Raw genomic sequence first — 57,023 nt, forward strand, 5'->3', positions numbered from 1 at the left:
GTGCTGGAAGACCAGTACCGTGTACGACGAAAAGGTTTATTTACAGGCCTTGCTCCGGCACGGCTCACCGTTGACCAGCGAGCTGGACACAGCAAAACCGCGTTGACGGAAAGGCTCAGGGCGTGATGGCGTCGGCCCAGTCAGCGCAAAGCTAACAGTCCTTTTACTAACGGTTCCAACTCCAACGAGTTAACCGCTTTAATCCGGTCGATCATCGCCACCGGCCAACTCCCAAGCCCCAGACAGGCCCCCAGCATCGCGCCGAGTATCGCCGCGATGGTGTCGGTGTCGCCGCCCAGACTCGCGGCCATGCACACCGCTTCGAAGGCATTCATTTCACCGACGGCGACTTGTTGCGCTAGGGCAAACGAGACCACCACCGATTCCTGTGATGCCACTGACGTGCCGATCACGTCGTACAGCAAATCCGCCAGCAACGCCTTGTCACTGTCGACGCTGATGGTCCGCGCCCAGCTGATGCGCGAGGCAATCCGTCCGCCCGCCACCCAGTGGCCATGGCTTTCAGCTCGCTGGGCGATTTGCTGGCCGAGGTTCAACGCCTCGCCCATGTCCATGCCGTTGATGCCGGCCGAGACCACCGCCGCCACCGCCGCCGCGCTGGAAATCCCCAGCGTGGTGTTGTGGGTAACCTGGCAGGCTTGCACCACGGCGCTGATGAACCGTTCAGGGTTGGCGACATCCGCCGCGATCCCCACCGGCGTGATGCGCATCGCCGCGCCATTGGTGGAGCCGTAGCGCCCCGCTTCTTCCGGCGAATGGCCGGCGAGGATCATCTCGATCGCGCGTTTGGTCGAAGGCCCGAGCAAGTCTTGCGAGCCCTTGGCCTGCATTTCGGCTTCCCATTCGATCAGCCGTTGAGCGAGCACGGCCGGTTCGATCCGGCCCTCACCGTCCACCAACAACTGACCGACCAGAATTGCCTGTTCGGTGTCGTCGGTGATCGAGCCCTTGGGCATGTTGGCGGCAATCGGTTGATCGGGGCCGGCGTCCTGCAGATCGGTGATCGCCCCGAAGCGCGTCTTGATGTCGGCGCGGCTCAGGGATTGAGTCGGCATGCCCAGCGCATCGCCCAGGGCCAGTCCGTAGAACGCGCCGAGCGCACGGTCGAGCGCGGTCATTTTGATTCTCCAAATTGCAGGTGCAGGCGAAAATGCACCGGGTCGAGCAAGCTTTCGACCTGCTCCATGAAGCGGTTCTGGCGGTCGTACGTGGTGCGCAAGGCTTTGAGGAAGACTGTGCCGACCGGGCGCCCGAGCAACTCGGCGTCCTCGGCGCTCAAGGGTTCTGCGCCGATCCATTGATCGCCGCGTTCGCCGATGTAGCCGTAGGCGGCCAGGGTGATGGTCAGGGAATTGTCGATCAGACCGACACGCGGCAGGCTTTCCAGGCCCCCGGTGGCGGGCATCAATGAGCGTTCGAGGGAAACCAGCTTGCCGTCGGTGGAACGGCGGCGCCGGTCGAGGGTGATGAACTGGTCGGTGCCGAAGCGCGGCAGCAGGTCAGGACGCGTCACCGCTTCGAGTCGCAGCACTTCGGTATTGATCAGCGCCCCGCTGTCGGCCAGCGCCTGCGCCCAGCCGCTGCGTTGATCGAGCACCACACCGTCGAAAGTAACGATGGAGCCCACGCCGCTTTGGGTCGCGATGTAGTTGCGTCGTTTCAACTCGGCCAAGGCCTCACGCAGCGTGCCGCGGCTGACTTTGAATTCTTGAGCCAACTGATGCTCGCCCGGCAACAGAAAGCCGTCCTCCATGAGGCCGCTTTCAATGCGCCGGATGAGTTCGTCGACCACCCGTTGTTTCTTGTCAAATCGTACCTGTCTAATCATGTACAACGTGATAACCGAAACGGGGTATTTCGAGCAAGGAATATTTCAGGGAGGTGACGGGAGGAGGAGCAAACAACACAGATCAAATGTGGGAGCGGGCTTGCTCGCGAAGGCGTCGGCACATGCAGCATCTACGTACCAGACACTCCGCTTTCGCGAGCAAGCCCGCTCCCACATTTACGATGTGTTAGCGCTGTTTCAGTCGGTCAATCACTACCGCCAGCAACAAGATCGAACCGCGAATCACATACTGATAAAACGTATCGATGTTCTTCAGGTTCATCGCATTCTCGATAATGGCCAGAATCAACACCCCGGCAATCACATGCCGAATCATGCCGATGCCGCCGCTCAGCGATACACCGCCCAGCACGCAAGCCGAGATCACTGTCAACTCGAAACCCTGGCCAATCATCGGCTGGCCGGAAGTCATGCGCGACGCCAGAATCACCCCGGCCAACGCCCCGATCACCCCGTGCACGGCAAAGATAATGATCTTGGTCCGGTCAACGTTCACCCCGGCCAACAACGCAGCTTCCTGGTTGCCGCCGATGGCCATGGTGTTGCGCCCATAAGTGGTGTAATTCAGCAACCAGCCAAAAAACAGGAAGCACACGATGGTGATCAGGATCGGCACCGGTACGCCAAACAACTGGCCGTTACCGAAGACGAAGAACGAATCCTGCGACACGCCGACCGCTTTGCCATTGGCAAAAATGTAAGCCAGACCCCGAACAATCTGCATGGTCGCCAAGGTGGTAATCAACGCGTTGACCCGCAGCTTGGCGATCACAATGCCGTTGATCAGCCCGACAACCAGCCCCATCACCAGCGCGGCACTGACGCCGAGAAACACGCTGTCGGTATCGCGCATCACCACCGCCGCGACCACGCCGGCACAGGCAATCACCGAACCCACCGACAAGTCGAAATGCCCGGACGCCAGGCAATACAGCATGGTGCAGGCCGCGATCCCGGTCGTCGAGATCGCCAGGCCCAGTCCGCGCATGTTCAGCGGCGACAGGAAGTTGTCGATCAGCAGCGTGCAGAGTACGAAGATCCCGACGGCCGCCAGCAACATCACCCAGTCATCGAGAAAGCGCCGCAGGTCCAGAGGTTTGCGCTGGGTCGGCAAAGCGTTGTTTTGGATTGTCATAGTCACCTCTCAGTTCGCCACGCCGTCAGCGCGTTGGCGCGGCAAAGCCAGTTGCAGCAGGTTGGATTCATTGGCCTCTGCGCGAGACAACTCGCCGCGCATCGCGCCTTCGCAGAGCACCAGGATGCGGTCGGAAATACCCATCACTTCCATCAGGTCGCTGGACACCACGATCACCGCGATGCCGCTGGCGGCCAGGTTGTGGATGATCTGGTAAATCTCGGCTTTGGCGCCGATATCGATGCCGCGAGTGGGCTCGTCCAGCAGCAGGACTTTCATCGGCATCGACAGCCAACGGCCGAGAATGGCCTTCTGCTGATTGCCACCGGACAGGTACATGATTTTCTGCGCCGCGTTGGGCGTCTTCACTTTCAGCGCCTTGATCTGCTTGTCGGCGTTGCCCTTCTCCCACAGGCCGCGCAACAGGCAACCAAAAGTGGAATGGGCGCCGCGCGCACTGATGTTGATGTTCTCGGCGACACTGGCGAGCGGAATGATGCCCTCCTTCTTACGGTCTTCGGGGCACAGCAGAATGCCGGCAGCGATGGCGTCGCGGGGGGAACGCAGCTTCACCTCATGACCACGTAGCTCCAGGCGTCCGGCGGTATTGCGCGTCAGCCCGCTGAGCATCCGAAACAACTCGGTACGACCCGCACCGACCAGACCGAACAGCCCGAGAATCTCGCCCTTGTGTACCTCGAAACTCACCGGCTCACGCAACCCCGGCCCCAGCAAACCGTCAACCTTGAGCGCCACCGCGCCACGTTGGCGATTGCGGTAATCGTAGATGTCCTGAATGTCGCGACCGACCATGCACGTAACCAATTGATCGTGGGTCAGTTCGCTCATGTCCTCGAAGGTGCGCACGTAGCGGCCATCCTTGAACACCGTCACCGCATTGCAGATGCGGAACACTTCTTCCATGCGATGGGACACGTAAAGCACCACTTTGCCTTCGTCGCGCAGGCGCCCGATGATCGCCATCAAGCGATCGATCTCCCGAGCCGACAGGCTGCTCGTCGGCTCATCGAACGCAATCACATGTGCGCCACGGGACAATGCCTTCGCAATCTCCACAAGTTGTCGCTGACCGAGGGACAGGCGCCCTACTTTCTCTTGCGGATCGATTTCATCGGCCAGGCCTTTGAGGCAGGCCAGCGCTTGTTGTCGCAACGCACCACGATTGATCAGGCCGAAACTGGCCGGCAGATGACCGAGGAACAGGTTCTCCGCCACGGTCATTTCCGGGACCAGGTGCAGCTCTTGATGGATCACCGCCACCCGGCTGGCGATGCTGTCAGCGGTGGACTTGAAGACCATCGTCTGCTCGCCGATTTGCAAGTCGCCGCTGCTCGGCGTGTAGGCACCGCCGAGGATTTTCAGCAGGGTCGATTTACCGGCGCCGTTCTCGCCCATCAAGGCATGAACCTGCCCCGGATGCGCGACGAAGCTGATGTTGTCCAGCGCCTTCACCCCGGGAAAGGTTTTGCCGATCCCGTTGAAACGCAGGCTGCCGCCGACGCTGTGCTCATGTGTCTGTAATTGCGCGTGCATAAAACCACCTCATCACACAGATCAGGCAGCCCGTCGCCAGGGCCGCCGATGAAATCAACCAGCCCTCAGTTCCACAGGCCGATCTTTTCCAGTTCCTGCTTGAAGTTCTCGCGGGTGATCAGTGTCACGTCGTCCATCGCGGTGTACTTCGGTGGTTCTTTGCCGGTGGTGACCCACTCGAACATCATGCTGGCGGTGTTGTAGCCCTCGATGTGCGGGCTTGGCAGCATCGAACCGAAGAAACCGCTGTTGGCTTTCTTCAGTTCACCGATGGCGTCAGTGCCATTGATGCCGATGCCGATCACGTTGGCCGCGACAAAACCGGCGCTTTCGGTGGCGCGCACGGCGCCCAGCACGGTGTTGTCGTTCATGCCGCCGATGATCAGGTTTTTCGCTGCGCCCGGCAGCTTCACCAGGGCCGAGTTGGTGGCGTCCATGCTACCCGGCACGTCGAGGGTTTTCAGGGCCGAGAACAGGATGTGGTCTTTCGGCATCCCGGCGTCTTCCAGGGCTTTGACCGAACCGTCGGTGCGCTTCTTGCCGGTGTCGAGTTCATTGAAGGTGTTAATCACCGCGTAAGTGTCTTTCCAGTCCCAGCCGCGTTTTTTCGCTTCGGCGGCCATGGCGCTGCCTTGTTTCTGGCCGACTTCGAACGCGGCCATGCCCAGGTACGGAACGTCTTCCATGAACTTGCCATTGGCATCGACGAAACGGTCATCGACGGCGATGACTTTCAACCCGTTGAGCTTGGCTTTGGCCATGATGGCCGGGCCGAGGGAGACGTCCGGCGGGCAGATCACAAAGCCCTTGGCGCCGTTGGCGGCGAGGCTGTCGATGGCCGAGAGGGTTTTCTCACCGTCCGGCACGGCGATCTTGATGACGGTGAAGCCCTTCTCTTTCCCGGCCTTTTCGGCGAATGCCCATTCAGTCTGGAACCAGGGCTCTTCCGCCTGCTTGACCAGGAAGCCGATTTTCACTTCCTCGGCCGCCAGCAGCGTGCTGCTCAGGCAGACCGCAGTAACCGCCAAAGCGGCACAGCACAGGGAACGGATCCCACGACGACGATTCATAAGCTGACTCCTTGTTATTTTTTTTGAGCGTTATTTTGAAAGCCGGTACCGAAAATAGTCATATCGTATGATGATTGGATTTCAGACGGAATTCCGCGTCTGAATCCCGTTTTATTCAGTCGTGATACATGACCGAGCGACCACCATCGATGGTGATGCACGAGGCATTGATAAACGGCGCTTCATCGCTGGCCAGGAATACGGCGGTCATTGCCACTTCCATCGGCTGCCCGATTCGGCGCGGCGGATGCATGTCGAAGGCCCGCTGACGTTCGGCGTGGGGGTCGGCAAAACCGTTCCAGTAATCGACGTTCAATTGGGTTTCGATGTAGCCCGGCGCGATCGCATTCACGCGAATGCCCTTTGGCGCGTATTCGATGCCCAGCGCGCGGGTCAGCCCGAGCAAGCCGTGCTTGGCCACCGGGTACGGGAAGCAACCCGGAATGATGTGCGTGGAATGGGTCGAGGCGATGTTGATGATGCTGCCGATGCCCTGCTCGATCATTTGCGGCAGCACGGCTTTGCAGCCATACCAGGCGCCGTCGAGGTCGATGGCGAAGCAGCGATGCCAGTCTTCTTCGGTCATTTCCAGTGGGTCACGGAACACGTTGACCCCGGCGCAGTTGACCAGCACGTCGATCCGGCCATGTCGCTCGATGGCCAGTTCAGCCATCGCGTGCAGATCCTGCTGGCGAGACACGTCAGCCGTGATCGCATGAACGTTGAAGCCTTGATCACGCCACCGAGCCGCGACTTTTTCAACTTTGTCGCCCTGGATGTCGCTGATGATTATTTTGGCCTGTTGATTGACGAAGGCCGCGACGATCGCCTCGCCGATGCCCTGAGCGGCGCCGGTGACCAGCACGACCTTGTCTTTCAGGCGCTTGCCCTTCGGCGGTTCGATCATTGGCGGCAGGGAGAGACGTTCAGTCATGAATCAGGACTCCCTTTTGCAGGCAAGACAAAAACCGGGCATCTGTCGATGTCCGGTCAAAAAACTGTTTGGAAAATCGCTGCATCACTTCACCTGTTTTGTTTTTTTAAGTGTGAGTGCGTGTAACTGATGGCCGACTATAAACCCGACCCGTAACTAATCTCAATATATAATTTTACATCCCATATTTTGAGATCTATCCAGCGAAGCGAGTGCAGGGTTTGCCCGGCACATCGACTCGAATCGACAGCAGTGCACCGTCCAGCGGATGGTTGAGCGGGCTCGCGGCGCTGGTGATGTACAGGGTTTTCAAATCTTCGCCACCGAACACGCAACTGGTGGGGCGACTGACCGGCAGTTCGATCACGCGGTCGACATGGCCGTCCGGCGTCAGCCTGATCAGACAGCTGCCGTCCCAGCGCGCGTTCCAGATGAAACCCTCGGCATCCATCGCCGAGCCATCCGGCCCGCCTCGCTCATGGGGACCGAACCAGACGTAAGCCGTGTCCAGGTTGCCGTCGGTGTGGACGAAACAGCGGTACAACGTTTTGTCCATGCTGTCGGCGAAAAACAGCGTGGTCTCGTCCTCGCTCCACAACAACGTGTTCGGAATGCCCAACCCACGGAGCAGCGGCGTGACCCGGGCATCGCGATCGATGCGAAACAGGCCACCGGAACGACGCACGATGGGCAGGTCTTCGCCGTTTTCGCCGATGTTGTTTTGCATGGTGCCGAGCCAGAGCCGGCCCTGAGCATCGCAGCGGGCTTCATTGGCGCGATTACCGGGTTGCGGGTCGGCGACGCAGAGCAAGGTCAATTTAGGTTCAAGCCCTGGTGAATCCAGGTCCAGCCGGTACACGCCGCTGCTTAACGTCACCAGCGCATCGCCGCTTTCGCAGGGGATGAACGCGGACACGTGTTCCGGCATTTCCCAGATCTGCACGTTGGCGCCGATCAGCCGCAGGGCTTGCTTGCCGGCGATGTCCACCCAGTACAGCGCCTGGGTCGGCACATCCCAGAACGGGCCTTCACCGAGTTGTGCACGGTGTCCGGTAACCGCATTCCACGTCATGAAACCTCCTGCTGTTGTTTTTTTTGTGGGAGTGAGCCTGCTCGCGAAGCTGTGTGTCAGTCGACATCAATATTGAATGGGCCGGCCTCATCGCGAGCAGGCTCACTCCCACAAGGGGTCTTTGTGTTTAGCTGGCTTTTTTGTCGGCCATGACTTTCGGGTAAAACCGTTTGATCGCCAGGTCAGCGTTATCGATCAGGGTCATGCAGGCCCAGACACCCCGCGCGGCATCACGGGCGGCGATGGCGTCGGCCATATCTTTGTGGATCGGCAGCGTGCGGCGCAGTTCGTCCGGGTCGGCAGCGGACACTTCGAAAGACACCGCCAACAGCGCGCCGAGGGCCGGGACCATTTGTTCGATGAACTGGTTGTGGCTGGCGGCGAGAATGCACTCGTGGAAGATCTGGTCGGCGTGGTTGTATTCGATGCCGCTGTCCACCGCCCGTTCCAATGCGTTGTAGGCCTGCAAGATCGCTTGAACCTGTTCGGTCGTAGCGCGCTCGCACGCCCAGCGCACCGCCATCGGTTCGATGGTGCGGCGCAGATCGAGCAAGTCGTCGACGAAGTTTTCCGGCAAGCCACTGCGCGACAGCCAGCCCACGACTTGCGGATCGAAAAGGTTCCAGCGCCGCACCGGCAATACCCGCGTGCCGACCTTCGGCCCGACTTCGAGCATGCCTTTGGCGACCAGGGTTTTGATGGCTTCGCGGATGACCGTGCGACTGACGCCGAGCTGCTCACCCAAGTCGGCTTCAACCTTGATGGTTTCACCGGGCTTGACCTGGCCTGCGGCTATCCAGCAACCCAGCCAATCGACGGTCGACGCATGAAAACTGCTGGACATGGGCACCTCGATGCAGGAACGGCACAGCGACGTTCGCAAGGGCGTTCAAGCTAATCATCATACGATTGGGTGTCAATTTGATTTTGTGCCTGACCGCATCCAGGCAAGCGATTTGAAGGATCTCACTTTGTGACCTACGGTTAGCCGCGACAGATCGAGCAGTCAATAGCATCTGTTCCACTTGAGTCCGCTATCGATAGGTATAAGCATGAACATGGATGCGTCTACGAAATACCCGATTGTTTTGGTCCACGGTCTTTTCGGCTTCGACAAAATCGCCGGTTACCCCTACTTCTTCGGGATCAAGGAAGCGCTGGAACGCGCGGGTGCCAAGGTGTTTGCCGTTAACATTCCAGCCGTCAACGGTAACGAGGAGCGCGGTGAAAAACTGCTCGAACACGTCAACCGCATTTTGCAGAAAACGGGAGCCGCCAAAGTCAATCTGATCGGCCACAGCCAAGGCCCACTGGCCGCACGCTACGTAGCGGCGCGACATCCGGAAAAGGTCGCTTCAGTCACTTCTGTCAGCTGCCCCAATCATGGCTCCGAGATTGCCGACCAATTGCACAAGGCGCTGACGCCTGGAGAGTTGCCCGAAGCGCTCGTACTTGCCCTGTTCGAAGCAGTCGGCACCTTCATTTCGTTGATCAGCGGCCATCCGGAAAACCCTCAGGACGCTCAAGCAGCTTTCGAATCCCTGACCAGTACGGGATTGGCCGCTTTCAATCGTAAGTACCCGCAAGGGGTACCGGAACATTGGGGCGGGGAAGGCAAAGAAATTGAAAACGGAGTGTATTACTACTCCTGGAGCGGGATCGTCCAAAACTTTCAAAGCCTGCAACCTCTCGATCCGTCCCACCTGAACTGTATTGCGCTATCGAAGTTATTTTATAAAGAGAAGAACGCTAACGACGGGTTGGTCGGTCAATACAGTTCTCACCTGGGGAAAGTGATTCGTTCGGATTACCCGATGGACCACTTTGACGCAGTCAATCAGATTGCAGGGGTCGACAGCTGGAATGTGAACCCGGTCAAGCTCTACCTTGACCATGCTGCTCTGCTCAAGAGCAAAGGTTTGTAACCTCAATAAAACGGCCCGCTTATAGCGGGCCGCTTTCCAGAACAGAGCAACTCAGCGGTCTCACGGCTCAAGCCCGATGGGGAAGAACTCGCCGCCGCTCCACACGCCAAGCCAGCGTTGCCCGTCGATTTCGCGGGTCACGGCCAGCTCCACCAGTTGGTAGAACACGTTGCGATGGATCAGAGCTTCGAGGTTGGTGCGCACATGCACGTACGGTGCAGGTTCTTGCGTGACCGGATCGATCACCACGCGGATCGGGTGTTCAGTGCCGGCTTCCGTGGTCTCGTCGACGTTGGTGGTGAAGCGCAGGAGCTGAGCTTCACCCTCGCCCTCCACGTCCACGCCAATCGCCACAAACGGCGCGTCGTCGACCTTGATGCCAACCTTCTCGACCGGGGTGATCAGGAAGTAATCATCGCCATCGCGACGAATGATGGTGGAGAACAGCTTGACCATCGGCTTGCGTCCGATCGGCGTCCCCAGGTAGAACCAGGTGCCGTCACGGGCGATGCGCATGTCGATGTCGCCACAGAAGTCGGGGTTCCACAGGTGGACCGGCGGCAAGCCTTTGGTTTTGGGGATTTGCCCCAACAAATCGTTGGCTTTTTGCGGGCCACTCATGGCGTTCTCCTTGAATTACTGGTCGCTGAGCCCGATCAGGCTGCGCGCGTACTGCTCCAGCGGCGGGCCAATCAGGTCTTGTGGCTTGTTATCGTGGAACGTCAGTAAACCGCCACGACTCTTGATACGTGCAGTATCAATCAAATACTGGGTGCTGGTCTCGATCAACATGATCTGAATCACGCCGCTGTCGATGCCGAGGCGATCCACGTATTCCTGATCGAGCCATTCGTCCGAGTTGCCGATACGGTCATCAGCCTTGGCGAATCGAGTGTAAAGCAAGTAATGGGCACCGGCGGCACGGGCTTCACCCATGGCCTGGTCGAGGCCTTCGGGGGCGCGCGCGCGGCGGACCATCGGAAAATATTCGATAAAGCCATTGAAGGCTTCTTCAGCGACCACGTTCGGTCGCGGATAGGCACTGCCCGGCGGCGCGAAAGCACCTTGGGCGATGTAGATGAACGAGTCCGGCTGGATGCGCAGGTTATTCACCCGACGACTGTCGCTGTGATCCAGCAGCCCAGCATCGCTCATGTGGTAGCGAGTTCCTTCAGCCATATCGCTGACATTCATGCAGCCACCCAGCGCCAAAACGGCCAGCAGCAAAACAAGGCTACGCATCCTACCCTCCAGAGGCCGGTGACGGAAAACCGGCGAATGGCCATGGGATGCAGCTTCCGCGCCAGCTCTAGAACAACGTCGCCTGATAGATCGCTTCGCGGGCAAGCCTCGCTCCTACAGGCTTCGCATCATTCCCGTAGGAGCGAGCGGTGCGGCGATCCGACTTGCCCGCGAAGAGGCCCCGATCAGCCGCCAATAATCTTCATGACGGTCGCACCACCCGAAAACGCCACCTCCTGCTTGTCCCCCAAGGCTTTCACCAGAAGCCGCTGCAACGCCGGCAATGCCTGATGGCGTGGCTTGTCCAACAGATCGCCGACATAGTGGCGATTGCTCGACGACAAACAACCATGCAGCCATCCAGTGGATGACAGGCGCAGGCGCGAGCAGGTCCGGCAGAAGGGAACGCTTTCGTTGGCAATCACGCCAAAGTGGCCTAGCCCCGGTATTTCATAGCGCACGGCAGTCGCGTCTACAGGCGCATCGGCTTGCAGGTATTCGTAGCGCTCGCCGATCAGGCTCAACAACTGCTGAAGGCTGACGAACTGTTGCAGGAAGGCGTTGTTGTCGCTGGCCAAGTGGCCCATGCGCATAAGCTCGATGAAGCGCAACTCATAGCCACGCTCCAGGCAGTAATCGAGCAGCGGCATCACCTGATCGAGGTTTTGCCCGCGCAATGGCACCATGTTGACCTTGATTTTCAAGCCGGCGGCCTTGGCCTGATCCATCCCGTCGAGCACGGTCGCGAGATCTCCGCCACGGGCAATGCTGCGGAACGCGCGGGCGTCCAGGGTATCGAGGGAAACGTTGATGCGACGGATGCCGGCATCCACCAGCAATGGCAGCTTCTTTGCCAGCAGCTGACCATTGGTGGTCAGGCTGATGTCTTCCAGGCCCATCTTGCCGACGGCGGTCATGAAGGCTTCGAGCTTGGGGCTGACCAGCGGCTCGCCACCGGTGATGCGCAACCGCTCAATGCCCGCCGCTTCGATCAGATACGCCACGCCGCGTGCCATGGCCTCGGCCGACAATTCATCCTGCGCAGCCACCAGCCGCTTGCCGTTAGGCACGCAGTAAGTACACGCGTAATTGCAGGCTGAGGTGAGGCTGATCCGCAAATTGCGGAAACGCCTGCCTTGACGGTCAACGATCATGGATCACTCCGGCAAAAGGAATTCGAACGCGCAAAACTTGACTCACAAATCAAGTTTTAGCAAGTCCTATGCCTGAGTATATTCCTGAGGTACTGCGCCATATAGCGAAATCATGGCGCGATAAGGCAACTGAATGGTTCAGCTGCTCGGGGTGTCGGTATCGCGTTTGCGCTTGTTGCCCATGCGCACGCCGATATCCATCAGGAACTGGAAGAAACCTTCCTGATCTTCCAGCACATTGCTCCAGAACGGCGAGTGATACAGCGCCACAGCACCGTGCACCAGCGCCCAGGACGCGCAGTAATGGAAGTAAGGCGGCACGTCTTCGAGCTTGCCTTCGCTGATCCGGCCCTTGATCAGCAAGGTCAGGCGTTCGAAGTTCGAGGCGCGGATCTTGTGCAGCTCCTCGACCATCTCCGGCACCTGGTTGCCCTTGACCACCTTCTCTTCCAGGCGATCGAACAAGCGATAGCGTTGCGGGTCGCGCATGCGGAATTCGAAGTAGGCCCGGGACAGGGCTTCCTTGTCCTTGTCGACATCAGCCGAATGCAACAGCTCGTTCAGATCACGCTCGTAGTCGAGCATCAGACGCAGATAGATCTCCGCCTTGGATTTGAAATGCTTATAGATCGTGCCTTTGCCGATACCGACGGCATCAGCAATCATCTCGACGGTGACACTGTCTTCACCTTGGTCGAGGAACAGCTTGAGCGCGGTATCGAGAATTTCTTGCTCGCGGCGACGAAACTCACGGACCTTACGAGGTTCTTTATGCATAAGAAAAGGTCTGTTGGGGTCAAAATTCGAAGCCGCGTATTATGCCTAACTTGCGCCAAAATGCACGGATCATCCGACCATATCTGTGTTTCTTGATCATTTCACACAGGTTCGCCAGCTGATGAGAACACTTCCGAAGCGGCTGTATTCCAAAATTGTTTAAAAAACCTGGGTCGGCAAACTGGACTCGGCGCAATACTGATCAATACTTGAACTGTCGGCGGGGCATCTCCCCCAAGTGTCGCGTCGATATAGGTACCAACGGACCGCGTGCCTTTGTTTTACTCCTAATGGTCTTAACCCGGATTCACCCCCCAGAACCCGGGTTTTTTTTGCCTGCGATTTAGCCTTTCACATGCGCCAGCGGAAACAGCCGCTTGAAGTTTTCAGTGGTCTGCTCGGCAAATCGCTCGTAGGACTCACCACGCAACATTGCCAAAAATTCCGCAACCTCGCGTACGTACTGCGGCAGGTTCGGTTTGCCGCGAAAAGGGATCGGCGCCAGGTACGGCGAGTCGGTTTCCACCAACAATCGATCAGCCGGCACTTTACTGGCGACGTCACGCAGCGCATCAGCATTGCGAAAAGTGACAATACCGGACAGGGAAATGTAATAACCCATGTCCAGCGCGGCCTTGGCCATGTCCCAGTCTTCAGTGAAGCAATGCAACACACCCGCCTGAGGCAACGCGGCCTCGCGCAGCAAACTCAACGTATCCTCCCGGGCACCACGGGTATGGATGATCACCGGTTTACCGGTTTGCTGCGCGGCCTGCAGGTGCAAGCGAAACGATTCCTGCTGCAACTCCGCGGCTTCTGGCTCGTAGTGATAGTCCAGACCGGTTTCACCAATCGCCACCACTCGCGGATGATTGAGCTCACGCAACAGCCAATCCAGCGCCGGCGCGGCACCCGGCTGTACATCCAGTGGATGCACACCCACCGAACAGTCGACGTCGTCATAACGTTCGGCCAGGGCTTTGACGTCCGCGGTATTTTCGACGCTGACGCCGATACACAGAAAGTGCCCTACCCCGCGCTGGCGGGCCGTATCGAGCGCGGCATCCAGGGAGCCGTCGTGGGCGGCGAGGTCAAGACGATCGAGGTGGCAATGGGAATCTACGAGCATAAAAAGGCTGCAACTTACATCGTATGAGTGGGACGGTCGGACTTCATGGCTCCGGCCAGATGGGTTTCGATTCGACTGCGCGCGGTGTTGTCGCCGTCGTTGAATTGTACGCCGACCCCGGTTGCACGGTTGCCCTGCGCGCCTTTAGGAGTAATCCAGGCAACTTTGCCGGCGACTGGAATCTTCTCGGCCTCATCCATCAGGTTCAACAGCATGAATACCTCATCGCCCAACTTGTAGCTCTTGTCGGTCGGGATAAACAGGCCACCGTTCTTGATGAATGGCATGTAGGCCGCATAAAGCACGGATTTGTCCTTGATGGCCAGGGACAAAATGCCGTTGCGCGGCCCCGGACTGACGGCTTCATTCATGCTGACCTCCATTGCTGATGATCAGAGTCTAGGCACAGACGATCACTTCTGGGTAGGCAAGGATGCCCATTGCACCAGCAGCGCCTCGAGCAACAATGCCGGATTGAGGTTGGCTTTGCTCATGACCTTCTGGCGCTGGGCGAGAATCCAGTCCTGGATACTCAAGACTTTATCCTGAGCGGTTTTCTGCGCCAGGTATTGAATGACCTTGCGCATGTCCGTCAATCCCAGCCCTGCTTCATCCTGGGTCAACTGATAGCGCAGGATCAGACTCGACCAGTCACAGAACCAGTCGAACAACAGCAACTGCGGGACGGTTTTCCATTCTTCGGCCAACTGCGTCGGCGATTGTTGCTGTTTGAGCAACTTCTTCACGCCTTCGACCACCAGTGCCCGTTGCTCACGCACGCCCTGTGTCTGCAACTTGACCGCGGCCAGCGGGGAGCCGGCGGCCAGGGTCAGCAGTTCGATACGCTCTTCTTCCGAGCTGTCCGGCAGGGCCTTGGCCAGCCAGGCAAGACTCATCGCTTTGCTCGGCAGCGGACAGGCCTGCTGCACGCAGCGGCTCTTGATGGTCGGCAGCAGACGGCTGGTCTGGTGGCTGACCAACAGCAAAACAGTATCGCCGGAAGGTTCTTCAAGGCTTTTGAGCAAGGCGTTGGCGGCGTTGATGTTCATCGCCTCGGCCGGCTCGATCAGCACCACTTTGCGGCCGCCCATCTGCGCGGTCTGGACCACGAAGCTGACCAGATCACGCACCTGATCGACCTTGATCGCCTTGTCGGCTTCTTCCGGTTCCAGGATGTAATTGTCGGGGTGACTGCCGGCCTTCAGCAACAGACAGGATTTGCATTCGCCGCAGGCATCCTGGGCGGAGGGACGCTGGCACAGTAAACTGGCCATCAAGCGCTCGGCCAGCGCGCGCTTGCCGATCCCGGCCGGGCCATGCAGCAGATAGGCGTGAGCATGTTGCTTGCGACCGGCCAACTGCTGCCAGAGGCTGTCCTGCCACGGGTAGGCTTCAGCCACGAGTCAACTCCAGCAAACGCGGCAGCAACGCATCCAGTGACTGCTGAACCTGCGCCAGCGGCTGGGCGGCGTCGACCAGGACATAACGCGCAGGATCCGCTTCAGCACGCTTGAGGAAAGCACTGCGCACGGCATCGAAAAAGGTCCGGCCTTCGAGTTCGAACCGGTCCAGGCGACCGCGAGTACTGGCGCGAGCCAGACCCACTTCCACCGGCAGATCAAAGATCAGCGTCAGGTCCGGGCGCAAATCACCCTGGACAAACGCTTCAAGGGCCGCGATGCGCTCCAGCGACAAACCGCGACCGCCGCCCTGATAGGCGTAGGTCGAATCGGTAAAACGATCACACAAGACCACCGCACCGCGGGCCAGCGCCGGGCGAATCACCTCGGCCAGATGCTGGGCACGCGCGGCAAACACCAGCAACAACTCGGTGTCGGGGTTCATGACTTCATCAACCGGCGCCAACAACACTTCGCGAATCCGCTCGGCCAACGGCGTACCACCCGGCTCGCGGGTCAGCACAACCTCGATACCGGCGGCACGCAGGCGCTCGGCCAGGTATTCGCGGTTGGTGCTTTTGCCGGCGCCTTCCGGGCCTTCCAGGGTAATAAACAAGCCAGTCACAGGCAGTCCTTAATCAGGGTCATTGCGGGTTTTGCGGCGCGGTTGCGTCCGGCTCGGGCACAGGTTCGGGCTCAGGCTCAGGCTCCGGAGCGGGTGCAGCAACGGGCTCTTGCGGCGCTACGGGTGGCACAGTCTCGGGATCGGAGTTGGGCGAAGCGGCCGGAATCGGCGCTTCGGCCTCCGGCGTTTCGCCATTCTGGATTTCGGGCGACGAGGCCGGTGCCGGGCTGGAACGGTAGTCGGCACGACGCTTGAGCTGGAACTCACGCACCGCATTATTGTGGGCATCCAGATCATCGGAGAACACGTGGCTACCATCACCGCGAGCGACGAAGTAGAGGCTGTTGCCCGCCACCGGGTTCAACGCGGCATGGATCGCTTCACGGCCGACCATGGCAATCGGTGTCGGCGGCAGGCCCGAAATCATGTAGGTGTTGTACGGCGTGGCTTCCTTTAGATGGGCACGGGTCAATTTGCCGCTGTAGCGATCACCCAGGCCATAGATCACTGTCGGATCGGTCTGCAACAGCATGCCAATCGCCATGCGCCGCACAAACACGCCAGCGATCTGCCCGCGCTCTTGTGGCACACCGGTTTCCTTTTCCACCAGCGAGGCCATGATCAGCGCCTGATAGGGCTCGGTGTACGGCACGTCAGCCGAGCGCTGGCCCCACTCCTTGGCGAGGACTTCGTCGAGGCGGTCGTAGGCTTTCTTCAGCAGCTCGACGTCAGTCATGCCACGCACGAAGCGGTAGGTGTCGGGGAAGAACCGTCCTTCGGGAAAGATCCCGGTGTGTCCGAGTTTGTCCATCACCTCGCTATCGCTCAAACCGTTCAGGGTCTGCTCGAGTTTTTCATCCTTGGCCAGCGCCGCACGGACCTGATGGAAATTCCAGCCTTCGACCAGGGTCAGGCTGTACTGAACAATATCGCCACGCTTCCACAGGTCGATCAGCCCCTCGACGGTCATGCCGGGTTGCATGCGGTATTCGCCCTTGTGCAAGGGCTGTCCGGCCAAATTGAAACGCCAATAGACGCGCAACCAGAAAGCGTCCTTGATGACGCCATCGGCTTCGAGTCGATAGAAAGTGCGGGTAGGCGTCGTGCCTTTGGGCACTTCCAGCAGTTCTTCCTGGGTGATGTTGAGCGGCTGTTCCAGCGCCGAATGAATTTTCCAGGCGGAGGCGCCCAGACACAGCCCTGCAAGAACCAATCCGGTTTCCAGCAGCAGCAAGAATTTACGTCTCACGTATCAAGCATCCAGTAGCGCGCGGGCAATGGTTTGGAGTTTACGGGTGAGCGGCCCAACCGACCAGCTCAGCGCAGCATAGGCGCGCACCGGCCAAACGCCATACACGCTGTTGCAGACAAAGACTTCATCGGCCCATTGCAGCTGATCCAGGCTGATGTCGGTGATTTGTGTGGGGACCCCCGATGACTCGGCTTGAAACAATAACTCGGCACGCATTACGCCGGCCACGCCACAGCGCTTCAAATCAGCCGTGATCAACACGCCATCGCGGATCAGGAACAGGTTGCTGAACACACCTTCGATCACGCGCCCCGCCAGATCAAGCATCAAGCCTTCGGCATGCTCCGTATCTTGCCATTCGGCGCGAGCAATCACTTGCTCCAGACGGTTAAGGTGTTTGAGGCCGGCAAGCAGTGGTTGCCTGGACAGGCGTGTCGCACAAGGGAACAGGCGAACGCCCTGCTCGCCATGAACGGCAGGATAAGCCGCGGGAGGATTGCCTTGCAGAATACGTCGGGCCTGAGCCGAGGGATCGGGGGCGTAACCACGCAGACTGTCGCCGCGGGTGATGATGAGTTTGAGCACACCCTCCTTCAGTGTGCTGGCATAGGCCAGCAGCTCACTGCGGATCAACTCATGATCGGCAGCAATCGCCAGGCGCAAACAGCCATCGACCAGACGCGCCAGATGTCGGTCCAGCAGCAACGGTTGCCCGCCTCGCACGGCAATGGTCTCGAACAGACCATCACCGTAAGCCAGGCCGCGATCTTTCAGCGACAAAGTGTCAGCCGGCTGACCGTCGACCCAGCTGTCCATCAGTCAGCGAACCGGCGGAACACCAGCGAGCCGTTGGTACCGCCAAATCCGAAGGAGTTGGACAGCACCACATCGATATCCATATTGCGCGCGGTGTGCGGAACGAAATCAAGATCGCAGCCTTCATCCGGCTCATCGAGGTTGATGGTCGGTGGAGCCACCTGGCTGTTGATTGCCAGCACACTGAAGATCGCCTCGACCGCACCTGCTGCACCCAACAGGTGACCGGTCATGGACTTGGTCGAACTGACGGCCAGTTTGTAGGCGTGATCGCCGAACACCGACTTGATCGCACAGGCTTCGGCGAGGTCGCCGGCCGACGTCGAGGTGCCGTGGGCGTTGATGTACTGAACCTGATCGCTATTGATCTTCGCATCACGCAGGGCGTTGGTGATGCAACGCGCAGCACCTGCACCGTCTGCCGGAGGCGACGTCATGTGGAACGCATCGCCACTGGTGCCGAAACCGATCAGCTCGGCGTAGATGGTCGCGCCGCGCGCCTTGGCGTGTTCCAGTTCTTCGAGAACCAGCGCGCCGGCACCATCGGACAACACGAAGCCATCACGACCCTTGTCCCATGGACGGCTGGCGCGGGTCGGCTCGTCGTTGCGGGTCGACAGTGCACGGGAGGCACCGAAGCCGCCCATGCCCAGACCGCACGCCGCCATCTCGGCGCCGCCGGCAATCATCACGTCGGCTTCGTCGTACATGATGTTTCGGGCTGCCATGCCGATGCAGTGCGTACCGGTGGTACACGCGGTGGCGATGGCGTAGTTAGGTCCCTGTGCACCCAAGTGGATGGACAGAAAACCGGAAATCATATTGATGATCGAGCCAGGCACGAAAAACGGAGAAATCCGTCGTGGGCCGGAATCATGCAGGGTGCGGCTGGTTTCTTCGATATTGGTCAGACCGCCAATACCCGAACCCATGGCCACGCCGATGCGCTCACGGTTGGCGTCGGTGACTTCCAGACCGGCGTTACGAACTGCCTGAAAACCTGCGGCCAGACCGTATTGAATGAACAGGTCGAGCTTGCGAGCTTCCTTGACCGACAGGTATTCCTCGACATTGAAGCCCTTTACCGAGCCGCCAAAACGGGTGGAATAGGCAGAAAGGTCGGTGTGTTCGATCAGACCAATGCCACTGCGGCCAGCCAGAATGCCCTGCCAACTGCTCGGCACATCCGTGCCCAGTGGCGACAACATACCCATACCGGTGACTACGACGCGTCTACGCGACACAGCACTCTCCTTTTTCAAATGACGACTTTGCATCAGGCCTAAAGAAAAAACCGCACGCCATGAGGCAGTGCGGTTTTTCCATGACAGCAAGCAACGATTACAAGCTATTAAGCCTGGTGGTTTGTAACGTAATCGATTGCAGCTTGTACAGTAGTGATCTTCTCAGCTTCTTCGTCAGGGATTTCGGTCTCGAATTCCTCTTCCAGAGCCATCACCAGCTCAACGGTGTCAAGGGAGTCGGCACCCAGGTCTTCAACGAAGGAAGCAGTGTTGACCACTTCTTCTTCTTTAACGCCCAGTTGCTCAGCAACGATTTTCTTGACGCGCTCTTCGATGGTGCTCATACCTTGTTTTCACTCCTAATGGACAAATTCAGGCAGCTGGCCAGTGGGTAAGTGTATAGAAAGACTTTTCAGTTTTTCAACTGAAAGCTTCACTCCTCAAACCCGGTGGCCCTCTGCCTATAAATAGATTGCAGCTTTATAACGGATTTTAGACAGCTCGTATGACATTTTTTTGAAGCAACCCGTCACATTTAACTCATGTACATCCCGCCATTCACCGGGATTGTAGCCCCAGTAACGTAAGCCGCACCGTCGGATGCAAGAAAAGCGACCACAGACGCGATCTCTTGTGCTTGCCCCAGACGGCTCAGCGGAATTTGCGCTATCAGGCTATCACGCTGCGCTTCGGGCAGTTCGCGGGTCATATCGGTGTCGATGAACCCAGGGGCCACCGAGTTTACCGTAATCGAACGCGAACCGACTTCACGCGCCAGCGCACGACTGAAACCTTCCAGACCGGCCTTGGCGGCTGCGTAGTTTACTTGGCCTGCGTTGCCCATGGCACCCACAACAGAGCCAATACTGATAATTCGTCCCCAACGGGCTTTGGTCATGCCACGCAAAACGCCCTTGGACAGGCGGAACAGACTGTTCAGGTTGGTATCGACGACGTCATGCCATTCGTCATCTTTCATACGCATCACCAGGTTATCGCGGGTGATACCGGCATTGTTGACCAGGATCGCCGGCGCACCGAATTGCGAAGTGATGCTCGCCAGTACTGCAGCAACGGACTCGTCGCTGGTGACGTTGAGTTCCAGGCCAGTGCCTTGAATACCGTTTTCCTTCAGGGTAGCGGCAATGCGCTCGGCACCCGAGGCAGACGTCGCGGTGCCGATAACGATGGCACCCTGACGACCCAATTCCAGGGCGATAGCCTGGCCGATACCGCGGCTCGCGCCGGTGACCAATGCAACTTTACCTTGCAGACTCATGCAGGCTTCTCCTGATTCAGGCCAGCGCTGCACGGGCGGCAGCGAAGGCATCGGGGGTATTGAGGTTGGATGTCGACACGCCTTCGGCGCAACGCTTGTTCAGACCAGCCAGCACTTTGCCAGGGCCGCATTCGACCAACTGGGTAGCACCCTTGGCGGCCAGTACCTGAACCGATTCGACCCAGCGTACAGGCTTGTAAAGCTGCTCAAGCAGATCGCGCTTGAGGGTTTCCAGATCCGCTGGCACGCTGGCGCTGACGTTCTGAACCACCGGGATCTGCGGCACCTGCCAGTCGATCGCTGCGATCGACTCGGCGAAACGCTCGGCCGCCGGACGCATCAGCTCGCAATGGGACGGCACGCTGACCGGCAACGGCATGGCACGCTTGGCACCACGAGCCTTGCAGCCTTCGATGGCGCGCTCGACCGCTGCCTTGGCTCCGGCGATGACCACTTGGCCAGGGGAGTTGAAGTTGACCGCGCTGACCACCTCGCCTTGCGCCGCTTCGGCGCAGGCTGCCAACACGTCAGCGTCGTCCAGACCGAGGATCGCGGCCATGCCGCCCTGCCCGGCCGGAACGGCTTCTTGCATCAACTGACCACGGCGTTCAACCAGCTTGACGGCGTCGCCCAGGCTCAAGCTACCTGCCGCGACCAAAGCGCTGTATTCGCCCAGACTGTGACCGGCAACATACGCCGGACGCGCGCCGCCTTCAGCCAGCCACAGACGCCACAGGGCAATCGAGGCGGTCAGAATGGCCGGTTGGGTTTTATCGGTTTGATTGAGTTGCTCTTCCGGCCCTTGCTGGGTCAGTGCCCACAGGTCGTAACCCAGAGCATCGGAAGCTTCTTTGAATGTTTCGAGGACAACCGGATGTTGCGCGCCCAACTCGGCCAGCATGCCGAGGGACTGCGAACCCTGTCCCGGAAAGACGAATGCGAGGGAAGCAGACATGTAACAAGCCCCTAATGATCTTGTCGTCGGAGAATTGACGTCCCGCTTGGAGGAACGCAAGAAACTGACAGTTGGATGGCAAATTGAACTGAGCGGTCACATTTAAGCATTGTCCGACGAAAACGCCTAAAGCAACAAATCCACCAGACGACCATGAATGCGTTCCGGCAGGTTTTCCTGGATCTCGATCAGCGCCCGGGAAATCGCACTCTGGAAACCCTGGACCCCGGCCGAACCGTGGCTTTTCACCACAATCCCCTGCAAACCCAGGAAACTTGCGCCGTTATGCCGCGCAGGTGCCAGATCGGCTTGCAAGCGCCTCATCAGCGGCAGCGCCAACGCGCCGACCATTTTCGAGGCAAGGTTCTTCTTGAACAAGGCTTCGATTCGCCCGGCAATCATGGTCGCCAGGCCTTCGCTGGACTTGAGCAGGATATTGCCGACAAAGCCGTCACACACCACCACGTCCGCCTCGCCACGGTACAAACCGTCACCTTCGACGAAGCCGATGTAATTGATACCACGGGCACTTTGCAACAAGGTTGCAGCGAGCTTGACCTGCTGATTGCCCTTGATGTCTTCGGTGCCGATGTTCAGCAAGGCCACACGCGGGCGAACGATACCCAAGGCTTCCGCCGCCACCGACCCCATGATTGCGAACTGCAACAGGTGTTCGGCGCTGCAATCGACATTGGCGCCCAGATCGAGTAACTGGCAATAACCCTTCTGCGTTGGAATCGCCGCAACCATCGCCGGTCGATCGATGCCCGGCAACGTCTTGAGCACAAACCGCGACAACGCCATCAGCGCACCGGTATTGCCGGCACTGACACAGGCCTGCACCTTGCCATCGCGCAGCAACTCCAGCGCCACACGCATCGACGAATCAGGCTTGCCGCGCAACGCCTGGGCAGGCTTTTCGTCCATGGTGATGACTTCGGATGCCGGAGCAATCGACAGACGCGAGCGATCCACAGCCGATTGGCCAGAGAGCAATTCTTCAAGAAGAGAGGGTTGACCGACGAGGGTCAGGTGCAGCGAGGGCGTAGCAGACAGACAAGCAAGGCTGGCCTGAACAATGCTGCGGGGACCGAAGTCCCCGCCCATTGCGTCAATCGCGATGACTTGAGCAGACAAGTGATTACTCGTCAGCGCCCTTGTCGATCACTTTACGGCCACGGTATACGCCTTCTGGCGATACGTGGTGACGCAGGTGAATTTCACCGGTGGTTTTTTCTACAGACAGAGTGCTTGCCGTCAGGGCGTCGTGCGAACGACGCATGTCACGGGCAGAGCGGGATTTTTTGTTCTGCTGAACAGCCATAATTGATTAACTCCTAAACGTTTGGGTCACGCTTTAACTGCGCCAATACACTGAACGGGTTGGACCGCGTTACCTCGTCCTCGCTCGGTTCGGGCTCATCGAGACCCGCCGGCTGCTGGCATTCTTCCGGATGATGAGCAGGCACAATGGGCAAGGCGAGCAGAAGCTCCTCCTCGATCAGTGACTGCAGATCCAATGGATCTTCGCCCAGTTCCAGCACGTCATAACCTTTCGGCAACGACTGGGTATTCGCACCCTCCTTCACCACAGCATAACTGCATTCGCTATGGATCGGCAGGGTGACCAGCTCAAGACAACGCTGGCAAACCATTTTGACTTCGGTGTCGATAAAGCTGTGGATTACCACAGACTTACGTTCATCTCGTTCAAAAACGAATTTAGCCTGCACCGTACCGACAGTGTCGGAAAGCGGGTCGCAGAGTCTCTCCAAATCGGCCAGCAGCAGTTCACCTTGAAGGGTGGTGCCACGGTCAGCCAATTTGCGCGGGTCAACGTGAGGTGGAATCGGGTCATTCAACATAGGCGCAGCATTATAGGGATGCACCCAGCCATGTCAAAGGAAATTCAGCCCTGTCCGTCACTTGGAAGCCTCGGTAGAATTCGCGCCTGCCTTCAGGAGATGCGCATGCTGCCTTTATTACTCGCTTCAAGCTCGGTTTATCGCCGGGAATTGCTGGCCCGCTTGCAGCTGCCGTTCACCTGCAGCTCACCGGATATCGATGAAAGCCATCGCCCGGGCGAGTCTGCCATTGAGCTGGTAAAACGCCTCGCCACAGAAAAAGCCCGGGCACTTGCCCGCAGCCATCCCGCACATCTGATCATCGGCTCCGATCAGGTCGCAGTCCTCGGCGAACGGATTATCGGCAAACCCCACACCTTCGAGAAGGCCCGTGAACAACTGCTGGCTTCGAGCGGTGCCAGCGTGACCTTCCTGACAGGCCTGGCACTGCTCAACAGCGAGACCGGCGGCTGCCAGGTCGACTGCGTGCCCTTCACCGTGCACATGCGCACGCTGGACCCGGCACGCATCGAGCGCTACCTGCGCGCTGAACAACCCTACGACTGCGCTGGCAGCTTCAAGGCTGAAGGTTTAGGGGTCAGCCTGTTTCAAAGCACCGAAGGCCCTGACGCCACCAGCCTGATCGGCCTGCCGCTGATTCGCCTGATCGACATGCTGCTGGCCGAAGGCGTGCAAATCCCCTGAACACCACAACCGTGCAAATGTAAAAACCGGCCACTTGGGCCGGTTTTTTGTGCTGCCAGAGATCAGCGCAACGACGGACCGTTAAAGCCCATCCACATCGCCAGTTGCTCAGCCACGCTGGCACCGAGCTTCTTCGAGAAGCGATCGAACGGCGATTCCTGAACGGTGAAATCCACCAACTCTTTCTCGCCAATCACATCACGTGCCACCGAGCTGGCATTCCCCAGACCATCGATCAAACCCAGCGGCAATGCCTGCTCCCCGTTCCAGACCAGCCCGGAGAACAGTTCCGGATGCTCTTTGTCCTTGAGACGGTCGCCACGGCCCTTCTTCACGCTGTTGATAAACTGCTGGTGCGTGGTATCCAGCACGCCCTGCCAGAACCGAGTTTCCTCAGGCTTTTGCGGCTGGAACGGGTCGAGGAATGACTTGTGCTCGCCCGACGTGTAGGTCCGACGCTCGACACCGAGCTTCTCCATGGTGCCGACAAAGCCGTAACCGGCCGCCGTCACACCAATGGAACCGACCAGGCTCGCCTTGTCGGCGTAAATCTGATCAGCCGCGCTGGCGATGTAGTAAGCACCGGATGCACCCAGATCGGAGATCACTGCGTACACCTTGGTGTCCGGGTGCAAGCCGCGCAAACGCACGATCTCGTCATACACGTAACCCGACTGCACCGGACTGCCGCCCGGGCTGTTGATGCGCAGGATCACACCCTTGACCTTATCATCCTCGAAGGCTGCACGCAGACTGCCGACGATGTTGTCAGCGCTGGCCGGCTCCTTGTCAGCAATCACGCCGGTCACGTCGATCAACGCCGTGTAGTGGGAACCACGGGCCGCACCTTTTTCCATATCCATCAGCGGCGTGAACAGAATCAACGCGCCAATCAGATACACAAAGGTCAGCAGCTTGAAGAAAATCCCCCAGCGACGAGACCGGCGCTGCTCCTGGACACTGGCCAACAAGGTCTTTTCCAGCAGCTTCCAGCTTTTTTCGTCACCGCTCTCTGCACTCGCCTTGGCGGGCGCTTTCCATTCGTCGGTCATGACATCTACCCCAGCAAAAACCCATTAAGCCCGCTGACTCAGCCAGGCATGCAATTCTGAAAAACGATCAATGGCCAGTCGCGGCTCGAACAGCCTCAGCGCCTCGATCGATTGAGCGCCATAACTGACCGCCACCGAATGCATACCGGCGTTACGCGCCATCTGCAAATCGAAGGACGAATCACCGACCATCAGCGCCTGCCCCGACTGAACTTCGCAATGGGCGAGAATCTGCTCAAGCATCAGCGGATGAGGCTTGCTGGCGGTTTCATCGGCGGCGCGGGTGATATCGAAATAATCTTCCCAGCCGTGAGCTTTCAGCACCCGATCCAGCCCGCGACGGGCCTTGCCCGTCGCCACAGCCAGATGATAACCCTCGGCACGAAACGCCTCCATCGACTCGACCACACCTTCGAACAGCGGCGAGGGCACGGCTTCGGCGGCGATGTAGTGATCCGCATAGTGCTGCCGGAACGCTACCAGCTCGTCATCGCCAATTTCGGGGTACAACGTGCGAATAGCCTCAGGCAGGCCCAGACCGATAATGCCCTTGACTGCAAAATCATCACGCAACTGAAACCCCGACCGTTCGGACGCGACATGCATCGCCTCGACAATCCGACCAATGGAGTCAGCCAGCGTGCCGTCCCAATCGAAAATCAGCAGCTTGTAATCAGAGGGGTGCACTCAGGCGCTCCACGGTCTTGGCCCACATTTCGTCCACTGGCGCCTGCAACTTCAACTCACCCCCATCCGGCAGCGGCACGGTCAGCAGGTAGGCGTGCAGGAACAAGCGTTTGCCGCCCAGATCGCGGATTTCCTTACTGAAACCTTCATCGCCATACTTGGTATCGCCAGCGATGCAATGCCCGGCGTGCAGGGTATGAACGCGGATCTGGTGAGTCCGGCCGGTGATCGGCTTGGCTTCGATCAGGGTGGCAAAGTCGCCGAAACGACGCAGGACCTTGAACACGGTCACAGACTCCTTGCCCTCCTCCTCGTCGACCTCGACCATACGCTCGCCGGAACGCAGATTGCTCTTGCCGAGCGACGCACGAACCTGCTTGATCGAGGCCGCCCAGTTACCGCGGACCAGCGCCATATAGCGCTTATCGACGCCATCACCGCGCAATGCCGTGTGCAAGTGACGCAGCATGCTGCGCTTCTTGGCGATCATCAGCAGACCGGAGGTGTCACGGTCGAGACGGTGAACCAGTTCGAGCTCCTTGCAGTCGGGACGCAACTGACGAAAGGCTTCGATCACCCCATAAGTCAGTCCGCTGCCGCCATGAACCGCGATGCCGCAAGGCTTGTTGATCACTATCAACGCCTTGTCCTCGAACACAATCGAGGCTTCGAGGCGTTGCAGCAGGCCCTGGGCCAACGGCACCGGCTCGTCACGCTCAGGCACGCGAACCGGCGGCACGCGCACGATATCGCCCGCCTGCAGCTTGTATTCGGGCTTGATCCGACCTTTGTTCACTCGCACTTCGCCCTTGCGCAAAATGCGGTAAATCAAAGTCTTGGGCACGCCTTTGAGCCGAGCGAGAAGGAAGTTATCAATACGTTGGCCGGCATATTCCGGCGAGACCTCCAGCAGTTGTACGGCTGGGGTCGAAGGGGCAGTAGTCGTCATGCCGCGGATGATAACAATTTTTTATGGAATTGAAGCACTTAATCATTGCTGCTATAGTCGCGAACGCCGCCAAAAGCGGCCTGGACAGCGGACTAACGGTCAAAAACCGGCCCTGACCAACGCAATTCACCAGGGCGCGAGGCCGTCCTACGGGGCTTTCGCTACGTAACGGTGGAGTTTGCAGCTGTAACGAGCGCAGGTGACATGAGGCCTGAATCAAGCCGCAAAGCAGAGTTTTCACTCGCCTTTCGAGCCAATATTCACGGCCAGTTCACAAAGTGCAGTCGGCTACGGACGACCCCGAGCGAACGCTTCGGAAACAACGCCTAAATTAGCCATGATGCGTGACCTCCCCCTTCGGAGCTCACGGTAAATGCCAACCCGCTGCGGATTCTGCGCGCGGCAGCACCCGAATTATCAGGGATACGTGTAGGGTGGAGATGCACAACCGCTGGACTGTGTAGCATTAGGCTTTATCAAGACGCTTCATCTCGTCCACAGCCGCTGGTTGATTCCTCCTCCTGACTGAGTGCTTAAGTAGCCACAGCAAGCAGGACGCGTACGTCGCGATAACGGCCCAATTGGCCGGACATCGCTGGACACGGGAATGGCCAACCACTCCCGACGCACCTGACACCGACCGTGAGAAGTCGTGTGTGCCGAACGCCGTTTCCGGCAGCCCGGAAACCGACGGTACTACATGAAAAGAATGCTGATTAACGCAACTCAACCCGAAGAGTTGCGTGTTGCACTGGTAGATGGCCAACGCCTCTACGACCTGGACATCGAATCCGGTGCACGCGAGCAGAAGAAGGCCAACATCTATAAAGGCCGGATTACTCGCATCGAACCAAGCCTTGAGGCTGCCTTTGTCGATTTCGGCTCCGAGCGCCACGGTTTCCTGCCCCTCAAAGAAATCTCCCGCGAATACTTCAAGAAAGCCCCCGAAGGCCGCGTCAACATCAAGGACGTCCTGAGCGAAGGCCAGGAAGTCATCGTTCAGGTAGAAAAAGAAGAACGTGGCAACAAGGGCGCGGCCCTGACCACGTTCATCAGCCTGGCCGGTCGTTACCTGGTGCTGATGCCGAACAACCCGCGTGCCGGCGGTATCTCCCGTCGCATCGAAGGTGAAGAGCGCAACGAACTGCGTGAAGCCCTGAACGGCCTGGTTGCCCCGGCCGACATGGGTCTGATCGTGCGCACTGCAGGCCTTGGCCGCAGCAGCGAAGAAATGCAGTGGGACCTCGATTACCTGCTGCAACTCTGGACCGCCATCAAAGAAGCCTCGCTGGATCGCTCCGCGCCATTCCTGATCTACCAGGAAAGCAACGTGATCATTCGCGCCATCCGCGATTACCTGCGCCAGGACATCGGCGAAGTGTTGATCGACAGCGTTGAAGCCCAGGACGAAGCCCTGACCTTCATTCGCCAGGTGATGCCGCAGTACGCCAGCAAGATCAAGCTGTACGAAGACAGCGTTCCGCTGTTCAACCGTTTCCAGATCGAAAGCCAGATCGAGACCGCCTTCCAGCGCGTCGTTGAACTGCCTTCCGGTGGCTCCATCGTCATCGATCCGACCGAAGCCCTGGTGTCCATCGACATCAACTCGGCGCGCGCCACCAAAGGCAGCGACATCGAAGAAACCGCACTGCAGACCAACCTTGAAGCCGCCGAAGAAATCGCCCGTCAGTTGCGCTTGCGCGACATCGGCGGCCTGATCGTCATCGATTTCATCGACATGACCCCTGCCAAGAACCAGCGCGCCGTGGAAGAAAAAGTCCGCGAATGCCTGGAAGCCGACCGCGCTCGCGTGCAAGTCGGTCGCATCTCGCGCTTCGGCCTGCTGGAAATGTCCCGTCAACGCCTGCGTCCATCGCTTGGCGAAAGCAGCGGCATCGTTTGCCCGCGTTGCAACGGCACCGGCATCATCCGTGACGTTGAATCGCTGTCCCTGGCGATCCTGCGCCTGATCGAAGAAGAAGCCCTGAAAGACCGCACCGCCGAAGTTCGCGCCCAAGTGCCAATTCCGGTCGCAGCCTTCCTGCTCAACGAAAAACGCAACTCGATCACCAAGATCGAACTGCGCACCCGTGCCCGCATCGTCATCCTGCCGAACGATCACCTCGAAACGCCGCACTTCGAAGTTCAGCGTCTGCGCGATGACAGCCCGGAAGCCGCGGTCGGCCAGTCCAGCTACGAAATCGCTGCTGCCGCTGCCGAAGTCGAAGAAGTCCAGCCAGCCGCTGCGACCCGCACCCTGGTTCGCCAGGAAGCTGCGGTCAAGACAGCACCGGCTCGCGCCAACGCTCCGGTTCCGACCGAAGTCGTTGCCGCACCGGTTGCTGCTCCGGCCGTTGTGCCAGAGCCAAGCCTGTTCAAAGGCCTGGTGAAGTCGCTGGTCGGCCTGTTTGCGACCAAGGAAGAGCCTGTTGCTCCGGCCGCTGTTGAAAAACCGGCGACCACCGAGCGCCCTGCCCGCAATGAAGAGCGTCGCAATGGTCGTCAGCAGAGCCGCAACCGTAACGGTCGCCGCGATGAAGAGCGCAAGCCTCGTGAGGAACGTGCACCGCGTGAAGAACGCGCACCACGTGAGCCACGCGAAGAGCGTCAACCACGCGAAGCCCGCGAAGAAACCCCAGCAGTAGCCCGCGAAGAACGCGCTCCACGTGAAGAGCGCGCACCACGCGCTCCTCGTGAAGAACGTGCACCGCGCGCGCCTCGTGAAGACCGTAAGCCACGTGGCGAGCGTGAAGAACGAGTGCGTGAACTGCGCGAACCTCTGGATGCCACGGCTCCAGCTGCTGCGGCTACCGCTGCTGCGACCGCTGAAGAGCGTCCGGCTCGCCAGCCACGTGAAGAACGTGCTCCGCGCCCACCGCGTGAAGAACGTCAGCCACGTGTCGAGCAAACTGCCGCCGTTGCCGAAGAAGAGCTGGTGACCAACGAAGAGCAACTGCAGGAAGACGGTCAGGAAGGCGCCGAAGGCGATCGTCCACGCCGCCGCTCCCGTGGCCAGCGTCGTCGCAGCAACCGTCGCGAGCGTCAACGCGATGCCAACGGCAACGTGATCGAAGGTTCGGAAGAATCCGAGTCCGCCGAAGGCAGCGAAGCTGATGACAGCAACGAAGCGCCAAGCACTTCTGATCTGGCCGCCGGCCTGGCTGTTACCGCAGCCGTTGCCAGCACCGTGATCAGCGCGCCGGCTGAAGCACAAGCCAACGAGCAAGCCGAACGCGCGACTGCCGCCACCCTGGAAACGGCTCCGGTTGAAGCGCCAGTGGTAGAAGCGACGACAGCGGTCGAAGCCACTGCTGCTCCGGAAATCGAAGTGGCACCGGTTCGTGAAGCTGAGCCCGTTGTTGAAATGGCTCCATTTTTCGAGCCAGTGGTTGTTGCCGAGCCAGTTGTCGAGACCTCCAGCGAAACCGTGACCGAAGCTGTCCGCGAAGTTCGTGAAGAACAAACCGCGTTCAACTGGGTTGCCGAGCCGGTTGCCGCTGAAGCGCCTGCACCGGTTGCTGAAGCCCCAGTGGCTGAAGCCATGGTCTCCGAGCCAGTGGTTGCTGCTGCCGAGCCTGCTCCGGTGGTTGAAGCGCCTGTTGTTGCCGAAGTGGCTGCACCGGTCGTTGAAGCAGCTCCGGTTAGCGCCCTGACCGAGAATGGCCGTGCGCCGAACGACCCGCGTGAAGTGCGTCGTCGCAAGCGTGAAGCCGAGCGTCTGCAGAAGGAAGCCGAACTGGCTGCCACTGCTGCTCCGGTTGAAGCGGTTGTCGCTGCCGAGCCTGCACCGGTTGTTGCTGAAGTGGTCGAAGCGGCACCTGCTGCCGAGTCGGTCATTGAAGAAGCGCCGCGCTCCGTACAGGAAGCGGTAGAGCAACACGAGCAAGCCCTGGAAAAAGAACACGAGCCTAAACCGCTCGTCTGATTCCATCGGCCACTAAAAAGCCCCGCCTGGTGATCCAGGCGGGGCTTTTTTTATGTGGGCGGTGCAGCAGATAGACCGCGTTATCGTTCTTCGTCGGATCACCGCCCGGACCAAGCCTCGCTCCTACAGGATTGTCGTCGATTACAAAACATCGGCACACCTCTACCTGTAGGAGCGAGGCTTGCCCGCGAAGACGGTGTGTCAGGAAAATACTAATGCAGCAGGCACATCCACATCCCACAACACCCCGGCATCCTCCACCGCCACTTCAACCACCCGGCCTTGGGCAAACAATGGCTTGGCCCCATGATCACCCGATAACCCCATCAGCCCCGGCCCAAAACTGCGACCGAAACCGACCGGATGCCCGTACTCACCCGCATGCACGGGCACACTGACGCAATCATCAGCAATCCCCGCCACCACCCGCTCAATACTCGACGGTAAGATAAACGGCATATCCCCCAGCACAATCAACCAGCCACTGAGCGCTGGACACTCCGACACGCCGGCCGCAATGCTGTCGCCCATCCCGGTCGACTCGATCACCACAATCTCGAAGCCATACGCCTGAGCCATGCGCATCACTTGCGGGCGATCGTCGGTGGTCACCAGCACGCGCTTCTCAAGGCTGGCCGGCAAATTCACCAGCACCTGTTCGATCACCGAACGAACAGCGCCATCGCGACCGGCGCAGTCCGCCAGAAGCTTGTCCTTGTCCTCTCCCGCCACCTGCCTGAAACGACTGCCCTGCCCCGCCGCCAGCACGATGACGCCGATGGATTCGCTCATACAACCTCCTGCAACGGCTTCTTCTGCTTCAGTTCGACGCCGTTCTTGATCGCCACAATCTCGGCCAGCAGCGACAAGGCGATTTCCGCGGGACTGTGGCTGCCGATGTGCAAACCAATCGGGCCGTGCAGCCGCTCGATGGCCTGTTGTGACAAGCCTAGCTGAGCCAGGTTTTCACGACGCTTCAGGCTATTGACCCGCGAGCCCAGGGCACCGACATAAAAAGCCCTGGAATCCAGCGCCGTCAGCAAGGCCATGTCATCCAGACGCGGATCATGGGTCAGGGCAACAATGGCCGTGCGTTCGTCAGTCTGGATGTTCAGCACCGCCTCATCCGGCATCCCCGAGACGAAACGGCCGTGCTGCTCTTCCCAACCGTAGACAAACTCGCTGCGCGGGTCGCAGATCAGCACTTCGAAATCCAGCAGCCGCGCCATCTCGGCGACATACCGGGACAGTTGCCCCGCACCGATCAGCAACAGCCGCCAACGCGGACCGTAGATGGCGCGCAGTGTGTTGCCGTCAAAACTCAGTACGTCGCTTTTGTTCGCCGCCTGCAAAACCACTTCACCGGTCGCAATATCCAGCGAGCGAGCGACGATTTCATGGTCCTCGCAGCGCGCCAGCAACTCGGCGACCCACTCTGGATCGCCGACCCGCTCCTCGGTCAGGCGCAACGTGCCGCCGCACGGCAAACCAAACCGTGCGGCCTCCTCACGGGTGACGCCGTACGTGATCAACTGCACCGGCGGCCCGTCAGACGGGATCCGGCCATCGTGCAACCGGGCAATCAAATCATCCTCGACACACCCACCGGACACCGAGCCGATCACCACGCCATCTTCACGTAACGCCAGCATCGCGCCCGGAGCCCGGGGCGCGGTGCCCCATGTCTGGACCACGCTGTACAACACCACCCGCTGACCGGCGCGGCGCCATTCCAGCACGCTGCGCAGGACGTTCAGATCCGCGCTGTCCATCAGGCCTGCGCCTTCTGCCAACCTTGCAGCTGATAGCGAACCGGCAAACTGCGAATTCGCTGGCCGGTGGCAGCGAAGATCGCGTTACACAGCGCAGGCGCAATCGGCGGTACGCCTGGCTCGCCGACACCACCCAACGGCACAACGCCCGGTGGCGTGACCAGATGCACCGCCACTTCCTTCGGCGCCAGCGACATGCGCGCCACTTCGTACATGTGGAAGTTGTCCTGCTGCACCATGCCGTCCTTGAAGCTGATTTCCCCGACCACCGCATTGCCCAGGCCCATGACGCAGGCACCTTCGAACTGAGCGCGAATCCGCTCGGGGTTGATCTGCGGACCGCAATCCACCGCGATGTCAGCCTTGTGCACGATCAGCGTGCCGTCGTCTTTGACTTCGACCTCGATCACCGTCGCCACATAGGTGACGAAGCTGTAATGCACCGCCAGGCCCAGGCCTCGGCCCTTGGGCAACTCACGCCCCCAACCGGCAGCTTTGGCGGCAGTTTCCAGCACGGTACGCATCCGCCCGGTGTCGATCGGATAACGCTCGGGTGATTCGCCGTAGTTCCACTCTTCGCTCAAGGTGCGCGGATCGATCTGCCGGTCCGGGCCAAGCAATTTGATCTGGTACTTGAGTGGATCTTGCTTGGCCTTGTGAGCCAATTCATCGACAAAGCTCTGGATCGCAAACCCGTGGGGAATGTTCGACACCGAGCGATACCAGCCGACCCGGGTATGTATCGCCGCTTCCGGGTTTTCCAGGCGCACGTTGGGAATCGCATAGGCCATGTTGGTGAAGCCCATGCCCAACTCGAAAGCTGCCTCGTGGTTCATGCCCGGGGCGAACAGTGCGGTGATGCTCGGGGCGACGGTGCGGTGCAACCAACCGGAGGGCAGGCCGTCCTTGCCCAGGCTGGCCTTCAGGTATTCAGCCGACACGGTGTGGAAGTAGGAACAGTGGATATCGTCTTCACGGGTCCATTGCACCCGCACTGCCTTGCCGGGGAATTCCTTGGCGAGGATTGCCGCTTCGATGATGAAGTCCGGCTTGGACTTGCGACCGAAACCGCCGCCCAGCAAGGTGACATTGAAGGTGACGTTATCGAATGGAATGCCGAGGCGTTCGCCAATCCGTTCACGGGTGACTTGTGGCGCCTGGCTCGGCGCCCAGGCTTCACACACACCCTCCTTGAACCGGGCGATGGCGACCATCGGTTCCATCGGCGCCTGCGTCAGGTGCGGCAGGTAATAAGAGGCTTCTAGGGTGCTGTCGGCGTCTTTCATGGCGTCGTCGATGTTGCCGGTATTGCGCACCACTTTGCCGGGCTTGAGGGACGAGGCTTCCAGCTCTTTGCGGTAGGCGATCGAGTCGTAACTGGCATGGGGGCCGTCATCCCATTCGATGGTCAGCGCTTCTCGGCCCTTGATCGCGGCCCAGGTGTTGCTGGCCACCACGGCCACGCCGCCTAATGGCTGGAACTCGGACGGCAGCGGACGGCCTTCGATTTGAATGACTTTGATCACGCCCGGGACTTTCATTGCGGCGCTGGAATCGACGGATTTAACCTTGCCGCCGTAGACCGCCGGACGCGCAATCACCGCATAGAGCATGCCGTCGAAATGCACATCGGCCCCGTAAATGGCGCGGCCATTGACGATGTCGGCACCGTCGATCGCCTTGCTGCCTTCCTTGCCGATGTAGCGAAATTCCGACGGCTGCTTGAGCCGCAGGCTGTCACGGGCCGGCACTGCCAGCGCACCCGCCGCGGCGGCCAGGGCGCCGTAGCCCAGTTCACGACCGGTCGGTTGGTGCACCACTTTGTGCAGCTGCGCATGGCACTCGCTGACCGGCACTTTCCACTGCTCGGCAGCCGCTTGTTCAAGCATGGTCCGCGCGGCAGCACCGCAACGACGCATCGGTTCGTACCAGTGACGCATGCTGCGCGAACCGTCGGTGTCCTGGTTACCGAAACGAATTTCGTCGCCCGGCGCCTGCTGCACTTTCATCATTGCCCAGTCGGCGTCCAGCTCATCGGCCACCACCATGGTCAGGCTGGTGCGCACACCCTGGCCCATTTCCGAGCGGTTGCAGACCACCGTCACCATGCCGTCAGCTGCAATGCTGATGTAAACCTTGGGATCATCGATCCAGCCATTGGGCATGCCGTCGGCGCCGAATTTTTTCTCTTTTTCTTCGGCGAAAGCGTCTTGCCAGCCCCAGCTGGCCACCAGCACCAGCGCACTGGTGGCGCCGACCCCTTTCAGGAAGCCGCGGCGGCTGAGGTTGCTCAACGCAAAATCATTCGGTAACTGGCTCATGCCTTGGCCTCCTTAAGGTGAGTGGATGCCTGGCGGATGGCGGTCTTGATGCGGTTGTAGGTGCCGCAACGGCAAATATTGCCGACCATCGCCTCTTCGATCTGTTCGTCGCTGGGGTTGGGGTTGGTCTTGAGCAGCGCCGTCGCCGACATGATCTGCCCACCCTGGCAGAAACCGCATTGGGCCACGGCGGTGTCGAGCCAGGCTTGTTGCACGACTTGCCCAACCGGGTCGACGTGCAGGTTATCGATGGTGGTGACGTTCTGGCCGACCACCGAGCCAATCGGCGTGATGCAACTGCGCGCCGGAGCGCCCTCGATATGAATGGTGCACGCGCCACACAGGCCCATGCCGCAGCCGAACTTGGTGCCGTTGTAACCGGCCACGTCGCGGATGGCCCAGAGCAGCGGCATGTCCTCGGTGACGTCGAGTTGATGGTCTTGACCATTGAGCTTCAGGGTAATCATAGGCACGCCGCCATTTTTTCTAATTAATAGATTTGGGTTATGGGGTCGAGCAATCTGCCGCCAGGGGATGGCGGTTGGCATCACGCAGATCCGCTCAGGCTAATGAGGCTCTCTTAAAGCGAACGGCAACGTCTGCCTCGGCCTTTGATGGAGCAAATGAATGCATCGTTAGGGGGCTAAGTTAACCCAGCATTAACAAAAAAGCCCTGCACAGTTGAAGGTGTGCAGGGCTTTGAGATCAGTCATTAAAGCGTAGCTTCAATACTGATTCGGCTCCATTTCCAGGTCGACTTTGAAACGTTCGCAAATGTCCTTCTGAATGTGCTGCGCCAGGTTCAGCAACTGGAGGCCGGTGGCGGTGCCGTAGTTGACCAGCACCAGCGCCTGCAACTTATGCACGCCGGCATCGCCGTCTCGAAAGCCTTTCCAGCCGGCACGCTCGATCAACCAGCCTGCCGCCAGTTTCATCTGCCCATCGGGTTGCGCGTAGGCCACCAGGTCCGGGTATTGGCTTTTCAGCTGCGCGACCAGCGCCGCCGGTACCAGAGGGTTCTTGAAAAAACTGCCCGCATTGCCGAGCACGGCCGGGTCCGGGAGCTTTTCGTTGCGAATGCTGCAGATTGCCTCACTGACATCGGTGGCGGTCGGATGATCGATGCCTTGCTCGGTCAGGCGCTGACGAACCGGACCGTATTCCAAGTGCAGGTGCGCGGCGCGATCCAGGTTGAAACGCACGCGCAGGATCAACCAGCGCCCCGGTTCCTGTTTGAACAGGCTGTCGCGATAAGCGAAGTTGCACTGCGCCAACGTGAAGTCGCGCAGCTCCCCGGTCTGGCGATCCAGCGCGGTGAGGCCGGCGAACACATCTTTGATCTCGACGCCATAGGCGCCAATGTTCTGCATCGGCGCCGCGCCGACCGTGCCGGGGATCAGGCTGAGGTTCTCCAGCCCCGACAACCCCTGCGCCAGGGTGTGTTGCACGAATGGATGCCAAGGCTCGCCGGCCTCGGCTTCGATCACCACCTTGCTGCCGTCATCGCTGAGGATACGAATCCCGCGGGTGGCCATGCGCAGCACCAACGCCTGGATATCGGCGGTCAGCAACAAGTTGCTGCCGCCACCAATCACCAGCAATGGCACGTCATGGGCCGACGCGTAAGCCAGGGCTTCACGCACATCGGCATCGCTGTGGGCCTCCACGAACAACCGGGCCTGGACATCGACACCAAACGTATTGAACGGCTTGAGCGAAACCCGAGTTTGAACCTGCAAACTCATAACCGTCCCTTCAATTCGATTACCAGCCGATCACTGGCGCGCTCGATCAGGTCCAGCACTTGCTCGAAGCCCTGGTCGCCGTCGTAATACGGGTCCGGCACTTCATCGATTTCCGAATCGTAGCGACGCAGGAACAGGTCCAGTTCGGCCTTGCCCTTGGCCGGTTGCAAGGCCTTGAGGTTGCGCAGATTGCTGTTGTCCATTGCCAGAATCAGGTCGTAGGTGGCGAAATCCGCACGGGTCACTTGCTGCGCGCGTTGGGCGGAGAGGTCGTAACCGCGCAGTTTGGCGGCGGCCTGGCTGCGTTTGTCCGGTGCCTTGCCGACATGCCAGTCACCGGTGCCGGCGGAGGCGACTTCGATTTGATCGACCATGCCCGCTTCGCGCAATTTATGCCGCAGCACACCTTCGGCCGTCGGAGAACGGCAGATGTTGCCCAGGCATACGAACAGAACGCGCATCAGGCCTCCAGCAGGCGACGAACGCGCTCGAGGTCTTCGACGGTGTCGACACCGGTGGGCGGTGCGATCAGCGCGTCGGCGACGTGAATCCGCACGCCGTGCCACAAGGCACGTAGCTGTTCCAGGGACTCGGTGTTTTCCAGCCAGCACGGGCCCCAGCTGACGAAGTCATGCAGGAAACCGGCGCGGTAGGCATAAATGCCGATGTGGCGGCGATACGGCACGCCTTCCGGCAATTGCTCGCGGCTTTTGGCAAACGCGTCCCGGGCCCACGGCAATGTGGCGCGACTGAAGGTCAGCGCCAGGCCATTGAGGTCGCTGACGACCTTGACCACGTTGGGATTGAACAGGGTTTCCACGTCCTCGATCGGCTCGGCCAGGGTGGCCATGCGCGCTTCAGTGTGGGCGGCCAGGTTGGCCGCGACCTGATCAATCACGCTCGGCGGGATCAGCGGTTCGTCACCCTGGACGTTGACCACTATGGCGTCGGCGGCCAGGCCCAGCTTCTCGGCGACTTCAGCCAGACGATCAGTACCGGAATTGTGATCTTCGCGGGTCAGCACCACTTCGGCACCAAACGCCTTGCACGCCTCAACGATGCGCGGGTCGTCAGTGGCGACCACCACACGTTCGGCGCTGCTTTTGCACGCCTGTTCCCAGACGTGCTGGATCATCGGCTTGCCGGCGATCAGCAGCAGCGGTTTGCCCGGCAGACGGGTCGAGGCATAACGCGATGGAATGACAACGGTAAAGGCTGTGGTCATTTATCCAGACGCTCGTCGGTGGTCAGGGTGCGGGCTTCGGTTTCAAGCATCACCGGGATGCCGTCACGAATCGGGTAAGCCAGGCCGGCGCCTTTGCTGATCAGCTCGGTCTTGTCGGCGCTGAGCTTGAGCGGGCCTTTGGTGACCGGGCAAGCGAGGATATCGAGCAATTTGGTGTCCATGAGCATTCCCTGGATTAGAACGGAGTTAAGGCAAAAGACGAGCCGGCAACAGGCGCATCAGCTGCGTATCGAACCAGGCCACGAAGGCCGGCGATGGCGCAGCATCGACCGCCAGGTACCACCAATCGTCGGCGGCGAAGGCACGGCACTTCACCGCGTCCTTTTCAGTCATCACCAACGGCAATGACGGTGTGAAATTCAAGGCCTGCACGCTGTACTCGGCGTGGTCGGCAAACGCATGCGGCACTGGCCGCCAGTGTAGCGTTTCGAGGGTCGTGAAGAAACGCTGCGGATTGCCGATCCCGGCCACGGCGTGCAGCGCCTGGCCTACGGGAAAATGGTCGAGGGGACGACGTTCACCGCTTCGCAGGTTGACCAGTACGGTGGGTTGCAACTGAAAGGCAAAACCGTCTTCGCGATCATTGGCGGCACCGTTATACAACACCGCATCGACGCTTTGCAGGCGTTCGATTGGTTCGCGCAAAGGGCCGGCAGGCAGGCAACGTTTATTGCCCAAGCCTCGGGCGGCGTCGATCAACACCAGTTCCAGGTCTCGCGCCAAGCGGTAATGCTGCATGCCGTCATCGGACAGGATCAGGTCCAGCGGCTCACTCGCCAATAGCGCTTTAACGGCGCTGCTGCGATCCGGATCGATCATCAACGGCACGCCGGAGCGCTGGACAATCAACAGCGGTTCGTCACCGGCAATCTCGGCGCTCTGATCGGCCTCGACGCGCCACGGCAATTGCGGCGGTTTGGCGCCGTAACCCCGACTGACCACGCCGACCCGCAAGCCGCTACGCTGGCAATGCTGGATCATCCACAGAATCAGCGGTGTCTTGCCGGTGCCGCCGACGGTGATGTTGCCGACCACAATCAGCGGCACGGGCGGCTGATAGATCTCACCCTCGCCCGCCAGAAAACGCTTGCGCTTGTTCATCACCACGCGCCGATACAGCCACTCCAGTGGCTGCAACAGTTTCAGGGCCGGATGACCCTGGTACCACGCGGCGAGTAACCGATCGGACATGGCCATCAGGGCGCGGTCGGCGCCGCTTCGACCGTGGTCATGCGCAAGTGGCTGAAACCCAGCTTGCCGGCGGCGTCCATGGCGGTGACGACGGATTGATGCTGGGTCTTGCCATCAGCGCTGATGGACAGCGGCAGGCTGGTGTCGCCGTTGGATTCTTTCTGCAACGCCTCCATCAGGCTGGCCAGGTCGTTCTTCGGCAACAATTGATTGTTCACCGAAAACGCGCCTTCGGCACTGATGGCCACGTCCAGGTGTTTGACTTGCTGGTCTTCGGCAGGCGAACCGCTGACCGCTTCCGGCAGATCGACGCGCAACTGGGTTTCACGGGTAAATGTAGTGGTGACCACGAAAAACAGCAGCAGGATAAACACCACGTCGATCAGCGACGCGAGGTTGATGTCTACCGTTTCCCGCGGTTTTCGGCGGAATTTCACGCTTTGCCCTCGGCCAGGTCCACATCACGGTCGCCCTGCACCACTTCGACCAGTTTGATCGCTTCCTGCTCCATGCCTACTACCAGCTCATCGATCCGGCGTTGCAGGAATCGGTGAAAAAACACCGCCGGGATACCGACCATCAGGCCGGCGGCCGTGGTGATCAGCGCCTTGGAGATACCGCCTGCCAGCACGGCGGCATTGGTGCCCATGCCCGTGCCCATGAACGCGCTGAAAATATCGATCATGCCCAACACCGTCCCCAGCAAGCCCAGCAATGGGGCCATGGCGGCGATGGTGCCCAGCGCATTGATGTAGCGTTCGAGCTCGTGAATCACCCGCGCGGCGGCTTCTTCAATGCACTCTTTCATGATCTCGCGACCATGCTTGGAGTTGGCCAGGCCCGCCGCAAGGATTTCGCCCAACGGTGAGTTGGCGCGCAGTTCCTTGAGTTTTTCTTTATTGAGCTGTTTGTCCTTGATCCACACCCAGACCTGCCCGAGCAGATGCTCCGGGGTCACACGGCTGGCTCGCAGGGTCCAGAGACGCTCGGCGACGATCGCCATGGCCGCGATGGAACTCAAAATGATCGGCAGCATCATCCAGCCGCCGGATTTGACCAATTCCCACACAGTGACAGTCCCCTCGAAAAAGTGCGCCACTCTAACATAGGGGCTGGATGCACCGAAGACTGTGATGTCGCATCCGGTCGGGCTTTCATAACTCGCGGTTATGGGTCGGGCGGTGGCGGATCGCGCCAGAAACGCCGTTCCAGACGCATCGTCCACGGCGGCTTGAAGCGTCCCAGTTGCAGACGAATGGCGCCGTGCGCGGCGCTGTCGTAGATCGCCATGCCGCGCTTTTGATAGCGCGCCATGACCGTGGGATGCGGGTGACCAAAGGAATTGCCCTGGCCACGGGAAATCAGTACAGCCTTGGGTTGTAACGTGGCGAGCAATGCCATCGAAGAAGAACTGCGGCTGCCGTGGTGCGGCGATTGCAGCCAGTCGGTCGACACGGCGAGCGGACTGTCGAGCAGCGCCCGTTCGGCAGCGGCATCAATGTCACCGGTCAACAACAATCGCTCGCCATTGGCTTCGATCTGCAAGACACAGGATTTTTGATTGCTGTCGTGGCCGGATGTCCATTGCCAGAGCTGGAAGTTCACACCGTCCCAGGTCCATTGCTGGCCGCTTTCACAGCCCCCCGCTCGCAATTCGGCGGGCAGCGCCTCGGGATCGCCGCTCAGGACCCGCGTCACCGGCAATCCATTGGCAACCGCTCGTGCACCGCCGGCGTGATCGGCATCGGCGTGGCTGATGAGCATCAGGTCGATCCCGGTCACGCCCAGTTTGCGCAATGCCGGCAGCACCACCCGCTCGCCGAGGTCGAAATCACCGAAACGCGGCCCGGTGTCATATAACAACGTGTGATGGCGGGTGCGCACGAGGAGGGCCAGGCCTTGACCGACATCCAGCTGCCAGACTTCGGCGATGCCTTCGGGAAGCAGTGGGCGAGGTGGAAAAACCAGCAGCAGCAACAGCGGCCAACCCAACGGGCGCAACGGCACACCTTTAGGCAGTAATAGAAGAAAGGCACCCAGCATGCCGAGCGCCCAAATCCACAGCGGCACCGCGACCGGCACCCAGGCGGGCAATTGCCCGGCCATTAATGCCAGCCCCTTGAACAGCAGGTTGACCAGACCACCCGCCAACCACAGCAATCCCTCACCCACATAAGGGACGGGCAACAACAAGGTCCCGAGCAAGGCTGGCGGCAATACCACCAGACTGACCCAAGGCACCGCCAGCAAATTGGCCACGGGCCCGCTGACGCTGATCGGCAACCCAAGTATCAACAGCAACGGGCACAAACCGATCGCGATCAGCCATTGCGCACGGGTCCAGGTTTGCCACCAGCGCCAAGGGCCCAGCCGTCCACCGAAGGTAAAAATCAATACTGCCACCGCCGCGAAGGACAACCAGAACCCCGGCTGCAAGCTCGCCAGCGGGTCGAGCAGTAAAACGCCGTTGAGCGCCAGCAACAGCGGCCACCAGGCACCGAGGTGACGAAACCGCAGCCGCCACAACAACACCAGCCCGATCATCACGCAGGCCCGCCGCACCGGCACCTCGAAACCGGCCAGCAGTCCGTACCCCAGCGCCGCAGCAAACGCCAGTCCGCACGCCCATGGCAGCCAGGGCAAACGGCTTGGCCACAGACCATAGCGGGCCAGCCCGGCGATCAGCAGATACACCAGCCCCGCCAGCAGCCCGATGTGCTGCCCGGAAATCACCAGCAGATGCACGGTGCCAGTGTCTTGCAGTACCTGCCAATCCTCGCGACTCAGCCCGGCGCCGTCGCCCAAAACCAATGCCGTCAGCGCTCCCGTCCGGCCCTGAGCATCTACCGCCTGCAACCGTTGGCGAATGTTGTCGCGCCAGGCCCATTGGGCGGCGGCAAGCCGCTGCCCATCCTTGACCGTCCCGGTAGCGCCAATACGTTGGGCCAGCAGCCAAGCGTCGTAGTCAAATGCATGCGGATTGAGCAGCCCGGCGGGACGTTTCAATTTGACCGCCAAGCGCCACCGTTCGCCACTGTTGACGGGAGGCCCGTCATACCAGGCGAGACGCAGATGTCGGGGCAGCCGGGTGCTGCGGGACTGACTGTCCGTCAATTCGAAGCGCACGACACCTTCGGCATTCTGCGGCAGCCCCGTCACCCGACCTTCGACCCAACGAGTTTCGCCATCGAGCTTCAGCGGCAGGCGATCATCCAGCGCCCACTGCGCACTCGCGCATGCCCAACTGAAGCCGAACAGGAAAAACGCCAACGGACAGGTTCGAAACGGCAGCAGCATCAAACCCACAACAGGCAGCAACATCCATAACCAGACCGGCGGTAAAACCGGTAAAAAACGCAGGGCCAGCAGACCCAACGCCAGCGCCATCATCCCTGTGCGCATACGCCCGTCCTTGAGAGTCCCACCCTAGGCATAGCTGGCCGACCGCACGTGCACGGTTATTAATTGTCACAAAGTCTGAATGGGCGGTTCATAGAATCCAGACATACTTGCCGCCTTAACCGACCGAGAAGCCTTATGCCCCGGCGCTTATTCAAACGTTACATGCCAGACCCGACCAGCATCAGGGAACACAAATCCTTACGCTTTCTCGGCACCCTGCTGCATGACCCGAACCTCTGGCACCTCAACCGTCACTCGGTCGCCCGGGCCATGGCGGTGGGTCTGTTCGCGGCCTTCCTGCCCATTCCGTTGCAGATGCTGGTCGCGGCCATCCTTGCGATCGTGGTGCGGGGCAACATGCCCATTGCCGTCAGCCTGGTCTGGCTGACCAACCCGATCACCATGCCTGCGGTGTTCTTCTGCACCTATCAGACGGGCGCGTGGTTGATGGATGTACCGGCCAGGCATTTGCCGGACGAGCTGACCTGGGAATGGATCAGCGGCGAGCTGTCTACGTTGTGGCAGCCGTTTTTGTTGGGGTCAGTGGTGATGGGGCTGGTGCTGGGTGCCCTTGCCTATTGCCTAGTGATGATGTATTGGCGCTGGTGGGTCAGCCGGCAGTGGAAGCGGCGTAAGCAACGCCGGATGCAGTAAATGCAAAACGGCCTCCATTTTGGAGGCCGTTTTTTTGTGGTGTTTGGGCTGACCCCTTCGCGGGTAAGCCTCGCTCCTACAGGGATCTGTGTCACCAATCCACTGTAGGAGCGAGGCTTGCCCGCGAAGAAGGCGACTCGGTCTTTCTTAGGTACGCATCCCGCGCCCACTCACCAGCAACCGCGCGCAGCCGATGTACAACACAACAGTCGCCACCAGCATGAAGGTAATCGCCACGCTGATCTTGATGTCCGAAACGCCAAGAATGCCGTAACGGAAGGCGTTGACCATGTGCAGCACCGGGTTCGCCAGAGACACGGTCTGCCAGAACGGCGGCAGCAAGCTGATCGAGTAGAACACACCGCCCAGGTACGTCAGCGGTGTCAGCACGAAGGTCGGGATGATCGAGATGTCATCGAAGTTGCGTGCAAACACGGCGTTGATGAAGCCCAGCAGTGAGAAGATCGTCGCCGTCAGCACCACCACCAGAATGGTCACGCCCAGGTGATGCACCTGCAGATCGGTGAAGAACAGCGACAGCAGCGTCACGATGACCCCGACCATCAAGCCGCGCAGCACACCGCCCAAGGTGTAACCGATCAGAATCGTATGCGGCGATACCGGCGACACCATCAATTCCTCGATGGAGCGCTGGAACTTGCTGCCGAAGAAACTCGACACCACGTTGCCGTAAGAGTTGGTGATCACCGACATCATGATCAGCCCCGGCACGATGTACTCCATGTAGGTGAAACCACCCATGTCACCGATCTGCCGACCAATCAGATTGCCGAAGATCACGAAGTACAGAACCATGGTGATTGCCGGCGGCAGCAGCGTCTGCGGCCAGATCCGGGTAAAGCGTTTGACCTCTCGGTAAACGATGGTATTGAGGGCAACGAGGTTGGGTTGCAGCTCGGAACTCATACCGCCACCTTCGACAGATTTTTCTCCACCAGGGACACGAACAACTCCTCGAGGCGATTGGTTTTGTTACGCAGGCTCAGCACTTCGATGTTCAGTTGCGCCAATTGGGTGAACAGCGCGGTGATGCCCATGGCCTTGTCGACCTGAACTTCAAGGGTGTGGCTGTCGAGCAGCTTGGTCGGATAACCGAGCAACTGCGGCGCGGTTTGCAGCGTGTTTTGGATGTCGAGCAGGAACGTTTCCACATGCAGTTGGCCGAGCAACTGTTTCATGCTGGTGTTCTCGACGATGGTGCCGTGGTCGATGATGCCGATGTTGCGGCACAACTGCTCAGCCTCTTCCAGGTAGTGGGTGGTGAGGATGATGGTGATGCCTTTCTGGTTCAGCTCGGTGAGGAAGCTCCACATCGAGCGACGCAGTTCGATGTCCACACCCGCGGTCGGTTCATCGAGGATCAGCAGGCGTGGTTCGTGAACCAGTGCGCGGGCGATCATCAGTCGACGCTTCATGCCGCCGGACAGTGAGCGCGACGGCGTATCGCGCTTGTCCCACAGGCCCAGTTGGGTCAGGTATTGCTCGGCTCGTTCCTTGGCGATTTTCGGCGGGATGCCGTAGTAACCGGCCTGGGTCACGACGATATCGAAGGTCTTTTCGAACTGGTTGAAATTGAATTCCTGGGGCACCACGCCGATGGAGCGCTTGAGCTGCGCGGGATTCTTGTCCAGGTCGTGACCGAAGATATTCACCGTCCCGCTGGTCTTGTTCACCAGGGTCGAGAGAATGCCGATGGTGGTGGATTTGCCAGCGCCGTTCGGGCCGAGCAAGGCGAAAAAGTCACCTTCGGCGACGTCCAGATCGATACCACTCAGGGCCTGGAAACCGTTGCCGTAGGTTTTGGTTAGCTGCCGGATGGACAGAGCGGAACTCATATCGGATTTACGCACCAAGAAGGGAAGAAAGGGACAAATAAGGGCGGGCGGCGACGAATGCAACCGCGGCGCGTGAGCGCAATGGTGCTTGTCGCTGCCACACAAGTACAGTCAAGTGTGTCGATAGTGAGTATTAAGTCAACGCGGTCATAACGGCTTTTTTATACGCCGGGCGTTGTTTCAGCCGTCCGTACCAGGCTTCAAGATTGGGCTGCGGTGCGCGCTCGATCGGCATCTCGAACCAGGCATAAATGAAACTGCCAAGGGGGATGTCGCCCATGCCGATTTCGTCGCCGGACAGGTACGGCTTGGCCGCCAACGCCTTGTCGGCCATCGCCAGCAGGTCATCGCATTCCTTGATCGCTGAATTGATGGCGGACCAGTCCTGCTTGTCTTCGGGGGTGCGCAACACGCCCCAGAAGACGGTGCGGAACGGGCCGGCAAAACTTGTGGTGGTCCAGTCCATCCACTTGTCAGCAGCGGCGCGGGCCTTCAGATCCGCCGGATACCAGGCCGTGCCATCGGCGTGCTGAGCCATGAGGTAACGCACGATGGCGTTCGATTCCCAGAGCACGAAACCGTCGTCTTCGATCACCGGCACGCGGCCATTGGGGTTCATCGCACGGTACTGCGGCGTATCGACTACACCGAAGGCGCCGCCCGCATCAATGGCTTCATAGGTCAGGCCCAGTTCCTCGGCGGCCCACAATGGCTTTCTGACATTCGACGAATTTTTCCGACCCCAGATCTTCAGCATGACCGCCTCTTTATGGATGAATGCGCAGGCAGCATACGCCGGATCAGGTGCGGCTCAAATCACTCTGCATGTCCCCCAACTGTGCAGGCAATTTATCGCTGAACAGATGCGGATAGCACTTTTCCAAATGCTCGAAAAAGAATGCTTCGGGCACGTCGGTGAACTGGCCGTGGTCGACCAGGTACTCCATAAGCTGCTCGCCATCGCGATTGAAAGGATGGAATACGCTGTCGTTGATTCCGTCGAATTCCAATGGTGCGACATTGAACAGTTCGCACAAGCCTTGGTTGAACGCCGGCGTTGCTTTGACCCAGCGACCGTTTAGAAACAGCTCCGTATAGCCATGCATGGCAAACACGTCGCTCTTGAGCAACTCAAGCAAACGCGGCGTCGACAAGTGATTGCGCACATCCGCCAGGCCGATGCGGGCCGGGATCCCGCAATGTCGCGCGGCACCGGCCAGGAGCGTGGCCTTGGGCACGCAGTAACTTTCCCCGGTCGCCAATGCATAACTGCCGCGCAAGGTCTGCGGGTCGCGACTGAACGTGTAGGGGTTGTAGCGCACGGCCTCGCGCACCGCGTAATAGAGGTTGATCGCCTGCTCAAGCGGGTCGCGACTGGCGCCCCGATGCTTTTCGGCGAACTCCACCACCGAGGGGTGGTCACTATCGATGAAGCGGCCGGGACTCAGATACTCGTGCATGAGAACAATCTCCTGGGGAAGCCACGAGTCTAGCGACACCTTTAGCACAGAGATAACGACGTTTCGGCCAAACATGGACGCATAGCCGCGTAGGAAACGAACGATTTCCTTGGCGTGTTGCCAACCCAACCTACAAAACTCATCGATGGTTTCCCACGAATTCAATCACCTCGCTCCGACCACCCTGTTTTGCGGATGCCGTCTAAGCTCTGAAGGTTGGTTTTGCCCTGGTTCACGGAGGATTAAATATGCTGCTGTTGTGGATACTGGTTTTGGTTGTCGGGATAGCTTATTTAGCCCACCGTCGTATCGCTCCCCTGCCCGCCCTGTGCATCGTCGCTGTCTATATCGTCGCGATGGGAGCCTTCAGCCGCGCGCCAGGTTGGCTGCTGCTGGTTTTCTGGGTGTTGATTGCAGCGGTGGCGGCGCCGTTATTGCTGCCCGACCTGCGCCGTAAATTCTTCAGCGCGCCGCTGTTCAGCTGGTTTCAGAAAACCCTGCCGCCGATGTCGCAGACCGAACGCGATGCGATCGACGCAGGGACCGTGTGGTGGGACGGTGAACTGTTCAGCGGTCGCCCGGACTGGAACAAGCTGCTTTCTTATCCAAAAGCGCAGCTGAGCGAAGAGGAACAGGCCTTTATCGACGGTCCGACCGAAGAACTCTGCGCCATGGTCACCGACTGGCAGATCGGGCAAGACATGGACCTGCCTCCTGAAGCCTGGACTCACATCAAGGAAAACGGCTTCTTTGCGCTGATCATTCCCAAGGAGTTTGGCGGCAAGGGCTTCTCGGCCTATGCCCACTCCCAAGTGGCGATGAAACTGGCGACCCGCAGTGGCGACCTCGCTTCCACCGTGATGGTCCCTAACTCGCTTGGCCCCGCCGAACTGCTGCTGCATTACGGCACCGACGAACAACGCAACCATTACCTGCCACGACTGGCCCGGGGCGACGACATCCCGTGCTTCGCACTGACCGGTCCCCTGGCCGGCTCCGACGCCGGCGCCATGCCCGACACTGGGGTCATCTGCAAAGGCGAATGGGAAGGCAAGGAAACCCTTGGTCTGCGCCTCAACTGGGAAAAGCGTTACATCACGCTGGGCCCGGTGGCCACCCTCCTCGGCCTGGCCTTCAAGGCCTATGACCCGGACCATCTGCTGGGTGACAAGGAAGACCTGGGCATCAGCCTGGCACTGATCCCGACCGACACCGCCGGTGTTGAAATCGGCCGCCGTCACCTGCCATTGGGTGCCGCCTTCATGAATGGCCCGAACTCCGGCAAGGACGTATTCGTGCCGTTGGACTTCCTCATCGGCGGCCAGGAAATGCTCGGCAAAGGCTGGATGATGCTGATGAACTGCCTGTCGGTCGGGCGTTCGATCTCCCTGCCTGCGGTCGGCACCGGCGCGGCCAAGTTCACCAGCCTGGTAACCGGCCAGTACGCGCAGGTACGTGAGCAATTCAACGTGCCACTGTCGGCATTCGAAGGCATTCAGGAAGCCATGGCGCGCATCGGTGGCAACGCCTGGATGATGGACGCCGCCCGAATGCTGACCGCCAACGCGGTGGACCTTGGCGAGAAACCGTCGGTGCTGTCGGCGATTCTCAAGTACCACCTCACCGAACGCGGCCGCGAGTGCATCAGCCACGCCATGGATGTTCATGGCGGCAAGGCGATCATCATGGGGCCGAACAACTACCTCGGTCGCAGTTGGAACGGTGCACCCATCTTCATCACCGTGGAAGGCGCGAACATTCTCTCGCGCAACCTGATGATCTTCGGCCAGGGCGCCATTCGCTGCCATCCGTTCGTGCTCAAGGAAATGGCCCTCGCCGGTCGTGAAGACAAGGATCAGGCACTTACCGAGTTCGATGGCCTGCTGCTCAAGCACATCGGTTTCGCCGTAAGCAACGCCGCCAGCACGCTGGTGCTGAACCTCGGCTTCGGACACCTGGAACATTCGCCGGGGGACAAGCTCAGTCAGGGTTATTTCCGCGCACTCAATCGTCAGGCCGCCGCGTTCGCCATGCTCGCAGACCTGAGCATGATGCTGTTGGGGGGTGAACTGAAACGTCGCGAACGTCTGTCGGCGCGTCTTGGGGATGTGCTCAGCAACATGTACCTCGCCTCCGCCGCGCTCAAGCGTTACCACGACCTCGATTCGCCGGAGCACATGGCGCCACTGTTTACCTGGGCCATGGAAGAAAGCCTTGGTCAGTCGGAACGTGCGCTGGATGAATTGCTGAGCAACTTTCCGAACAAGGTATTGGGCTGCCTGTTGAGGGTGATCGTGTTCCCGTTTGGCCGTCGCCACAAAGGGCCATCGGACAAACTCGGCGCCGAAGTCGCCGCGGTAATTGGCCGTGCCAAGGGCGATCCAACCCTCGAAGAACTGCTCGGCGGTTGCTACCGTCCGCAATCGGCGGACGACGCAGTGGGGGCCCTGCAACACGCCTGCAACCTGTTGAACGCGGCGCAGCCGTTGCAGAAAAAACTACACATGGCGCTGAAAAGCGGTCAAGTCAAACCGGCTGCCGGGGAACACGTCATCGAAGCAGCGCTGGAGGCTGGGGTGTTGCAGCCGGTGGAAGCGCAGACCTTGCGTGAAGCAGAAACCGCGCGCCGCAAGGTGATCGATGTCGATGATTTCGACAAAGATGAACTGGCGCTGGCCGACGGAAAGGTCCGCTGATCCTGTAAAAAGGGGCGCAGGAGCTTTATACTCCCGCGCCCGTTTTGCTCTTGAGGACTTATCTCGTGTCCAACGTCGTTGCCGATCATCTTGTCTTGCTCGACCACCTGCGCAGCATCCTGGTCGCCGTAGGTGAGGCCGAACAGGTTCCCGAAGAAAGCCATGCCTTGTTCCTGGAGCGCTTTGACGAACTGCGTGCCTTGTTGCCGGTCGACCCGATCGAAAGCCAATACCTGGGCCAGGACATTCTGTGCCAGGTAATCACCCGCTATCCGCAAATCGCCCACCTGGTTCCGCGCGACCTGCTGTGGTACTTCGCCGGTGACTGTCTGCATTACATGCCCGATGATGAAATCGATTTGTACCAGTCACTGGAAGAGCGTCGTTTCGAAGCCGAACAGAACGACGAGCCTTTCGACTGGAATCAGGAAAAACAGCTGCTGGCGATGTCGAACCAGGACAGCAAGCACTGATCACCGATCAGAAATGCAAAAGGCCCGCATGGTTATTCATGCGGGCCTTTTTTGTGCAGTAGCCGAAGACGCCTTCGCGGGCAAGCCTCGCTCCTACAAGTAAAGCGCAATCCCTGTAGGAGCGAGGCTTGCCCGCGAAGAGGACCTTCAGAGCAACCCATCACTCTCAGGCAACTCATACTCCGCCGCGACCTTACCCGCCTTCCCCGGCTTGCCCAACGTCGGCTCTTTCTCCAGGCACTCCACCAGATAATCGATAAACACCCGCAACTTCGGCGGCAAATACCGCGTCGGCGAATGCAACAACCAGGCGCCGCCATGGTAGGACGCGAGGAACGTCCAGTCCGGCAGCACTTGCACAATCAAACCCTGCTCCAACGCATAACGCGCCGTGAAGTACGGCAGACTGCCAATCCCGATGTGCTGCAACACCGCACCCAGTCGCACGCCCGTGTGATTCGCCGCATACCGCCCGCGTACACCGACCGTCACAGCCTTGGTGCCTTTCTTGAATTTCCAGCGTGCATCGCTCGGGGTTTCACCCAGGTAGATGCAGCTATGGTTGAGCAAGTCATGGGGATGCGTCGGCGTGCCATATTCCGCAAGGTACTGCGGTGTTGCGCAGAGCAAATGGTCGATGGTCAGCAACTGCCGCCCGACCAATCCAGCAGGTGGTCGATCGGTAATGCGAATCGCCAGATCAACGTTATCGTCGATCAGATCCACCTGCCGATCCTCAAGCAACAGCTCCACATCCACTTTGGGATAACGGCGCAGAAATTCCGGCATATGCGGGTGAATCACAAATCGGCCGACCGCCTTGGGCACACTGACCCGCACCAGCCCTTCCGCTTCATGGGTGAACTGCCCGCTGATTTCCATCACTGACTTGGCCGCACTGACCATTTCCTGGCAGCGCTTGAACACCTCTTCGCCGCCGTCGCTCAACCGCAGTTTACGTGTGGTTCGCTGCAGCAGACGCGTGGCCAGCGCTTTTTCCAGACGTGAAATGCTGCGACTCACCGCCGAGGGTGAGGAGCCCAATTGGCGAGCCGCTTCGGAAAAACTGCCGGTCTCGACAACCTTGACGAAGATCGCCATTTCACCCAGCAGTGGAAGTGGAAGATTTATGCTCACAGCGCAACAGTCCTTTGATGTTTGAACGGATTATCACGCAATTCCACGCTTCATATAATAAAAATAGAAACTTTAATGAGGACATGGAATATGACGCTTCGCCTCTTTTTCCATAGTGATGACCTCAAGGCCAATGTGGAAGTCCTGGATTGCACGCCCCAGGAGAACGAATTTGCAGTGGTGCTGCGCGCCACGTTGTTTCACCCCCAAGGTGGCGGTCAGCCTTGCGATACCGGCTGGATCGGCGAAAGCCAGGTGCTGCGCGTGGTGCAGGACCCGGACCGGATCATTCATTTCGTCGACCGCCCGGTGAAACCGGGCATGAGCCAGATTCGTATTGACGAGCAACGTCGCCAGTTCAATTCGCGTATGCATTCGGCCGGTCACCTGATCGGTCACTTTGTCCAGGCGCTGGGCTGGATGCCGATCAAGGCTCATCACTGGCCGGGCGAAGGACGCGTGCAATTCAAACCCGCGGAGTCGGCAAAAGAGGTGGATGCCGAGATCCTTCAGCACGGCATCGAGCAATGGGTTGCCCATGATCTGCCACGCCTGACGTCGATGCGCGAAGGCGCCCGGGAAATCGGTTTCGGTGAACTGCCCGCCTACGGCTGCGGCGGCACCCACGTACGTAGCCTGAAGGATTTGGGCACGGTCACGATCGCTTCCCTTTCACTGAAAAAGGGAACGCTGTCAGTCCACTACAGCGTGGATTGAACTTTCCGGCGATGCCGTCCCCGTCATCGCCTGACGCCCGGGGGAGCCCGCGTTCGCGGGCTCTGTTGACTATCTGATAGATGGACCTAAGACATGATGCTTGACGTCGAGCGTCTCGATGAGACGTGCATAAAAAAACTGGCCAACGAAGAAGTCCTCGCCATCCGCGTCAAAGGCCTGTTGCCCCGGCCGCTGGCGATTCAGATTGGCGACAAGATCCTCGCCCCGGGTTTCGAAGGCTATATCAATGCGCCGAGCATCGGCCGCATCGGCATGGCGTTTTATGAGGCGGAAAACCAGCCGCCGCTGATCGAGGATTATTTCGAGCATGCCTCGCGCAATATCGCGGAGTTGCGCAAACGTTGCGCGCCCTACTCGTCCCCGGTCGACACCCTGCGCTGCATGCTCGATGAGTCCTGGCCGGCGGGTGCGCATCTGGAAAACCTCTATGGTCGCAAGATGTATGTCGGGTTGTCCCGGGTCGTGAAACCGGGTGTGTGCTTCCTTGCCCACCACGACATTTTCGCCAAGGACGCCCCGGACAGTTACCAGGCCAGAAGCCTGGAAGCGCAGTTCGCTTGCAACGTTTACCTGAACATGCCCACCGAGGGCGGCGCGCTGCAGATGTGGGACCACGACATTTCTCCGGATCGATTCGACGAAATGCGTGGCGACAGCTACGGCATCGACCCGGCCCTGCTCGGGACTCCGACCCTGGAGATTCGTCCTGAGCCGGGTGATTTCATCATGTTCAATTCGCGCTGCATGCACTCGGTAACTCCGGGCGTAGCGGATCCGCGATTGAGCCTTTCGTTCTTTGTCGGCTATCGCGGCAATGCTTCACCCCTAACTTTTTGGAGTTGAGATGTTTTCGAATTACCTGGGCGAGTTCCTGGCGCTGGCGACCATTCACTTTCTGGCTGTGGTCGCACCGGGACCGGACTTCGCGGTGACCATCCGCCAAAGTGTGCGTTTCGGCCGACTGGTAGGGATTTGCACGGCGCTGGGCATTGGTGCGGGGATTTCCGTGCACGTGCTTTACACCCTGCTCGGGGTCGGGGCGCTGATGCACACGACACCTTGGTTGTTGACCGTGGCCAAGGTGGTGGGCGGCGCTTACATTTTGTACCTCGGTGTCAGCCTGTTGCGCAGTAAACCCAAGTCCGCGCTTGAAGGTGACAAGGTCGCGGAGGAGCCTGTCGTCGAGCAAACGCTGCTGAAGGCGTTCACCACCGGTTTTCTGACCAACGCGACCAACCCCAAGGCGACGCTGTTTTTCCTGGCGATTTTCACCACGATCATCAGCGCTACGACACCGATGAAGGTTCAGGCGCTGTATGGGGTGTGGATGTGTTTTGTGAACGCGCTGTGGTTCGTGATCGTCGCGCTGTTCTTTTCCAGTGCTCGGGTGCGATTGCTGTTCATGCGCATGGGGCATTGGTTCGAACGCACCATGGGGGTGATTCTGATTCTGTTCGCCGGGCGCCTGATTCTGTCGATGTAAAACCTGCGCCCATGCAAAAGGCCCGTTCAGTCAGACTGACGGGCCTTTTTCGTTTCTGCGCCGCTTTTGCATTTCTGTGCGACAGATCCCACTTCAGGACTCCCGTAACACTCGGTTACAGTGTTAGGTTGGAAACGTTTCTGTCTCATCAATCAGAAACTTCTCACAAACTGCCTGCAAAGGAATGCCCCCAGCAATGAATTTCTCACTCAAGCACCTGGCTGCGTCAACCCTGGTACTGGCCAGCCTTTCGTCATTCACCCTGTCAGCGCAGGCCAACATCACCCCGCAACAGAGCGCGACCATCCTCAAGACTTTCAGCGACGCATCGGTCACGGATTTCAGGCAGTTCCTGGGAGGCCTCGCCAAGAGCGACCTCGGAAAAACCGACGACCTCGGCCCGGCCATCAGCGCCTTCCTCGACAACAAGCCCCTTACGCCAGAACAACAGAACGAAATCCATCGCCTGCTTGGCCTCTATGCACGGGTGAAATACGGCGCCGCTGCCACCGAGACCTTGCGCGAACTGGTGGCCATCCCGACCTTCCGCGTCGACGGCGTTGACCAGCACGACAATCCCGAATTCATCAAGATCGCTGACAAGATCAAGGGCCTGGCCCAAGCCTTCAACCTGAATTTCCGCAACATCGACAATCGCGTCTATGAAATCACCCTTGAGGGCAGCAGCGATGAAGTCGTGGGTATTCACGCCCATGCCGACGTAGTGCCCGTAACGCCGGAAAACTGGGTTCTGAAAGACGGCACCAAACTCGATCCGTTCAAAGTCACCCTGATCGGCGATCGCATGTATGGCCGGGGCACTGAGGATGACAAGAACGGCATCGTGGTAGCGCTTTATGCCATGAAGATCATCAAGGAAGAGAAGCTGCCGCTGGCGCGCAATTTCAAGCTGCTGGTCGACACCACTGAGGAAACCACCGGCGACGCCATTCCTTATTACTTCGAACACAACCCGACACCTAACTACAACCTGGCACTGGATGGCGGCTACCCGGTGGTGATTGCCGAGAAAGGTTACGGCACCGTGATGGCGAATTTCCCCAAGCGTAAAGCCGAGGGCAAAGGCGCGGAAATCATCTCGATGACTGGCGGCCTGGCCACCAATCAGATCCCGTCGGCTTCCGTCGTCACTCTGTTGAGTGAGAACCCTGCCGAATTGGCCGCCAGTTTGCAGAAGGCTGGCGCCGATTATGCCAAGCGCAATGGCGGCAACTTCGACGTAACCGCCAAGGTCGATGGCAAGGACGTCAAACTGACGATCACCGGCGTTTCCGCCCACTCCTCCGAGCCCGAGTCCGGCGTCAACCCGGTAGCCCGGACGCTCGACTTCATCCACAGCCAGGATGGCAAGGTCGCGCTCAAGCACAACCACTTCACCGATGCTGCCCGCTACGCTGCGGACAACTGGGGGCTGGATTACCTGGGTGGCAAATTGGCAGTCGGTTTTTCTGATGACTTCATGGGGCCGCTGACCACTTCCCTGACCTACGTCGCCATGGATGACAAAGCCTTCAAGCTCGCGGTCAACTTGCGCGTGCCGAAGGGCAGATCCCCTGAAGTGCTCAAGGCACAAATCGCCGAAAAACTTGGCACCTGGAGCAAGAAGACCCACGTAGCGGTGGCCTTCGACTACTCGATCGCCGAACCGATGTACCGCAACCCTGAGGGTGAATGGGTCAAGGCCTTGCTCGCCGTGGCCAGCGAAAACCTGGGCATGGAACACAAGTACGGCACCTCCGCTGGCGCCACCTCAGTCCATGAACTGCCCAACGGCGTGCAATTCGGCCTGGCTCGGCCCGAGGTCAAGTACACAGGGCACACCGACAACGAGTTCAAGACCGTCGACCAGTTCCTGCTGGACCTGCAGATCGTGACGGAAATGATGGGGCGCATCGGGCAGTTGCCGAAGCTCTGATCGCTTTATCGGACCCGCTGTTGTAGCGGGTCCGACGCGTTGATCGCCTTGATTCCTACACAAACAAATAAAGGACCTTGAGGTCCTTTTTTATGAATGACGCACCAACAAAAACGCCGCTCATCACTGAGCGGCGTTTTCGTTAAATATGGAGCGGGAAACGAGACTCGAACTCGCGACCCCGACCTTGGCAAGGTCGTGCTCTACCAACTGAGCTATTCCCGCAAATGGCGTCCCCTAGGGGACTCGAACCCCTGTTACCGCCGTGAAAGGGCGGTGTCCTAGGCCACTAGACGAAGGGGACACGCTAACTGAAACACATGGTGTGTATTTCAGTGCCCAAATCCGCATCCGGAGATGTCGGCTCTGGCTTCACTCAACGCTGCCCGAAAGCAACGCTGCTTAAAATTGGAGCGGGAAACGAGACTCGAACTCGCGACCCCGACCTTGGCAAGGTCGTGCTCTACCAACTGAGCTATTCCCGCATATGGCGTCCCCTAGGGGACTCGAACCCCTGTTACCGCCGTGAAAGGGCGGTGTCCTAGGCCACTAGACGAAGGGGACACACGTACAACATTCACTCCTTACCGCGTTTCGCTGTGTGCTTTACGCTGTAAGTGGCGCGCATTCTATGGATGGATTGAGGGGTCGTCAACCCCCAGATATAAATTTATTTAAATCAATGACTTCGCCCCGCTTTCAGGCGTGATTCAGGCTTTTGCGCCTCCTGACCTCTGGCGACTATATTCTGGCAACCACCAAGACGTTATAGTCCGCCGCTCTAGATGATGGCAATGTGATTCACGGTGGCCAGCATTTATATAAGTAGAACGACGGCCGATGTAAAGACAGCCACAACCGATTCAACTCGTCGAGCGGCCCTATGCGCCCAAATGCCAAGCCACTACACTCGATCGCGAACCCTATAAAGAGGTCTTACCGGTGACACCACTCATGATCACCCTGCTAGTCGTAGCCGGGATCGCACTATTGATCGCCATTGGCTACATGAACCATGTGGTGGAAAACAATAAGCTGGAAAGGGTCCGTACCAAGGTTGAACTCAATGATCGCCTGCGTCGCTGCGGCGAAATCACCGAGACCTTCCCCGGTCAGCTGATGACACCTGGGCTGAAGCTGCTGTTGACCCGCCTGGAGCTCAACGTCTGTCAGCGTTTGCTCAACCTGGAAAAAACCAGTTCCAACCTCAGGACGCGGATTACCGAACTGGAAGCGTTGGCCGCTCAAGGTGAATCGATCCCGGTCAACAACCCGCCGGCACCGATCCAGACCGAAGCCAAGGCCAAGGACGTGCGTTTCCTGCTCGAAGCCCTGCACGGCCAAATCACCCGTGCCGCACAGGACGGCTACCTGCCGACCAACGAAGCCAAGCGCTGGATCCGCGAAGTGCGCCACATTCTGGTCCTGCTGCACATCGAGTTCTTCAACAACCTCGGTCAGCACTGCCTGCAACAAAACCAGCCAGGCCAGGCCCGCCTCGCTTTCGAACGCGGTGTGCAATACCTGCGAAAACAACAGGAACCCCAGGTCTACGCCGAACAACTCGAATACCTGGAAAAACTCTTGGCGCGCGCCAACGCCATGGTGATGGACAACATCGCAGCGGTTGAAAGCGAAGCGAATCAACTGAACGTAGGCCTCAAAGACGTCGAGGCGGATGCGGACTGGAAGAAGAAAGTGATTTACGACTGATCAGAAGAATTAAAGAAGCCACCGGAACAGGTGGCTTTTTTTGGATTGGATTTGGTGGGTGAGTACAACCGGGAAAGATAGGTCGAGTGAAAGGCCGCCTTCGCAGGCCAGCTCCCACAGGTTTTGGTGTACATCTGCAAGTGATTGGCCGGCTGTCAGGCCGCCATCGCGGGCAAGCCTCGCTCCTACAATTGGATCGGCGTACATCCGCTTCTCACCACTCAATAGGCCGAGCGTTAGCTCGCCTGCTTTTGATCTTGATCTACCCGCCCCTTTCGGTAGGCTGAGTGGAGGTGTTCATCCAGGGAGTGGCGCGCAGCGCCGTTCGATGCAGTCGAACACGCTGCATGTAGGTCGCCGCGAAGCAGACCGGAGGGCAGTGTCCCCGGATGGATACCGGAGCGAAGGTACGCCGAGCCCAGGCGAGGGGCCGGACGCTTGGGGCGAGCCTTTTGGGGTACTTTTTTGGCGCTTGAAAAATCGGCATAGGAGGCGGCCATCTGGCCGCGCCCCTGCCACACCACCCGGCATGCGGGTCCGCACCGGGCGGTTCGAGAAGTTGAGGTCAGCAGAGTCGAGGCAGACCCAGCCGGTCGAACCACGCC

56 protein-coding genes and 4 tRNA genes are annotated in these 57,023 nt (G+C 59.5%); 11 read left to right on the forward strand and 49 right to left on the reverse strand.

Features of this window, described 5'->3' with window-relative positions:
• Positions 1-140: 140 nt before the first annotated feature.
• From EYC95_RS25050 to EYC95_RS25085, 8 genes are all read right to left on the reverse strand, one after another.
• On the reverse strand, positions 141-1,139 hold the full coding sequence (locus EYC95_RS25050; RefSeq protein WP_131062708.1) for an ADP-ribosylglycohydrolase family protein: 999 nt from the start codon (positions 1,137-1,139) through the stop codon (positions 141-143).
• Positions 1,136-1,849 carry a GntR family transcriptional regulator gene (locus EYC95_RS25055; RefSeq protein ID WP_131062709.1) on the reverse strand — a complete coding sequence of 238 codons (714 nt, stop codon included), beginning with the start codon at positions 1,847-1,849 and terminating at the stop codon, positions 1,136-1,138. Before EYC95_RS25055 ends, EYC95_RS25050 begins: the two co-directional genes overlap by 4 nt.
• Before the next feature lie 187 nt (positions 1,850-2,036).
• Positions 2,037-3,005: an L-arabinose ABC transporter permease AraH gene (araH, locus tag EYC95_RS25060; protein WP_131062710.1), complete on the reverse strand. Its 969-nt coding sequence runs from the start codon at positions 3,003-3,005 to the stop codon at positions 2,037-2,039.
• A gap of 9 nt (positions 3,006-3,014) precedes the next feature.
• Positions 3,015-4,559 (reverse strand): L-arabinose ABC transporter ATP-binding protein AraG, encoded by a 1,545-nt coding sequence (araG, locus tag EYC95_RS25065; RefSeq protein WP_131062711.1) that lies wholly within the window; start codon positions 4,557-4,559, stop codon positions 3,015-3,017.
• A 65-nt stretch (positions 4,560-4,624) separates the two neighbouring features.
• Entirely contained in the window at positions 4,625-5,629 is a 1,005-nt protein-coding gene (locus tag EYC95_RS25070; protein WP_131062712.1) for a substrate-binding domain-containing protein, read from the reverse strand.
• A 115-nt stretch (positions 5,630-5,744) separates the two neighbouring features.
• Positions 5,745-6,563, reverse strand: coding sequence for an SDR family oxidoreductase (locus tag EYC95_RS25075; RefSeq protein WP_131062713.1), 819 nt, complete (start codon positions 6,561-6,563; stop codon positions 5,745-5,747).
• A 196-nt stretch (positions 6,564-6,759) separates the two neighbouring features.
• Positions 6,760-7,635 carry an SMP-30/gluconolactonase/LRE family protein gene (locus tag EYC95_RS25080; protein ID WP_131062714.1) on the reverse strand — a complete coding sequence of 292 codons (876 nt, stop codon included), beginning with the start codon at positions 7,633-7,635 and terminating at the stop codon, positions 6,760-6,762.
• A gap of 127 nt (positions 7,636-7,762) precedes the next feature.
• Positions 7,763-8,479, reverse strand: coding sequence for a FadR/GntR family transcriptional regulator (locus EYC95_RS25085; RefSeq protein WP_131062715.1), 717 nt, complete (start codon positions 8,477-8,479; stop codon positions 7,763-7,765).
• A gap of 208 nt (positions 8,480-8,687) precedes the next feature.
• On the opposite strand from EYC95_RS25085, the gene EYC95_RS25090 reads away from it, so the two are divergent.
• The gene (locus EYC95_RS25090) at positions 8,688-9,560 is read left to right on the forward strand and encodes a triacylglycerol lipase (RefSeq protein WP_131062716.1); all 873 of its coding nucleotides are present in this window, start codon (positions 8,688-8,690) and stop codon (positions 9,558-9,560) included.
• Positions 9,561-9,620: 60 nt separating this feature from the next.
• Here EYC95_RS25090 and EYC95_RS25095 read toward each other — a convergent pair whose 3' ends face one another.
• From EYC95_RS25095 to EYC95_RS25175, 17 genes are all read right to left on the reverse strand, one after another.
• Positions 9,621-10,181: a DUF1285 domain-containing protein gene (locus EYC95_RS25095; protein ID WP_131062717.1), complete on the reverse strand. Its 561-nt coding sequence runs from the start codon at positions 10,179-10,181 to the stop codon at positions 9,621-9,623.
• A gap of 15 nt (positions 10,182-10,196) precedes the next feature.
• Positions 10,197-10,802, reverse strand: a complete 606-nt coding sequence (locus EYC95_RS25100; RefSeq protein ID WP_010461840.1) for a DUF4823 domain-containing protein — start codon at positions 10,800-10,802, stop codon at positions 10,197-10,199.
• A 185-nt stretch (positions 10,803-10,987) separates the two neighbouring features.
• A complete protein-coding gene (locus EYC95_RS25105) occupies positions 10,988-11,956 on the reverse strand; it encodes a GTP 3',8-cyclase MoaA (RefSeq protein ID WP_131062718.1) in 969 nt (322 codons plus the stop codon).
• A gap of 138 nt (positions 11,957-12,094) precedes the next feature.
• Positions 12,095-12,733, reverse strand: a complete 639-nt coding sequence (locus EYC95_RS25110; RefSeq protein ID WP_008152317.1) for a TetR/AcrR family transcriptional regulator — start codon at positions 12,731-12,733, stop codon at positions 12,095-12,097.
• Positions 12,734-13,076: 343 nt separating this feature from the next.
• Positions 13,077-13,862 carry a TatD family hydrolase gene (locus EYC95_RS25115; RefSeq protein ID WP_131062719.1) on the reverse strand — a complete coding sequence of 262 codons (786 nt, stop codon included), beginning with the start codon at positions 13,860-13,862 and terminating at the stop codon, positions 13,077-13,079.
• A 14-nt stretch (positions 13,863-13,876) separates the two neighbouring features.
• Entirely contained in the window at positions 13,877-14,233 is a 357-nt protein-coding gene (locus tag EYC95_RS25120) for a PilZ domain-containing protein (protein ID WP_131062720.1), read from the reverse strand.
• 42 nt (positions 14,234-14,275) lie between these two features.
• The gene (locus tag EYC95_RS25125) at positions 14,276-15,262 is read right to left on the reverse strand and encodes a DNA polymerase III subunit delta' (RefSeq protein WP_131062721.1); all 987 of its coding nucleotides are present in this window, start codon (positions 15,260-15,262) and stop codon (positions 14,276-14,278) included.
• The gene (gene tmk, locus EYC95_RS25130; protein ID WP_131062722.1) at positions 15,255-15,887 is read right to left on the reverse strand and encodes a dTMP kinase; all 633 of its coding nucleotides are present in this window, start codon (positions 15,885-15,887) and stop codon (positions 15,255-15,257) included. Before tmk ends, EYC95_RS25125 begins: the two co-directional genes overlap by 8 nt.
• Positions 15,888-15,906: 19 nt before the next feature.
• Positions 15,907-17,136, reverse strand: a complete 1,230-nt coding sequence (gene mltG / locus EYC95_RS25135; RefSeq protein ID WP_131062723.1) for an endolytic transglycosylase MltG — start codon at positions 17,134-17,136, stop codon at positions 15,907-15,909.
• Positions 17,137-17,139: 3 nt separating this feature from the next.
• Positions 17,140-17,955 carry an aminodeoxychorismate lyase gene (gene pabC / locus EYC95_RS25140; RefSeq protein ID WP_131062724.1) on the reverse strand — a complete coding sequence of 272 codons (816 nt, stop codon included), beginning with the start codon at positions 17,953-17,955 and terminating at the stop codon, positions 17,140-17,142.
• Positions 17,955-19,199, reverse strand: a complete 1,245-nt coding sequence (gene fabF, locus EYC95_RS25145; RefSeq protein ID WP_131062725.1) for a beta-ketoacyl-ACP synthase II — start codon at positions 19,197-19,199, stop codon at positions 17,955-17,957. The genes pabC and fabF overlap by 1 nt, the downstream gene beginning before the upstream one ends.
• A 107-nt stretch (positions 19,200-19,306) precedes the next feature.
• Entirely contained in the window at positions 19,307-19,543 is a 237-nt protein-coding gene (gene acpP, locus EYC95_RS25150) for an acyl carrier protein (RefSeq protein ID WP_003442511.1), read from the reverse strand.
• A 191-nt stretch (positions 19,544-19,734) separates the two neighbouring features.
• On the reverse strand, positions 19,735-20,478 hold the full coding sequence (gene fabG / locus EYC95_RS25155) for a 3-oxoacyl-ACP reductase FabG (RefSeq protein WP_131062726.1): 744 nt from the start codon (positions 20,476-20,478) through the stop codon (positions 19,735-19,737).
• A 16-nt stretch (positions 20,479-20,494) separates the two neighbouring features.
• Positions 20,495-21,433, reverse strand: coding sequence for an ACP S-malonyltransferase (gene fabD / locus EYC95_RS25160; protein ID WP_131062727.1), 939 nt, complete (start codon positions 21,431-21,433; stop codon positions 20,495-20,497).
• Between the two features lie 126 nt (positions 21,434-21,559).
• On the reverse strand, positions 21,560-22,570 hold the full coding sequence (plsX, locus tag EYC95_RS25165) for a phosphate acyltransferase PlsX (RefSeq protein WP_131062728.1): 1,011 nt from the start codon (positions 22,568-22,570) through the stop codon (positions 21,560-21,562).
• Positions 22,571-22,574: 4 nt separating this feature from the next.
• A complete protein-coding gene (rpmF, locus tag EYC95_RS25170) occupies positions 22,575-22,757 on the reverse strand; it encodes a 50S ribosomal protein L32 (RefSeq protein WP_008152339.1) in 183 nt (60 codons plus the stop codon).
• A gap of 13 nt (positions 22,758-22,770) precedes the next feature.
• A complete protein-coding gene (locus tag EYC95_RS25175; RefSeq protein WP_004371317.1) occupies positions 22,771-23,298 on the reverse strand; it encodes a YceD family protein in 528 nt (175 codons plus the stop codon).
• 105 nt (positions 23,299-23,403) lie between these two features.
• On the opposite strand from EYC95_RS25175, the gene EYC95_RS25180 reads away from it, so the two are divergent.
• On the forward strand, positions 23,404-23,982 hold the full coding sequence (locus EYC95_RS25180) for a nucleoside triphosphate pyrophosphatase (protein ID WP_131062729.1): 579 nt from the start codon (positions 23,404-23,406) through the stop codon (positions 23,980-23,982).
• A gap of 62 nt (positions 23,983-24,044) precedes the next feature.
• On the opposite strand, the gene EYC95_RS25185 is transcribed toward EYC95_RS25180, so the two are convergent.
• From EYC95_RS25185 to rluC, 3 genes are read right to left on the reverse strand one after another with little or no spacing between them, the layout of a single operon-like run.
• Positions 24,045-25,034 carry a S49 family peptidase gene (locus EYC95_RS25185; protein WP_131062730.1) on the reverse strand — a complete coding sequence of 330 codons (990 nt, stop codon included), beginning with the start codon at positions 25,032-25,034 and terminating at the stop codon, positions 24,045-24,047.
• Between the two features lie 24 nt (positions 25,035-25,058).
• Complete coding sequence (locus EYC95_RS25190) at positions 25,059-25,721, reverse strand: HAD-IA family hydrolase (protein ID WP_131062731.1); 663 nt, start codon at positions 25,719-25,721, stop codon at positions 25,059-25,061.
• The gene (rluC, locus tag EYC95_RS25195) at positions 25,708-26,670 is read right to left on the reverse strand and encodes a 23S rRNA pseudouridine(955/2504/2580) synthase RluC (RefSeq protein WP_131062732.1); all 963 of its coding nucleotides are present in this window, start codon (positions 26,668-26,670) and stop codon (positions 25,708-25,710) included. The genes EYC95_RS25190 and rluC overlap by 14 nt, the downstream gene beginning before the upstream one ends.
• 700 nt (positions 26,671-27,370) lie before the next feature.
• Here rluC and rne point away from each other — a divergent pair.
• Positions 27,371-30,595, forward strand: a complete 3,225-nt coding sequence (rne, locus tag EYC95_RS25200) for a ribonuclease E (RefSeq protein WP_131062733.1) — start codon at positions 27,371-27,373, stop codon at positions 30,593-30,595.
• Positions 30,596-30,796: 201 nt separating this feature from the next.
• On the opposite strand, the gene EYC95_RS25205 is transcribed toward rne, so the two are convergent.
• The 12 genes from EYC95_RS25205 to EYC95_RS25260 all read right to left on the reverse strand — a co-directional run bounded on the left by EYC95_RS25205 (position 30,797) and on the right by EYC95_RS25260 (position 42,272).
• The gene (locus tag EYC95_RS25205) at positions 30,797-31,387 is read right to left on the reverse strand and encodes an NTP transferase domain-containing protein (protein WP_131062734.1); all 591 of its coding nucleotides are present in this window, start codon (positions 31,385-31,387) and stop codon (positions 30,797-30,799) included.
• The gene (locus tag EYC95_RS25210) at positions 31,384-32,367 is read right to left on the reverse strand and encodes an XdhC family protein (RefSeq protein ID WP_131062735.1); all 984 of its coding nucleotides are present in this window, start codon (positions 32,365-32,367) and stop codon (positions 31,384-31,386) included. The genes EYC95_RS25205 and EYC95_RS25210 overlap by 4 nt, the downstream gene beginning before the upstream one ends.
• The gene (locus tag EYC95_RS25215) at positions 32,367-34,688 is read right to left on the reverse strand and encodes a xanthine dehydrogenase family protein molybdopterin-binding subunit (RefSeq protein ID WP_131062736.1); all 2,322 of its coding nucleotides are present in this window, start codon (positions 34,686-34,688) and stop codon (positions 32,367-32,369) included. Before EYC95_RS25215 ends, EYC95_RS25210 begins: the two co-directional genes overlap by 1 nt.
• Positions 34,685-35,155 carry a (2Fe-2S)-binding protein gene (locus EYC95_RS25220; RefSeq protein ID WP_131062737.1) on the reverse strand — a complete coding sequence of 157 codons (471 nt, stop codon included), beginning with the start codon at positions 35,153-35,155 and terminating at the stop codon, positions 34,685-34,687. The genes EYC95_RS25215 and EYC95_RS25220 overlap by 4 nt, the downstream gene beginning before the upstream one ends.
• A gap of 258 nt (positions 35,156-35,413) precedes the next feature.
• Complete coding sequence (murB, locus tag EYC95_RS25225; RefSeq protein WP_131062738.1) at positions 35,414-36,433, reverse strand: UDP-N-acetylmuramate dehydrogenase; 1,020 nt, start codon at positions 36,431-36,433, stop codon at positions 35,414-35,416.
• Positions 36,430-36,894, reverse strand: coding sequence for a low molecular weight protein-tyrosine-phosphatase (locus tag EYC95_RS25230; RefSeq protein ID WP_131062739.1), 465 nt, complete (start codon positions 36,892-36,894; stop codon positions 36,430-36,432). The genes murB and EYC95_RS25230 overlap by 4 nt, the downstream gene beginning before the upstream one ends.
• Positions 36,894-37,658, reverse strand: coding sequence for a 3-deoxy-manno-octulosonate cytidylyltransferase (gene kdsB, locus EYC95_RS25235; RefSeq protein ID WP_131062740.1), 765 nt, complete (start codon positions 37,656-37,658; stop codon positions 36,894-36,896). The genes EYC95_RS25230 and kdsB overlap by 1 nt, the downstream gene beginning before the upstream one ends.
• The gene (locus EYC95_RS25240; RefSeq protein ID WP_010461887.1) at positions 37,655-37,840 is read right to left on the reverse strand and encodes a Trm112 family protein; all 186 of its coding nucleotides are present in this window, start codon (positions 37,838-37,840) and stop codon (positions 37,655-37,657) included. Before EYC95_RS25240 ends, kdsB begins: the two co-directional genes overlap by 4 nt.
• 25 nt (positions 37,841-37,865) lie before the next feature.
• Positions 37,866-38,876 carry a tetraacyldisaccharide 4'-kinase gene (gene lpxK / locus EYC95_RS25245; protein WP_131062741.1) on the reverse strand — a complete coding sequence of 337 codons (1,011 nt, stop codon included), beginning with the start codon at positions 38,874-38,876 and terminating at the stop codon, positions 37,866-37,868.
• Positions 38,876-39,307, reverse strand: a complete 432-nt coding sequence (locus tag EYC95_RS25250; RefSeq protein WP_131062742.1) for a biopolymer transporter ExbD — start codon at positions 39,305-39,307, stop codon at positions 38,876-38,878. Before EYC95_RS25250 ends, lpxK begins: the two co-directional genes overlap by 1 nt.
• Complete coding sequence (locus tag EYC95_RS25255; RefSeq protein WP_162556235.1) at positions 39,304-39,939, reverse strand: MotA/TolQ/ExbB proton channel family protein; 636 nt, start codon at positions 39,937-39,939, stop codon at positions 39,304-39,306. The genes EYC95_RS25250 and EYC95_RS25255 overlap by 4 nt, the downstream gene beginning before the upstream one ends.
• Positions 39,940-40,037: 98 nt before the next feature.
• Positions 40,038-42,272 (reverse strand): DNA internalization-related competence protein ComEC/Rec2, encoded by a 2,235-nt coding sequence (locus EYC95_RS25260; protein WP_131062743.1) that lies wholly within the window; start codon positions 42,270-42,272, stop codon positions 40,038-40,040.
• 135 nt (positions 42,273-42,407) lie between these two features.
• Between EYC95_RS25260 and EYC95_RS25265 the strand changes: the two genes are divergently transcribed.
• Complete coding sequence (locus EYC95_RS25265) at positions 42,408-42,926, forward strand: DUF2062 domain-containing protein (protein WP_131062744.1); 519 nt, start codon at positions 42,408-42,410, stop codon at positions 42,924-42,926.
• 147 nt (positions 42,927-43,073) lie between these two features.
• On the opposite strand, the gene EYC95_RS25275 is transcribed toward EYC95_RS25265, so the two are convergent.
• The 4 genes from EYC95_RS25275 to EYC95_RS25290 form a co-directional block, all read right to left on the reverse strand.
• Positions 43,074-43,853 (reverse strand): ABC transporter permease, encoded by a 780-nt coding sequence (locus EYC95_RS25275; RefSeq protein WP_131062747.1) that lies wholly within the window; start codon positions 43,851-43,853, stop codon positions 43,074-43,076.
• Positions 43,850-44,782 (reverse strand): ABC transporter ATP-binding protein, encoded by a 933-nt coding sequence (locus EYC95_RS25280; RefSeq protein ID WP_131062748.1) that lies wholly within the window; start codon positions 44,780-44,782, stop codon positions 43,850-43,852. The genes EYC95_RS25275 and EYC95_RS25280 overlap by 4 nt, the downstream gene beginning before the upstream one ends.
• A gap of 133 nt (positions 44,783-44,915) precedes the next feature.
• On the reverse strand, positions 44,916-45,539 hold the full coding sequence (locus EYC95_RS25285; protein ID WP_131062749.1) for a glutathione S-transferase family protein: 624 nt from the start codon (positions 45,537-45,539) through the stop codon (positions 44,916-44,918).
• 43 nt (positions 45,540-45,582) lie between these two features.
• A complete protein-coding gene (locus EYC95_RS25290) occupies positions 45,583-46,242 on the reverse strand; it encodes a transglutaminase family protein (protein WP_131062750.1) in 660 nt (219 codons plus the stop codon).
• A gap of 248 nt (positions 46,243-46,490) precedes the next feature.
• Between EYC95_RS25290 and EYC95_RS25295 the strand changes: the two genes are divergently transcribed.
• A complete protein-coding gene (locus EYC95_RS25295; RefSeq protein WP_131062751.1) occupies positions 46,491-48,938 on the forward strand; it encodes an acyl-CoA dehydrogenase in 2,448 nt (815 codons plus the stop codon).
• 65 nt (positions 48,939-49,003) lie between these two features.
• Entirely contained in the window at positions 49,004-49,411 is a 408-nt protein-coding gene (locus EYC95_RS25300; RefSeq protein ID WP_131062752.1) for a PA2817 family protein, read from the forward strand.
• A gap of 147 nt (positions 49,412-49,558) precedes the next feature.
• Here the strand turns inward: EYC95_RS25300 and EYC95_RS25305 are convergent, their stop codons facing one another.
• On the reverse strand, positions 49,559-50,548 hold the full coding sequence (locus EYC95_RS25305; protein WP_131062753.1) for a LysR family transcriptional regulator: 990 nt from the start codon (positions 50,546-50,548) through the stop codon (positions 49,559-49,561).
• Between the two features lie 90 nt (positions 50,549-50,638).
• Between EYC95_RS25305 and EYC95_RS25310 the strand changes: the two genes are divergently transcribed.
• The 4 genes from EYC95_RS25310 (at position 50,639) to EYC95_RS25325 (ending at position 54,705) form a co-directional block, all read left to right on the forward strand.
• Positions 50,639-51,265, forward strand: a complete 627-nt coding sequence (locus tag EYC95_RS25310) for an alanyl-tRNA editing protein (protein WP_131062754.1) — start codon at positions 50,639-50,641, stop codon at positions 51,263-51,265.
• A 93-nt stretch (positions 51,266-51,358) separates the two neighbouring features.
• A complete protein-coding gene (locus EYC95_RS25315) occupies positions 51,359-52,129 on the forward strand; it encodes a 2OG-Fe(II) oxygenase (RefSeq protein WP_131062755.1) in 771 nt (256 codons plus the stop codon).
• A gap of 1 nt (position 52,130) precedes the next feature.
• Positions 52,131-52,769, forward strand: coding sequence for a LysE family translocator (locus EYC95_RS25320; RefSeq protein ID WP_131062756.1), 639 nt, complete (start codon positions 52,131-52,133; stop codon positions 52,767-52,769).
• 196 nt (positions 52,770-52,965) lie between these two features.
• Entirely contained in the window at positions 52,966-54,705 is a 1,740-nt protein-coding gene (locus EYC95_RS25325) for a dipeptidase (RefSeq protein ID WP_131062757.1), read from the forward strand.
• 149 nt (positions 54,706-54,854) lie between these two features.
• On the opposite strand, the gene EYC95_RS25330 is transcribed toward EYC95_RS25325, so the two are convergent.
• The 4 genes from EYC95_RS25330 to EYC95_RS25345 all read right to left on the reverse strand — a co-directional run bounded on the left by EYC95_RS25330 (position 54,855) and on the right by EYC95_RS25345 (position 55,269).
• A tRNA-Gly gene (locus EYC95_RS25330) sits at positions 54,855-54,930 on the reverse strand.
• Between the two features lie 3 nt (positions 54,931-54,933).
• Positions 54,934-55,009, reverse strand: a tRNA-Glu gene (locus tag EYC95_RS25335).
• Positions 55,010-55,114: 105 nt separating this feature from the next.
• A tRNA-Gly gene (locus EYC95_RS25340) sits at positions 55,115-55,190 on the reverse strand.
• 3 nt (positions 55,191-55,193) lie between these two features.
• A tRNA-Glu gene (locus tag EYC95_RS25345) sits at positions 55,194-55,269 on the reverse strand.
• Positions 55,270-55,647: 378 nt separating this feature from the next.
• Here EYC95_RS25345 and EYC95_RS25350 point away from each other — a divergent pair.
• Positions 55,648-56,418 (forward strand): hypothetical protein, encoded by a 771-nt coding sequence (locus tag EYC95_RS25350; RefSeq protein WP_131062759.1) that lies wholly within the window; start codon positions 55,648-55,650, stop codon positions 56,416-56,418.
• The last annotated feature ends 605 nt before the right edge of the window (positions 56,419-57,023 follow it).

The sequence above is a fragment of the Pseudomonas sp. BGI-2 genome, from assembly GCF_004310295.1.
Taxonomy (GTDB): Bacteria; Pseudomonadota; Gammaproteobacteria; order Pseudomonadales; family Pseudomonadaceae; genus Aquipseudomonas.

Bases quoted from the DNA above. Each gene is read 5' to 3' on its own strand.
- pabC (WP_131062724.1), bottom strand. From the start codon at position 17,955: ATGGACAGCTGGGTCGACGGTCAGCCGGCTGACACTTTGTCGCTGAAA.
- araH (WP_131062710.1), bottom strand. From the start codon at position 3,005: ATGACAATCCAAAACAACGCTTTGCCGACCCAGCGCAAACCTCTGGAC.
- EYC95_RS25265 (WP_131062744.1), top strand. From the start codon at position 42,408: ATGCCCCGGCGCTTATTCAAACGTTACATGCCAGACCCGACCAGCATC.
- rne (WP_131062733.1), top strand. From the start codon at position 27,371: ATGAAAAGAATGCTGATTAACGCAACTCAACCCGAAGAGTTGCGTGTT.
- EYC95_RS25100 (WP_010461840.1), bottom strand. From the start codon at position 10,802: ATGCGTAGCCTTGTTTTGCTGCTGGCCGTTTTGGCGCTGGGTGGCTGC.
- EYC95_RS25090 (WP_131062716.1), top strand. From the start codon at position 8,688: ATGAACATGGATGCGTCTACGAAATACCCGATTGTTTTGGTCCACGGT.
- EYC95_RS25115 (WP_131062719.1), bottom strand. From the start codon at position 13,862: ATGCTCGTAGATTCCCATTGCCACCTCGATCGTCTTGACCTCGCCGCC.
- EYC95_RS25105 (WP_131062718.1), bottom strand. From the start codon at position 11,956: ATGATCGTTGACCGTCAAGGCAGGCGTTTCCGCAATTTGCGGATCAGC.
- acpP (WP_003442511.1), bottom strand. From the start codon at position 19,543: ATGAGCACCATCGAAGAGCGCGTCAAGAAAATCGTTGCTGAGCAACTG.
- EYC95_RS25120 (WP_131062720.1), bottom strand. From the start codon at position 14,233: ATGAATGAAGCCGTCAGTCCGGGGCCGCGCAACGGCATTTTGTCCCTG.
- EYC95_RS25210 (WP_131062735.1), bottom strand. From the start codon at position 32,367: ATGGACAGCGCGGATCTGAACGTCCTGCGCAGCGTGCTGGAATGGCGC.
- kdsB (WP_131062740.1), bottom strand. From the start codon at position 37,658: ATGACCACAGCCTTTACCGTTGTCATTCCATCGCGTTATGCCTCGACC.
- EYC95_RS25310 (WP_131062754.1), top strand. From the start codon at position 50,639: ATGACGCTTCGCCTCTTTTTCCATAGTGATGACCTCAAGGCCAATGTG.
- EYC95_RS25220 (WP_131062737.1), bottom strand. From the start codon at position 35,155: ATGATTACCCTGAAGCTCAATGGTCAAGACCATCAACTCGACGTCACC.
- rpmF (WP_008152339.1), bottom strand. From the start codon at position 22,757: ATGGCTGTTCAGCAGAACAAAAAATCCCGCTCTGCCCGTGACATGCGT.
- EYC95_RS25315 (WP_131062755.1), top strand. From the start codon at position 51,359: ATGATGCTTGACGTCGAGCGTCTCGATGAGACGTGCATAAAAAAACTG.
- EYC95_RS25175 (WP_004371317.1), bottom strand. From the start codon at position 23,298: ATGTTGAATGACCCGATTCCACCTCACGTTGACCCGCGCAAATTGGCT.
- murB (WP_131062738.1), bottom strand. From the start codon at position 36,433: ATGAGTTTGCAGGTTCAAACTCGGGTTTCGCTCAAGCCGTTCAATACG.
- fabD (WP_131062727.1), bottom strand. From the start codon at position 21,433: ATGTCTGCTTCCCTCGCATTCGTCTTTCCGGGACAGGGTTCGCAGTCC.
- EYC95_RS25055 (WP_131062709.1), bottom strand. From the start codon at position 1,849: ATGATTAGACAGGTACGATTTGACAAGAAACAACGGGTGGTCGACGAA.
- EYC95_RS25240 (WP_010461887.1), bottom strand. From the start codon at position 37,840: ATGGACACCAAATTGCTCGATATCCTCGCTTGCCCGGTCACCAAAGGC.
- EYC95_RS25280 (WP_131062748.1), bottom strand. From the start codon at position 44,782: ATGAGTTCCGCTCTGTCCATCCGGCAGCTAACCAAAACCTACGGCAAC.
- EYC95_RS25070 (WP_131062712.1), bottom strand. From the start codon at position 5,629: ATGAATCGTCGTCGTGGGATCCGTTCCCTGTGCTGTGCCGCTTTGGCG.
- EYC95_RS25095 (WP_131062717.1), bottom strand. From the start codon at position 10,181: ATGAGTGGCCCGCAAAAAGCCAACGATTTGTTGGGGCAAATCCCCAAA.
- EYC95_RS25290 (WP_131062750.1), bottom strand. From the start codon at position 46,242: ATGCACGAGTATCTGAGTCCCGGCCGCTTCATCGATAGTGACCACCCC.
- EYC95_RS25185 (WP_131062730.1), bottom strand. From the start codon at position 25,034: ATGACCGACGAATGGAAAGCGCCCGCCAAGGCGAGTGCAGAGAGCGGT.
- EYC95_RS25205 (WP_131062734.1), bottom strand. From the start codon at position 31,387: ATGAGCGAATCCATCGGCGTCATCGTGCTGGCGGCGGGGCAGGGCAGT.
- EYC95_RS25285 (WP_131062749.1), bottom strand. From the start codon at position 45,539: ATGCTGAAGATCTGGGGTCGGAAAAATTCGTCGAATGTCAGAAAGCCA.
- araG (WP_131062711.1), bottom strand. From the start codon at position 4,559: ATGCACGCGCAATTACAGACACATGAGCACAGCGTCGGCGGCAGCCTG.
- EYC95_RS25325 (WP_131062757.1), top strand. From the start codon at position 52,966: ATGAATTTCTCACTCAAGCACCTGGCTGCGTCAACCCTGGTACTGGCC.
- EYC95_RS25075 (WP_131062713.1), bottom strand. From the start codon at position 6,563: ATGACTGAACGTCTCTCCCTGCCGCCAATGATCGAACCGCCGAAGGGC.
- EYC95_RS25320 (WP_131062756.1), top strand. From the start codon at position 52,131: ATGTTTTCGAATTACCTGGGCGAGTTCCTGGCGCTGGCGACCATTCAC.
- fabG (WP_131062726.1), bottom strand. From the start codon at position 20,478: ATGAGTCTGCAAGGTAAAGTTGCATTGGTCACCGGCGCGAGCCGCGGT.
- EYC95_RS25215 (WP_131062736.1), bottom strand. From the start codon at position 34,688: ATGAGCCAGTTACCGAATGATTTTGCGTTGAGCAACCTCAGCCGCCGC.
- lpxK (WP_131062741.1), bottom strand. From the start codon at position 38,876: ATGGCCATGTCCGATCGGTTACTCGCCGCGTGGTACCAGGGTCATCCG.
- EYC95_RS25085 (WP_131062715.1), bottom strand. From the start codon at position 8,479: ATGTCCAGCAGTTTTCATGCGTCGACCGTCGATTGGCTGGGTTGCTGG.
- EYC95_RS25230 (WP_131062739.1), bottom strand. From the start codon at position 36,894: ATGCGCGTTCTGTTCGTATGCCTGGGCAACATCTGCCGTTCTCCGACG.
- EYC95_RS25260 (WP_131062743.1), bottom strand. From the start codon at position 42,272: ATGCGCACAGGGATGATGGCGCTGGCGTTGGGTCTGCTGGCCCTGCGT.
- EYC95_RS25080 (WP_131062714.1), bottom strand. From the start codon at position 7,635: ATGACGTGGAATGCGGTTACCGGACACCGTGCACAACTCGGTGAAGGC.
- EYC95_RS25110 (WP_008152317.1), bottom strand. From the start codon at position 12,733: ATGCATAAAGAACCTCGTAAGGTCCGTGAGTTTCGTCGCCGCGAGCAA.
- EYC95_RS25050 (WP_131062708.1), bottom strand. From the start codon at position 1,139: ATGACCGCGCTCGACCGTGCGCTCGGCGCGTTCTACGGACTGGCCCTG.
- EYC95_RS25295 (WP_131062751.1), top strand. From the start codon at position 46,491: ATGCTGCTGTTGTGGATACTGGTTTTGGTTGTCGGGATAGCTTATTTA.
- EYC95_RS25275 (WP_131062747.1), bottom strand. From the start codon at position 43,853: ATGAGTTCCGAGCTGCAACCCAACCTCGTTGCCCTCAATACCATCGTT.
- EYC95_RS25180 (WP_131062729.1), top strand. From the start codon at position 23,404: ATGCTGCCTTTATTACTCGCTTCAAGCTCGGTTTATCGCCGGGAATTG.
- rluC (WP_131062732.1), bottom strand. From the start codon at position 26,670: ATGACGACTACTGCCCCTTCGACCCCAGCCGTACAACTGCTGGAGGTC.